The organism is Streptomyces sp. JNUCC 64 (genome assembly GCF_054484115.1).
In genome coordinates this window covers 230,687-288,212 of sequence record NZ_CM137015.1, presented here as the reverse complement: position 1 = coordinate 288,212, position 57,526 = coordinate 230,687, and the positions used below count along the sequence as shown (strand labels likewise).

46 protein-coding genes and 1 pseudogene (2 of these 47 cut by a window edge) are annotated in these 57,526 nt (G+C 72.7%); 23 read left to right on the top strand and 24 right to left on the bottom strand.

The genetic code is table 11. From position 1 onward, the window contains the following. Nucleotides 1–686 carry the 5' portion of a phosphodiester glycosidase family protein gene (locus tag ACVWNX_RS01125; protein WP_454415037.1) on the bottom strand. It extends 595 nt beyond the left edge of the window, so only the first 686 of its 1,281 coding nucleotides appear in the window; the start codon lies at nt 684–686; the stop codon falls past the left edge of the window. A gap of 593 nt (nt 687–1,279) precedes the next feature. Here ACVWNX_RS01125 and ACVWNX_RS01120 point away from each other — a divergent pair. Continuing rightward, entirely contained in the window at nt 1,280–1,771 is a 492-nt protein-coding gene (locus ACVWNX_RS01120; RefSeq protein WP_454411940.1) for an ATP-binding protein, read from the top strand. A gap of 169 nt (nt 1,772–1,940) precedes the next feature. Continuing rightward, a complete protein-coding gene (locus ACVWNX_RS01115; protein ID WP_454411939.1) occupies nt 1,941–2,858 on the top strand; it encodes a phosphotransferase in 918 nt (305 codons plus the stop codon). A 262-nt stretch (nt 2,859–3,120) separates the two neighbouring features. Here the strand turns inward: ACVWNX_RS01115 and ACVWNX_RS01110 are convergent, their stop codons facing one another. Beyond that, nucleotides 3,121–5,064, bottom strand: a complete 1,944-nt coding sequence (locus ACVWNX_RS01110) for a SulP family inorganic anion transporter (RefSeq protein ID WP_454415036.1) — start codon at nt 5,062–5,064, stop codon at nt 3,121–3,123. A gap of 662 nt (nt 5,065–5,726) precedes the next feature. After that, nucleotides 5,727–5,912, bottom strand: coding sequence for a hypothetical protein (locus tag ACVWNX_RS01105; RefSeq protein ID WP_454411938.1), 186 nt, complete (start codon nt 5,910–5,912; stop codon nt 5,727–5,729). A 40-nt stretch (nt 5,913–5,952) separates the two neighbouring features. On the opposite strand from ACVWNX_RS01105, the gene ACVWNX_RS01100 reads away from it, so the two are divergent. The 8 genes from ACVWNX_RS01100 to ACVWNX_RS01065 all read left to right on the top strand — a co-directional run bounded on the left by ACVWNX_RS01100 (nt 5,953) and on the right by ACVWNX_RS01065 (nt 13,853). Continuing rightward, a complete protein-coding gene (locus tag ACVWNX_RS01100; protein ID WP_454411937.1) occupies nt 5,953–6,306 on the top strand; it encodes an ArsR/SmtB family transcription factor in 354 nt (117 codons plus the stop codon). A gap of 195 nt (nt 6,307–6,501) precedes the next feature. Further along, nucleotides 6,502–7,242, top strand: coding sequence for an SAM-dependent methyltransferase (locus ACVWNX_RS01095; protein WP_454411936.1), 741 nt, complete (start codon nt 6,502–6,504; stop codon nt 7,240–7,242). Between the two features lie 807 nt (nt 7,243–8,049). Continuing rightward, a complete protein-coding gene (locus tag ACVWNX_RS01090; RefSeq protein ID WP_454411935.1) occupies nt 8,050–8,550 on the top strand; it encodes a DUF2617 family protein in 501 nt (166 codons plus the stop codon). Beyond that, the gene (locus ACVWNX_RS01085) at nt 8,547–8,954 is read left to right on the top strand and encodes a DUF4247 domain-containing protein (protein WP_454411934.1); all 408 of its coding nucleotides are present in this window, start codon (nt 8,547–8,549) and stop codon (nt 8,952–8,954) included. The genes ACVWNX_RS01090 and ACVWNX_RS01085 overlap by 4 nt, the downstream gene beginning before the upstream one ends. Before the next feature lie 158 nt (nt 8,955–9,112). Beyond that, nucleotides 9,113–9,550 (top strand): DUF350 domain-containing protein, encoded by a 438-nt coding sequence (locus tag ACVWNX_RS01080; protein WP_454411933.1) that lies wholly within the window; start codon nt 9,113–9,115, stop codon nt 9,548–9,550. Between the two features lie 4 nt (nt 9,551–9,554). Further along, on the top strand, nt 9,555–11,204 hold the full coding sequence (locus ACVWNX_RS01075; protein WP_454411932.1) for a polyamine aminopropyltransferase: 1,650 nt from the start codon (nt 9,555–9,557) through the stop codon (nt 11,202–11,204). A gap of 165 nt (nt 11,205–11,369) precedes the next feature. Continuing rightward, nucleotides 11,370–12,293 carry a LysR family transcriptional regulator gene (locus ACVWNX_RS01070; RefSeq protein ID WP_454411931.1) on the top strand — a complete coding sequence of 308 codons (924 nt, stop codon included), beginning with the start codon at nt 11,370–11,372 and terminating at the stop codon, nt 12,291–12,293. A 180-nt stretch (nt 12,294–12,473) separates the two neighbouring features. After that, nucleotides 12,474–13,853 (top strand): FAD-binding oxidoreductase, encoded by a 1,380-nt coding sequence (locus ACVWNX_RS01065; protein WP_454411930.1) that lies wholly within the window; start codon nt 12,474–12,476, stop codon nt 13,851–13,853. 36 nt (nt 13,854–13,889) lie between these two features. On the opposite strand, the gene ACVWNX_RS01060 is transcribed toward ACVWNX_RS01065, so the two are convergent. From ACVWNX_RS01060 to ACVWNX_RS01035, 6 genes are all read right to left on the bottom strand, one after another. After that, nucleotides 13,890–14,489 (bottom strand): N-acetylmuramoyl-L-alanine amidase, encoded by a 600-nt coding sequence (locus ACVWNX_RS01060; protein ID WP_454411929.1) that lies wholly within the window; start codon nt 14,487–14,489, stop codon nt 13,890–13,892. Nucleotides 14,490–14,691: 202 nt separating this feature from the next. Beyond that, entirely contained in the window at nt 14,692–15,723 is a 1,032-nt protein-coding gene (locus ACVWNX_RS01055; RefSeq protein ID WP_454415035.1) for an acetamidase/formamidase family protein, read from the bottom strand. Nucleotides 15,724–15,903: 180 nt separating this feature from the next. Then, nucleotides 15,904–16,992: an SDR family oxidoreductase gene (locus ACVWNX_RS01050; protein ID WP_454411928.1), complete on the bottom strand. Its 1,089-nt coding sequence runs from the start codon at nt 16,990–16,992 to the stop codon at nt 15,904–15,906. A gap of 89 nt (nt 16,993–17,081) precedes the next feature. Then, a complete protein-coding gene (locus ACVWNX_RS01045; protein ID WP_454411927.1) occupies nt 17,082–17,948 on the bottom strand; it encodes a helix-turn-helix domain-containing protein in 867 nt (288 codons plus the stop codon). Nucleotides 17,949–18,178: 230 nt separating this feature from the next. Continuing rightward, a complete protein-coding gene (locus ACVWNX_RS01040; RefSeq protein WP_454411926.1) occupies nt 18,179–19,462 on the bottom strand; it encodes an SWIM zinc finger family protein in 1,284 nt (427 codons plus the stop codon). Nucleotides 19,463–19,521: 59 nt separating this feature from the next. Then, on the bottom strand, nt 19,522–22,374 hold the full coding sequence (locus ACVWNX_RS01035) for a DEAD/DEAH box helicase (RefSeq protein ID WP_454415034.1): 2,853 nt from the start codon (nt 22,372–22,374) through the stop codon (nt 19,522–19,524). Nucleotides 22,375–22,630: 256 nt separating this feature from the next. Here ACVWNX_RS01035 and ACVWNX_RS01030 point away from each other — a divergent pair, with 256 nt between their 5' ends. Continuing rightward, nucleotides 22,631–23,689, top strand: a complete 1,059-nt coding sequence (locus ACVWNX_RS01030) for a fatty acid desaturase family protein (protein WP_454411925.1) — start codon at nt 22,631–22,633, stop codon at nt 23,687–23,689. 108 nt (nt 23,690–23,797) lie between these two features. Beyond that, on the top strand, nt 23,798–23,980 hold the full coding sequence (locus ACVWNX_RS01025) for a hypothetical protein (protein WP_454411924.1): 183 nt from the start codon (nt 23,798–23,800) through the stop codon (nt 23,978–23,980). A 40-nt stretch (nt 23,981–24,020) separates the two neighbouring features. Here the strand turns inward: ACVWNX_RS01025 and ACVWNX_RS01020 are convergent, their stop codons facing one another. Beyond that, complete coding sequence (locus ACVWNX_RS01020) at nt 24,021–24,449, bottom strand: PPOX class F420-dependent oxidoreductase (RefSeq protein WP_454411923.1); 429 nt, start codon at nt 24,447–24,449, stop codon at nt 24,021–24,023. A 109-nt stretch (nt 24,450–24,558) separates the two neighbouring features. Between ACVWNX_RS01020 and ACVWNX_RS01015 the strand changes: the two genes are divergently transcribed. Both ACVWNX_RS01015 and ACVWNX_RS01010 read left to right on the top strand, forming a co-directional pair. Continuing rightward, a complete protein-coding gene (locus tag ACVWNX_RS01015; RefSeq protein ID WP_454411922.1) occupies nt 24,559–24,972 on the top strand; it encodes a roadblock/LC7 domain-containing protein in 414 nt (137 codons plus the stop codon). Between the two features lie 209 nt (nt 24,973–25,181). Beyond that, nucleotides 25,182–26,066: a DUF6397 family protein gene (locus tag ACVWNX_RS01010; protein WP_454411921.1), complete on the top strand. Its 885-nt coding sequence runs from the start codon at nt 25,182–25,184 to the stop codon at nt 26,064–26,066. 70 nt (nt 26,067–26,136) lie between these two features. Here the strand turns inward: ACVWNX_RS01010 and ACVWNX_RS01005 are convergent, their stop codons facing one another. Further along, a complete protein-coding gene (locus ACVWNX_RS01005; protein ID WP_454411920.1) occupies nt 26,137–28,650 on the bottom strand; it encodes a DEAD/DEAH box helicase in 2,514 nt (837 codons plus the stop codon). Between the two features lie 211 nt (nt 28,651–28,861). On the opposite strand from ACVWNX_RS01005, the gene ACVWNX_RS01000 reads away from it, so the two are divergent. Further along, a complete protein-coding gene (locus tag ACVWNX_RS01000; RefSeq protein WP_454411919.1) occupies nt 28,862–29,656 on the top strand; it encodes a metal-dependent hydrolase in 795 nt (264 codons plus the stop codon). 62 nt (nt 29,657–29,718) lie between these two features. Here ACVWNX_RS01000 and ACVWNX_RS00995 read toward each other — a convergent pair whose 3' ends face one another. From ACVWNX_RS00995 to ACVWNX_RS00975, 5 genes and pseudogenes are all read right to left on the bottom strand, one after another. Next, nucleotides 29,719–31,518, bottom strand: a complete 1,800-nt coding sequence (locus ACVWNX_RS00995) for an ABC transporter ATP-binding protein (protein ID WP_454411918.1) — start codon at nt 31,516–31,518, stop codon at nt 29,719–29,721. Beyond that, nucleotides 31,515–33,470, bottom strand: a pseudogene (locus ACVWNX_RS00990) (ABC transporter transmembrane domain-containing protein). Before ACVWNX_RS00990 ends, ACVWNX_RS00995 begins: the two are co-directional and overlap by 4 nt. Before the next feature lie 419 nt (nt 33,471–33,889). Beyond that, nucleotides 33,890–34,348 carry a GNAT family N-acetyltransferase gene (locus ACVWNX_RS00985; RefSeq protein WP_454411917.1) on the bottom strand — a complete coding sequence of 153 codons (459 nt, stop codon included), beginning with the start codon at nt 34,346–34,348 and terminating at the stop codon, nt 33,890–33,892. Nucleotides 34,349–34,434: 86 nt separating this feature from the next. After that, complete coding sequence (locus tag ACVWNX_RS00980) at nt 34,435–37,431, bottom strand: FAD-binding and (Fe-S)-binding domain-containing protein (protein WP_454411916.1); 2,997 nt, start codon at nt 37,429–37,431, stop codon at nt 34,435–34,437. A 210-nt stretch (nt 37,432–37,641) separates the two neighbouring features. After that, nucleotides 37,642–38,112: a MarR family winged helix-turn-helix transcriptional regulator gene (locus tag ACVWNX_RS00975; protein ID WP_454411915.1), complete on the bottom strand. Its 471-nt coding sequence runs from the start codon at nt 38,110–38,112 to the stop codon at nt 37,642–37,644. A 126-nt stretch (nt 38,113–38,238) separates the two neighbouring features. Between ACVWNX_RS00975 and ACVWNX_RS00970 the strand changes: the two genes are divergently transcribed. After that, on the top strand, nt 38,239–40,146 hold the full coding sequence (locus tag ACVWNX_RS00970; protein WP_454411914.1) for an ABC transporter ATP-binding protein: 1,908 nt from the start codon (nt 38,239–38,241) through the stop codon (nt 40,144–40,146). Nucleotides 40,147–40,189: 43 nt separating this feature from the next. Next, nucleotides 40,190–41,059, top strand: a complete 870-nt coding sequence (mltG, locus tag ACVWNX_RS00965; RefSeq protein ID WP_454411913.1) for an endolytic transglycosylase MltG — start codon at nt 40,190–40,192, stop codon at nt 41,057–41,059. A 135-nt stretch (nt 41,060–41,194) separates the two neighbouring features. Here the strand turns inward: mltG and ACVWNX_RS00960 are convergent, their stop codons facing one another. Beyond that, nucleotides 41,195–42,280, bottom strand: coding sequence for an NAD(P)-binding domain-containing protein (locus ACVWNX_RS00960; RefSeq protein WP_454415033.1), 1,086 nt, complete (start codon nt 42,278–42,280; stop codon nt 41,195–41,197). Nucleotides 42,281–42,638: 358 nt separating this feature from the next. On the opposite strand from ACVWNX_RS00960, the gene ACVWNX_RS00955 reads away from it, so the two are divergent. The 4 genes from ACVWNX_RS00955 (at nt 42,639) to ACVWNX_RS00940 (ending at nt 46,265) form a co-directional block, all read left to right on the top strand. Next, on the top strand, nt 42,639–43,061 hold the full coding sequence (locus ACVWNX_RS00955) for a secondary thiamine-phosphate synthase enzyme YjbQ (RefSeq protein WP_454411912.1): 423 nt from the start codon (nt 42,639–42,641) through the stop codon (nt 43,059–43,061). Nucleotides 43,062–43,731: 670 nt separating this feature from the next. Next, complete coding sequence (locus ACVWNX_RS00950) at nt 43,732–45,054, top strand: aminopeptidase (protein WP_454411911.1); 1,323 nt, start codon at nt 43,732–43,734, stop codon at nt 45,052–45,054. Between the two features lie 66 nt (nt 45,055–45,120). Then, nucleotides 45,121–45,270 carry a hypothetical protein gene (locus tag ACVWNX_RS00945; protein ID WP_454411910.1) on the top strand — a complete coding sequence of 50 codons (150 nt, stop codon included), beginning with the start codon at nt 45,121–45,123 and terminating at the stop codon, nt 45,268–45,270. A 608-nt stretch (nt 45,271–45,878) separates the two neighbouring features. Next, nucleotides 45,879–46,265: a profilin gene (locus ACVWNX_RS00940; RefSeq protein WP_454411909.1), complete on the top strand. Its 387-nt coding sequence runs from the start codon at nt 45,879–45,881 to the stop codon at nt 46,263–46,265. 164 nt (nt 46,266–46,429) lie between these two features. Here ACVWNX_RS00940 and ACVWNX_RS00935 read toward each other — a convergent pair whose 3' ends face one another. From ACVWNX_RS00935 to ACVWNX_RS00915, 5 genes are all read right to left on the bottom strand, one after another. Further along, entirely contained in the window at nt 46,430–47,470 is a 1,041-nt protein-coding gene (locus ACVWNX_RS00935; RefSeq protein ID WP_454411908.1) for a vWA domain-containing protein, read from the bottom strand. A gap of 120 nt (nt 47,471–47,590) precedes the next feature. Beyond that, a complete protein-coding gene (locus tag ACVWNX_RS00930) occupies nt 47,591–49,114 on the bottom strand; it encodes an ABC transporter ATP-binding protein (protein WP_454411907.1) in 1,524 nt (507 codons plus the stop codon). Further along, complete coding sequence (locus ACVWNX_RS00925) at nt 49,111–49,950, bottom strand: ABC transporter permease (RefSeq protein ID WP_454411906.1); 840 nt, start codon at nt 49,948–49,950, stop codon at nt 49,111–49,113. Before ACVWNX_RS00925 ends, ACVWNX_RS00930 begins: the two co-directional genes overlap by 4 nt. Further along, nucleotides 49,947–50,891 carry an ABC transporter permease gene (locus ACVWNX_RS00920; RefSeq protein ID WP_454411905.1) on the bottom strand — a complete coding sequence of 315 codons (945 nt, stop codon included), beginning with the start codon at nt 50,889–50,891 and terminating at the stop codon, nt 49,947–49,949. The genes ACVWNX_RS00925 and ACVWNX_RS00920 overlap by 4 nt, the downstream gene beginning before the upstream one ends. After that, the gene (locus ACVWNX_RS00915) at nt 50,888–52,498 is read right to left on the bottom strand and encodes an ABC transporter substrate-binding protein (RefSeq protein WP_454411904.1); all 1,611 of its coding nucleotides are present in this window, start codon (nt 52,496–52,498) and stop codon (nt 50,888–50,890) included. The genes ACVWNX_RS00920 and ACVWNX_RS00915 overlap by 4 nt, the downstream gene beginning before the upstream one ends. A 158-nt stretch (nt 52,499–52,656) precedes the next feature. Here ACVWNX_RS00915 and ACVWNX_RS00910 point away from each other — a divergent pair, with 158 nt between their 5' ends. Next, entirely contained in the window at nt 52,657–54,573 is a 1,917-nt protein-coding gene (locus ACVWNX_RS00910) for an ABC transporter ATP-binding protein (protein ID WP_454411903.1), read from the top strand. Next, complete coding sequence (locus tag ACVWNX_RS00905) at nt 54,570–56,336, top strand: ABC transporter ATP-binding protein (RefSeq protein WP_454411902.1); 1,767 nt, start codon at nt 54,570–54,572, stop codon at nt 56,334–56,336. Before ACVWNX_RS00910 ends, ACVWNX_RS00905 begins: the two co-directional genes overlap by 4 nt. 36 nt (nt 56,337–56,372) lie before the next feature. On the opposite strand, the gene ACVWNX_RS00900 is transcribed toward ACVWNX_RS00905, so the two are convergent. Next, nucleotides 56,373–57,089 carry a TetR/AcrR family transcriptional regulator gene (locus ACVWNX_RS00900; RefSeq protein ID WP_454411901.1) on the bottom strand — a complete coding sequence of 239 codons (717 nt, stop codon included), beginning with the start codon at nt 57,087–57,089 and terminating at the stop codon, nt 56,373–56,375. Between the two features lie 108 nt (nt 57,090–57,197). Beyond that, a protein-coding gene (locus ACVWNX_RS00895; RefSeq protein WP_454411900.1) for a TetR/AcrR family transcriptional regulator crosses the window boundary here: on the bottom strand, nt 57,198–57,526 show its 3' portion. It continues 274 nt past the right edge of the window; only the last 329 of its 603 coding nucleotides appear in the window; its start codon lies off the right edge, out of view — the gene reads right to left on this strand; the stop codon is at nt 57,198–57,200.

Below are 57,526 nucleotides of genomic sequence, written 5' to 3'. Positions count from 1 at the left end.
AGCCGGGAGCGGCTTCCCCAGTCCGCGGTGAACGCCCCCACCGAACCGTTCTTCAGGGCGTACTGGTTGAGCCCGAGCAGCGGCACGCTGCCGTCGGGGGTGGTGACCGCGCCGTCGAGCCGGAGCCGGTCCAGCCGGGCCCGGCCCGTGTCGTCCACCCCGAGGACGTCCTCGGGGGCGGTGCCCGAGGGCAGCGACGGCCCGAAGCGCTGTTTGCGCGGGACCGCGGCCTTCAGGGCGCGCCCGGCGGCGACGGCCGGGCCGACCGGCGCGTAGGTCGGTGAGACGCCCGGGTGCTGGGTCTCGGAGATGTTGAAGAAGTCGCCGTTGATCCCCGCCACCGCGCCCTCGGCGTTCGCCAGTGACGAGACGGTGGCGCGGGCCCCGACCACCGACGGGTAGAGCAGCCCGACCTCGACCCCGGGGTCCTCCAGGTCCACGGTGACCAGATGCCCGTGGGTGACGCCGCGCGGCGTGTCGATGTCGTAGTGCCGGTACGTCACCCCGGAGGCGACCCGCCGTGCCGTCCCCCGCGAGCCGTGGGCACCGGGCGGGGCCCCGTGCACCAGGCCCGTCTTCGTGCCCCGTGCGACGGTCCGCTCCGTCGACGGGGCGCCGCTGGCGGGGGCCGCCGCGGACAGCGTGGCGCCGGTGAGGGCGGCGCCCGCGACGCACGCCGCCAGCAGGGTCCTGAACCGCCCGTCGGGGCCCCGCGCGATCCGCTCGGCGGGGGGCCGCTCCTTCGGGGCGCCGCCGACCGGGCCCGTACCGCGTCGTGTCACTGGTCGCGCTCCTTCCGCTGGCCGTCCGGCCAACGTCCGCCCGGGGAATGGGGCTTCGATCGGTCAGCGAGTCCACCAGAAGGGTCGGCCGGTGGGCGGCGGCACGTGCCGGTCAGACGCGAACGGGTCAGAAAACGCACTCCTTCGGGTGGACCGGACGCACTCCGACCGGCGCACGCCGCACGGGGGCACTCGCACGCTGTAGGACGTGCTGGGTGCTGGGTGCTGGGTGCTGGGTGCTGGGTGCTGGGTGCTGGGTGCGGGGTGCGGGCGCGCCATGGTGCGCGGCCGGGGCGCGGAGGGCGGTCGGGTTACCGGGGTGGGGTACCCGGCGTGGGTGCGAGCGCCCGTACCGTGCCCACGCGCCGTGTCCGCCCCGCCACCGTCCGGACCCGCTCCCTCCCGGGGTGTCTCCGATGCCAGCCGCTCGGAGATCACTGAATATCACCTGATCAGCGGATATTGCGCAGCTCCCGGATCGCGGGCATCGTGGAGATATGACCGACCGCGAGCGTCCCGAGCCCAGGCTGGGCCCGCAGCGGAGCGCCCGGACGACGGATCGGCCGCGTACGCTCGCCCGGTACGTACGGGCGGGCCCCGAGGGCCCCCGTCAGGCGCGGGCGCACATCCGTGCGGCGCTCGCGCGCTGGCACGTGGACCAGTCCGTCACCGAGACGGCGGTCCTGCTCGTCTCCGAGATCGTCACGCACGCGGTCCTGCACGCCACCACCGGCCCCGGACACCCGGGGGCCGACCGGGTGCGCTGCCAGGTGGAGCACTGGCAGCGGGGCCCCGTCCGGGTCACCGTCCAGGGGCCGCCCTGCACCTGCATGCCGAGCCCCCGTCCCGTCGACCCTCCGGAGGGCGGCGGGGACCCCGTGCTGGCTCTGCGCGAGTACGCCCGGGGCCTGGAGGTCGTGGTGGCGCTGTCCGACGCGTGGGGCGCCCGGCAGAGCGACACCGGCCAGACGGTCTGGGCCCAGGTGTAGCGTCCCGACCGGGAGACGGGGCGGCCGGGGGAGCGGCGCGCGGTCGGCCGGTCCCGCAGCTCGCCGCCGTTACCGTTTCTCCGCACCCGTCCCCGTCCCGGCTCTCCGCCCCCGGGCCCGCCCCCGCCCGTCCCTGCCGTGGGGACCTCCCCGGTTAACGTTGCTCCGCATGACCCACACCGAGATCGAGATCACCGCGGAGCTGGTCCGGGACCTGCTGCGCGACCAGCACCCCGACCTCGCCGACCGGCCGCTGGCGCTCGGCGCGCGCGGCTGGGACAACCAGCTGTGGCGGCTCGGGGACGATCTGGCCGTCCGGCTGCCCTGGGCGACCGAGTCCGCCGACGGGCTGTTGCGCAACGAACACCGCTGGGTCCCCTCGCTGGCTCCGGACCTTCCCCTGCCGGTTCCCGTCCCCCAGCGGCTCGGGGAACCCTCCGGACGCTTCCCGCGCCCCTGGCTCGTCACCACCTGGGTACCGGGCGCGCCCGCCGACCGCGCCCCCGCCACCCGGGCCGGGGCGGCGGACGCCCTGGCCGCCTTCCTGATGGCTCTTCACCGGCCCGCCCCCGAGGACGCCCCCGCCGGCACCTACGGGCGCGGCCGCCCGCTGGCCGACCACGCCGGACAGTTCACCGAACTGCTCGAACCGGCCGTCGAACGCGGACTGGTCCCGGATCCGGACGCCGTCCGCGCGGTCTGGGAGGACGCCCTCGCCGCACCCGAGTGGACGGGCCCCGCCCTCTGGCTCCACGGCGACCTCCACCCGGCGAACGTCCTCACCTCGGACGGCGCGTTCTGCGGGGTGGTCGACTTCGGCGACCTCTGCGCGGGCGATCCGGCCTGCGACCTCGCCGCCGCCTGGATCCTGCTGCCGGACGGCGCCGCCGACCGCTTCCACCGGGCGTACCGGCCGGTACCGGACGCCGCGACCCTGCGCCGGGCACGCGGCAACGCGGTGCTGCGCGCCCTCGTCTGTCTCCTCATCGGGGACGCGGGCGACCAGGGGCGCCCCGGTGGCAAGCCCACTTGGGGCCCGCCGGGTCGGGCCGCGCTGCGCCGCCTCGTCGCGACGGTCGGCCGCTGAACGTCCGGCGAGCGCGTTTCCGCCCGCAGCCGGCCCCGGTCAGTGTGGCCCCGCGCGGGCCCGTGGTCGGCACCCCCGCACCTGGAGCCGGACCCCGGCATCACAGCCGGGGTCCGGCTCGTCCACGGGCCCGCGCGGGGCGCGGACCGGTACCGAAGCGCCCTGTCGACCGTGCCGCCCTCCACGGCGAACACGGTCAACACGGCATATGTGGAATTGCAGATCTCTGCAACTCATGGGTGCGAAAAAGGACCCTCCGGGATCAGCCGGGGTACCCCCCGCCGTGCCGGGGGTCCACCCAGCCGCCGTCCCCGGGATACGGGTCCCCGGGCGCGGGCGGCGGTGTCTGCCAGGCGGCGGTGCCGTACTCCTGGCCGGTCCCGGCGGTGGTCGGCCCGCCGTCCTGGCCGTACGGGGGCGACGGCGCCGGGGCCTGGGGCTCCTGGACCTCGTGGCGGCGGTGGGCGTGGGCCGGGTGCGCGAGGTGGACCTGGGTGTACTGGACGGCCTGCTGCTGGTAGGCGGCCCTGCCGTAGACCTGACCGCCCATGCCGGGGTACTGCTGCGCGTAGGGGTGCTGGCGGGCGTGCGGCACGCTCGGCGCGGCGGTTCCGTGAACGGGGTCGTACCCCGGCTCCCCGGCCGGTGCGGCCGGTGCGGTGGCGGGGTCCTGGGGCCCGGCCGGCCAGGGCCGTCCCGCCGCCGGGGCCTCGGGCCCGGTCATGAAGTCCCCGGCCCGGGGCGCCTGTCCGGCCGGTACGGGCTCGTCCTCGTGGTCCGGCGCGTCACCCGGCAGCAGCACCTCGACGTCGGCCCCCGTCTTGCGCCGCTGTTCCGCCCACTCCTCGATCTGTGCCTTGCAGGCCAGGTCGAGATGGGTCACGGCCTGGGCGTCCACCACGACGCGGTCGTCGCCCGCCATCGAGTCCAGCGCCCGGATCAGCCGGATCAGCCGCAGGAAGGTCGCGTTGCCCCGCAGCACCAGACGGGCCGGGCCGCCGTCGTCGGTGACCCGGCGCACGGAGAGATGGGACATCCGCAGGGCGATCAGGACGATGGCGACGGCGAGTCCGCCGATGACGCCCTCCAGCAGGTCCGTCACCACGATGGCGCCCGTGGTGATGAACATGACCAGACCCTCACCGCGGTCGGTCCGCCACATCTTCACGAACGAGGGCGGGTTGAAGAGTTTCCAGCCCGCGTGCAGCAGCACCCCGGCGAGGATGGACACCGGGATCATCCCCAGCAGCCCCGGCAGCAGCAGTCCGAAGCCCAGCAGCCAGGCGCCGTGCAGGATCCGGGACACCTTCGTCGTCGCCCCGGCCTGGAGGTTGGCCGCGCTGCGGACGATCACCGCGGTCATCGGCAGCGCGCCGAGGAGACCGCACAGGGTGTTGCCGACGCCCTGGGAGAACAGTTCGGCGTTGTACTTGGTGCGCGGCCCGGTGTGCATCCGGTCGACCGCCGCCGCGCTGAACAGGCTCTCCGCCGAGGCGATCACGGTGAAGGTGATGACCATGGTCAGCACCGCGGGGCTGGCCAGGCCCGCGAAGTCCGAAGGGCCGACGAAGTCCACCGCGTCCAGTATGTTGCCGACCTGGACCTTCTTGACGTCGAAGCCGGGCAGCGCCGCGACGGCCGAGCCCAGCAGCACCGCGATCAGCGGAGCGGGCACCTTGCCCAGGGGCGCGGGCACCTTCTTCCAGACGAAGCAGATGACGACGGCGATCGTTCCCAGGGCGAGCGCCGCGAGCTTGTCGCGGTCGCCCAGCACGTCGGAGGCGAGGTCCGGGAACCCGCCGATGTTCTTCATGGCGGTGCCGAGTTGCTTGGAGTCGACCAGGGCGTAGGTCTGGCTGAGGATCAGCGGCAGTCCGATCCCGGCGAGCATGCCCTGCACCACCGAGAGCGAGATGGACTGGAAGACCCGGCCCAGCTTGAGCACGCCCAGCAGCATCTGGAGCACACCGCTGACGAGGACGACGACCCCGAGCATGCCGACCCCGTGCTCGGTGGTGAACTCCAGGACGAGCACGGCGAGTCCGGCCGCCGGGCCGCTCACCTGGAACGTGCTGCCCGGCAGGAAACCGACCACCAGACCGCCGACGACGCCCGAGATGATGCCGAGCGACACGGGCACGCCCGAGGCCGCCGCGACGCCGATGCACAACGGCAGGGCGACCAGGAAGACGACGACCGAGGCCATCAGGTCCGTCCCCAGGGAGCCCTTCGAGGGCACCCCTGACGAACGGCCTGCCGGGCCGCCGCTCCTGCGCGCGTGCCGTCCCGTACCGGGACGTGTGCGTTGAGCCGCCACGTTGGTTCCTTTCGTCGCGTCCCGCCTCCGGTGCGTCCGGTGCGGACACCGGGCGGGCGGGGCGCGTGTGTTGGGGGGTTGGGGGAGTCAGCCGTTCCGCTCCTCTCCCGTCGAACGGGGGGTGACGGGTGAGGGGCGCGTCGTTCCGGGGCGCGGGGCTGCGTGGGCGGTGGGCCCGGGGGGTCCGTCCCGGTGCGGCCCCGCCGGACGGGGGTGGACCGGCGATCGCCTCACGTCGCGCTCCTCGCTGAGGGGCTGAACGGCTGATGTGTCGGGGGCGCCCGGTGGGGCGTCCGGGGCCGGATCATGCGCCCGGGTCGTGAGCCAACGGTGAGATCACGGTGAGACCGCCCTCATGGAAGCCGCTTCCCGGGGTCCGCGCGGCGCGTCGGGGCCTTGGCCCCGCTCCCGCTGACCGAGGTGGACGAATCCTTCGTCGTCCCTGTTCAAGGGGGTGATGTCCAGAGCGGGGAGAGGGTCCGGGAAAGCGGTGCGGCACCTGCCGGGGAGCGGAAAGGCCAACGGATCGTAAAATTGAAGAGTTCTGCAATTCACCAGATCGATTCGGCGCTGTGCCGGGGTGGGGAGAGGCCGTGAGCCTGTTCGCCGAGGAGGTCGTGGAGCGCGTCCGACGGGCCCGGACCCGGCTCCGGGAAGCGCTCGACACGGGTGACGCCCACGGCGTCGACCTCGCGCGCGAGGAAGTTGCGGACGCACTGCGTCTGGCGTGCGAGCATGGCATCAGCACGGGCGACACGGAGGACGGGTGAGCGGGCAGTGAACGCGGCGGTTCCGCTGTATCAGGCGAAGGCGGAGTTCTTCCGGATGCTGGGGCACCCGGTACGGATCCGGGTCCTGGAACTGCTCCAGGACGGCCCGACGCCGGTACGCGACCTGCTGGCGGAGATCGAGGTCGAGCCGTCCAACCTCTCCCAGCAGTTGGCGGTGCTGCGCCGCTCCGGCATCGTGACCGCCACCCGCGAGGGCTCCACCGTGGTGTACGCCCTGGCGGGCGGGGACGTCGCGGACCTGATGCGGGCCGCCCGGCGCATCCTCACCGAGATGCTCGCCGGACAGAACGAGTTGCTCACCGAACTGCGGGCCGCCGACGTCCGCGCGGACGCGCCCTGACGCCCCCTGACGCCCCCGCGTCCTCACGACGACCGGCGTTCCCCGTCCCCCTCGGTGACCGCCCGCCCCTCGCAGCACGGTTCCGGACGAGCGGGTCGCGCTTCTGGAAGCGGTGGCGCGTCCCGCGCGGCGGCTGACGGCTGAGCCGTCGGAAAAGCGGATGCGTCACCGACCGCCCGGTGCCAGGCTGCGCCGGTGGACCACGAAGAGATCTCCGCCCTCGCGCACACCGGCCATCCCGTCAAGGCCCCGCTCGACGACGACGCCGTGCGCCGTCTGCTGGACCGCGCGCTCCCCCGGGACGACGCACGCGTCCTCGACCTCGGCTGCGGCACCGCCGAGTGGCTGCTGCGCGCCCTCGCCGCCCACCCACGGTTGCGCGCCGAGGGCGTCGACACCTCGGCGGACGCGCTCGACCGGGCCGACGAGGCCGCGCGGGCCCTCGGGGTGCGCGACCGTCTCGTCCTGCACCACCGCCCGGTCGAGGGGTTCACCCCCGGGCACGCCTTCGACACGGTGCTCAGCGTGGGGGCGGCGCACGCCTTCGGCGGACTGCTCCCCACCCTGGCCGCCGCCCGCGCCCACCTCGCCCCCGGCGGGCGGGTCCTGGTCGGGGACGGCGTCTGGCGGGCCGAACCCACGAGCGAGGCGGTCGCGATGCTCGGGGACTTCGCCGATCTGGCCACCACCGTGGACCGGGTCACCGCCGACGGCTGGACCCCCGTGCACGGTCACGTCAGCTCCCGCCGGGAACTGGACGACTACGAGTGGGCGTGCTGGGGATCGCTCGCCTCCTGGGCCCTGGACCACCCCGACCATCCCGACAGCGCCGATGTCCTCACCACGGCGGACACCCGGCGCTCCGAGTGGCTGCGCTCGTACCGGGACTGCTGGGGCTTCCTCAGCCTCGTCCTGCGCCCCACGCCGCCCCGCTGACCACGCCCGCCACGCGGCGGGGTCCACGGACGGGATCTCCGCCGACGCCCGGCCGCAGCCATCGCGCAGCCCGGCCCGCCACCCCCGTGAGCGAGGTGTGACCGCTCCGGACCAGCCCGGACGAGCCGTCCCGGATCTCCGTCAACCAGTCGCCCGTCAGCTCCGGTTGGCCACTTCGCCCGTCACCGTCCAGCCCGTCGCGCCCGTCGCGCCCGTCCCCCGGGCCGCCGCCTCTCAAGCCCGTCGCGACCGTCGCCCTCAAGGTCATCGGACATGACCGGAACGGCAACGGCATCCGACCGGGCCCTCCCGCACGGGCGCCGCGCCGACGGGCCTTTCCGGCCCAACTCGCCGTTCGGGGAACGCGGACGGCGGTGTGGCGCACACCGCTCACGACCCCCGCGCCGCCGCCGGTCCCGCCCACGACCGCGCACCGCCCGCCCCACGGCCCGCCCCGCCCGTCCCGCCTCCGTGGTGCCACTGGAGTGCGACGGAACGCCCCGGTCCGGGTGTCCGCCCGGCCCCGCGCACGCTCCGCCGACCGTCCTCAGGGCCCGCTCCGACCCGGCGCGGCACACGTCGCGGGCGCACGGCCAACGCGTGCGCGCCCAGCGGGCTCCCGCCACATCCACCGGACCGCCGCCCGTGACGGCGGGGATTTGTAGCATACTCAGCGGGAATTTCCGTACGAGCACATGAACCGGGGGACCACGTGACGTTCGAGGCCGCCGCCCTTGGGGCGGCGCCGCGAGGAGCGGCGACCGAGAGCCGGAAGGCCGTGCCGTCGGCGCGGCGGGACCGCTCCGCATGAGCGGCGGCTCGGGCATAGCGCTCGCGACCCCCTATCTGGACACCGACGCCGACCAGCTCGCGTTCTCCCTCGGGGAGGACGAACTCCCGGCGCTCGCGACGCGCGAGCTGACGGTCGGCGGTGTCGACGTCCGCCTCCGGCTCCTCGGCGCGTCCCACCAGGTGGCCGCCGGTCCGGTCCGGGAGACGGTGGCCTGTCTGCCCGGCACGGAGGGCGGTCTACCGGACACCGCCCGGGCCCTCGACGGCTGGGAGTACCGCTTCGAGGCCCGGACCAGGACCCTCACCCCCCGGGCGTTCAGCGCCGAGGTGGACCGGGTGCGCCGGATGTCCGACGGGCACCCCCGGTCGCTGTACGGCATCTTCCCCGGTGCGCCCGAAGCGGTCACCGCGCTGGTCGCGGACCCGCTGGCCGGGGGCGTCGGCTGGCGCACCTGGCACACCTACCCGCAGAGCCGCCGGATCGTGGCGACGCGCACCCGGCTGGAGGCCCGATGAAGACCGTACGACGCGTCAGTGCCCTGCTCCTCGCCGTGGCGGCGCTCGCCGCCTGCTCCGACGACGGGGACGACGAGGCCAACTCCGTCCCCTACCAGTGGATCAGGAGCGAGTACACCGCAGTGCCGCTCGGATACGTCGACCCCGAGGACGCGCCGGGCACCGTCGCCGACGAGATCGACCGCAACACCCCCGCGTGGTCCCGTGGCGTGCGCGGCGGCACGGTCTTCCTCCGCTACCTCGACGACATCGTCGCCATCACGCCCCACGCGCGCCGGGGCAGCCAGATCGAGATCAGCGACTACCGCACCGGCTACCACCGCTGGAGCGGGAAACTGCCCTCCCACTGGCCGCACCCGGACAGCGACGCGTTCCGTGGCGGGGGCCCGGGCTCCGGCAAGTGACCCGGTCCTCGCGACCGCCGGTCCCGACGACCGGCTCCGACCACCGCCCCTGACGGCCGCTCTTCCCCCGGGCGGTTCCCTGGAGGCGGCCCTCCCGGAGACCGCTCCCCGGGCGCCGGAGCGGCGCTTCCCCAACCCACCCATCGAAAGGCACCACCGTGACAGGGATATTCGAGTCGGCGGGCACCGCCCTGCTCTACGGACTCGTCGGCTTCGTCGTGATGGCGGTGGGCTTCCTCGCCCTCGACCTCGTCACCCCGGGCAAGCTCTTCCACGTGGTGTGGACCGAACGCAACCGTGGCGCCGCCGTCCTGCTCGCCGGTCAGACGCTCGCCATCGGCCTCGTCATCGAGCGGTCCATCATGGCCAGCGAATCCGAACTCGGCCTCGGCCACGGCCTGTTCAGCACACTCCTCTACGGGTTGTCCGGGGTGGTCGTCATGACGCTCATCTCCTGTGTCGTCGGGCTGCTGACCCCCGGCCGGATGGGCGCCGTGGTCCTGGAGGACACCGACGGACGCCCCCACCCCGCCGCCTGGGTCCAGTCGGCGATGTACCTCGGCACGGCCTTCATGGTCGGCGCCGCCGTCTCCTGACCCCGTGAGCACCGACACCGGTACCGGCGGCGGTACCGACACCGGGGCGGCGGACACCGGCGACACCCCCCGCCCCGCCGGAGCGGCGCCGACCGGCCCGGGGCACGGCCCCCGGTCCCGGGGCGCGCGGTTCCTGCTGCTGTTCGCGGTCTTCGTCTGCGCCGCCTGCGGTCTGACCTACGAGCTGGCCCTCACCGCGCTCGGCAGCTACCTCATCGGCAACTCGGTGACCCAGACCTCCGTGGTGCTGTCCGTCATGGTCTTCGCCATGGGGATCGGCTCGCTGGCCGCCAAACCCCTCCAGAAACGCGCGGTCGGTGGATTCGCCCTGGTGGAGGGGATGCTCGCGCTCGTCGGCGGGCTCTCCGTGCTCATCCTGTACATGGCGTTCGCCTGGCTGCGGATCTACATGCCCGCCATGGTGGTCGTCTCGTTCGTGGTCGGACTGCTCATCGGCGCCGAGATCCCCCTGCTGATGACGCTCCTCCAGCGGATCAGACGGCAGGAGGCGGGCAGCGCCGTCGCGGACATGTTCGCGGTCGACTACATCGGAGCCCTGGTCGGCGGCCTCGCCTTCCCGTTCCTGCTGCTGCCCGCCTTCGGCCAGCTCCGGGGCGCGTTGGTGGTGGGGGCGGTCAATGCCACCGCCGGGGTCGTGGTGGTGCTGTGGATCTTCCGCCGGGAAGTCCGGCGGATCGTCCGCGTCGCCCTGCTCACCGGTATGGCCGTCGTCCTCGCCGTCCTCGGCGCGGTCTACGTCCTGGCCGACGACATCGAGGTGAGCGCCCGTCAGCAGCTCTACCGCGATCCCATCGTCCACGCCGAGACCACTCCGTACCAGGACATCGTCATCACCCGGTCCCGGGCGTTCACGGGCGAGCCGGACACCCGGCTGTTCCTCAACGGCGACCTCCAGTTCTCCTCGGTGGACGAGTACCGCTACCACGAGGCACTGGTCCACCCCGCGCTGTCCGGGCCCCGCGCGTCCGTACTGATCCTGGGCGGCGGTGACGCGCTCGCCCTCCGGGAGGTCCTGCGCTACGACGACGTCACCCACGTCACCCTGGTCGACCTCGACCCCGCCATGACCCGGCTGGCCCGCGACTTCGCCCCGCTGGCCGAGTTGAACGACGGCGCCATCGACGATCCACGGGTCACCACCGTCCACGCCGACGCCTTCAACTGGCTGCGCGACGCGACCCGTCGCTACGACGCCGTCGTCATCGACTTCCCCGATCCCGACACCGCCGCCCTCGCCAAGCTGTACAGCGTGGAGTTCTACCATCTGCTCGGCCGCGTCCTCACCCCCCGCAGCAGGGTCCTCGTCCAGGGCGGCTCCCCGTTCTTCGCCCCCGACACCTACTGGTCCATCGGCCGGACGATCACCGAAGCGGGCTACACGACCACCCCCTACCAGGTGGACGTGCCCAGCTTCGGCAACTGGGGCTTCTTCCTCGCCGTTCCCGGCGCCGACGGCGCCCGGCCCCCGCTGCGCCTCGCCCCCGACGCCCCGCGACTGCGGTTCCTGGACGCCGCCGTGCTGCGGGCGGCCACCGTCTTCCCCGTCGACCGGCGCCCACGGAAGGTACGGGCCAGCACCCTGATGGACCCCGCCGTCCTCGAATACTCCCGCCACGAATGGCGGGACTACTGACGCGCGCCCGGCGCCCGGAACGCCCCGTCCCCGAACGCGTGCGCCCGCCCGCTTTCCCCGGCCGTCCGCACGGCGCTCGCGGCAGTCCCGCGAGCAGCCCCCACCCCCACGCGAGCGGTTCACGGACCGTGCCCCCACCGGGGAGGCCCGTACTAGCCTGTCCTCATGGAGCTGCGGCAACTGGAGTACTTCGTGGCGGTGGCCGAAGAGGCGAGCTTCACCAAGGCGGCCGCGCGCCTGTACGTGGCCCAGCCCGGGGTCAGCGCGCAGATACGGCGGCTGGAACGCGAACTGGGCCATGAACTCCTGGACCGTTCGGGCCGGGGCGTCCGGCTCACCGAGGTCGGAACGGCGGTCCTCGCACACGCCCGCACGGCGCTCGCCTCCGTGGCCTCGGTACGGCTCGTCGCGGACGAGTTCGCCGCGCTGGCGCGGGGACGGATCTCGGTGGGGACGGTGCGCTCCTGCCCCGGACTCGATCTGCCCACCGTGCTCGCGGGCTTCCACGAGCGCCATCCGGCCGTGGAGGTCGTGCTCGCGGAGGAGAACTCCGACGTCCTGCTGGAGGGCGTCCGCTCCGGACGGTTCGACGTGGCCGTCGTCGCGCTGACCGCCCGGACACCGCCGGACGTCACCCTCGACGTCTTCGTGGACGAACCCCTCGTCCTCGCCGTCCACCCCGACGACCCCCTCGCCGCCCGGTCCTCGGTGACGGCCGACGCCCTGCGCGACCGACCGCTCGTCAGCCTGCCCCGGGGCACCGGCATCCGCGCCTGCCTCGACGAGGTCTGCGCCGCCGCCGGGTTCGCCCCGCGCATCGCCTTCGAGACCGGTGACCCCGAGATCCTGGCCGGGCTCGCGGCGCGCGGCCTCGGGGCCGCCCTGCTGCCCCGCTCGCTGGCCGCCCTCCACCCCGGGACGCTCCACACGCTCCGCCTCGGGCCCGAGGAGCCGCGCGGACGGATGGCCGTCGCCTGGCGCGCCGAGGGCCCGATCGGCCCTGCGGCCCGGGCCTTCGTTCGGCACGCCCGACGCGTCTGGACGACCGCCCGGACCGACCAGGGAGACCGGGAACCGAACCCCGTCTGACCTCCGCCCCCGACGGCGTCCGACCGCCCCACCGCGATAAGCGAGGCTTCTGCCGGAGAGCAGCATCCGGTCTTGGACTTCGCTCCGCCCCCGGCCGAGGATGATCCAAAAGCGCGGAACGGGGTCCGGCCAGGTCCGGGCCGCGCGCCCCGCGCGCCACCACGACGAGGGGCTGACCGGATGACCACCGAGGGCACGGCGCACACCTTCTCCTCACTGAGGGGCATGGTCCGGGGGCGGGTACTGCGCCCGGGGGACGAGGGCTACGACGACGAACGGAGCGGCTTCCAGACCGGCTTCCGCCACCGCCCGGCGGTGATCGTGAGCGCCCTCGGCCCCGAGGACGTCCAGGCCGCCGTACGCTACGCCGCCGCCCGGGGCCTACCGGTCGCGGTCCAGTCCACCGGACACGGGATCACCGTCCCCGACGAGGGAGGGCTCCTCGTCCGCACCGACCGGATGACCGGGGTCACCGTGGACCCCGGTACCCGGCGCGCGCGGATCGAGGCCGGAGCCCGCTGGCACCAGGTCGTCGAACGGGCCGGACCGTACGGACTGGCCCCGCCCAGCGGTTCCGCCGGACACGTCGGGGTCATGGGCTACACCCTCGCCGGGGGAATGGGACTGCTCGCGCGTGAGTTCGGCTACGCGGCCGACCGGGTGCGTGCCCTGGAGGTGGTCACCGCCGACGGCGCGCTGCGCCGGGTGACGGCCGGGAGCGAACCCGATCTGTTCTGGGCCCTGCGCGGCGGCCGGGACAACTTCGGGATCGTCACCAGCCTGGAGATCGACCTCCTTCCCGTGGAACGTGTCTACGGCGGTGGGGTGTTCTTCGGTTCCGAGCACGCCGGGGCGGTGATGTCCTTCTTCCGGGAGTGGACGGCCCGGGCACCGGAGAACGTGACCGCTTCGCTGGGCACCATCGGCTGTCCACCAATCGACGTCTTCCCCGAGCCCCTGCGCGGACGGCACGTGGTCCATGTGCGGTTCACCACCACCGACCTCGCCGGAGGTCCCGGACTGGCCCGTCCCTGGTCCCGGGTGGCGCCGGTCCTGCTGGACCACTTCGGGGAACTGCCCTACCGGGAGACGGGATCGGTCTACCGGGAACCGGACTTCGCCCACGCCTACGACGGCAACAGCGTGCTGCTGCGCGAGCTGGACCCCGCGGTGCTCGACGCGGTCCGGGAGCTGGCCGGGCCCCGGGCCGCGGTGCCGTGCGTCGTGGACCTGCGCCACCTCGGCGGTGCCCTGGCCCGTCCCCCCGCCGTGCCGAACGCGGTGTCCTTCCGGGAGGCCGCGTACATCCTGCGGGTGCTGTCCCCGGCCGACGGCGTGGACCTGGCCGAGGTGCGCGCCGCGCACCGGCGGCTGGACGACGCCGTCGCGCCCTGGACCCTGGGCCGGTCACCCAACTTCGTCTACGGCGAACGGTCCCCGGGCGACTTCCGGTCCGAGCTGCACGAGAAGCCCGTCCTGGAGCGGCTCGCCGGGATCAAAGCCGTGTACGACCCCGCCAACGTCTTCCGGCGCAATCTGAACGTCGAGCCCGTCGGCTGATCCCCCTCTCCCTTTCCCAGGACGGCCCGGTCGGGCTCAGGACAGTTCGACCAGCCGCATGTACCGCGACCAGTCCCACAGCGGTCCGGGGTCCGTGTGGTCGGCTCCCGGCACCTCGTTGTGGCCGATGACGTGCTGTCGGTCGCGGGGGATGCCGTACTTCTCGCAGAGGGCGGCCGTCAGGGCCGCCGACCGGATGTAGAGGGCGTCGGTGAAGTACTCGGGCCGGTCCACCCAGCCCTCGTGCTCGATGCCGATGCTGCGGGTGTTGTGGTTCCAGTTGCCCGCGTGCCACCCGATGTCCCGCTCGCGGACGCACTGGGCGATGTGTCCGTCCAGGGAGCGCACCACGTAGTGCGCGGACACCTTCCGGGCGGGATTCTGGAAGATCGCCAGGGTGTCGGACCAGGTCTCCTGGGTCACATGGACGACGACGCGGTCGATGGTGTGACTGGTGGGCCGGTTCGCCGCCGTGTAGTTGGACGTGCTCGCGGGCGCGGACTCGGCCGCCGGGTAGTCGACGGCCTGGGGGCGGGCGAAGGCCCGGGAAGGCGGCAGCGCGGCCATCGGCAGCGCGGCGAGGGCGGCCCCGTACAGGAGCCGTCGTCGGCTCGGGACACGGTCGGGTGGTTGCATGGCTCTCCTGCCTCTCGGTTGGCGATCGGGTGTGCGGACGAGAACGAGGACGAGGACCTGGACGGTGGGCAGGGCCCGTGGCGGGAGGACGGCGTGGCCGCTGGACGCGGGGGAGGCCAACACCGGGGTCGGGTGTCAGGGGCCTTGGACGGTGGGCCCGGCGGCACCGGATCCACGCCGCCGGGGGAGGGGTGACAGAGGGTCAGCCGGTCGTTCCACCGGTCCGCGGAAGGGTGGCGGCGATCTCCCGCAGTCTGGTGTGCAGACCCCGGTGAGTCTCCCGTACCGGCAGCCACTCCTTGCGGATCTTCGCGACACAGGTGTAGTTGGTGTCGCAGACGTTGGCCACGGGAGACTCGACCGTCTGGGTGACGAACTGGTAGGCGTCGAGCTCGCTGAACCCGTAGTCACGCACCAGCCACCGCACCAGGTCGAGTTGGGAGATGCGGAAGGCGTCTTCCAGGGGGCGGGCGGAGCCCGTGGAGATGATGTGGGTGTCCGACTCCAGCCGGGGCCACGGGGTGGACACCCCCTTGAGGAGTTCGACGATGATCACGGTGTTCATGGCGCACTCGACGGCCACCCCGCAGGTCTCGCCCTCGCCCTGCCGGGCGTGCCCGTCACCGAGGCTCAGCAGGGCTCCCTCGACGTTCACCCCGAGGTAGCAGGTGACGCCCGCGCGCATTTCCGGGGTGTCCATGTTGCCGCCGTGCGCGTCCGGGGCCAGGGCCGAACGCACCTCCAGGTTGGCGGGCGCGACGCCGACGGTGCCGTGCATCGGGTCCATCGGGAGGTCGATCCGCAGATCGCTCTCCCTCGCCTGGAACGTCGCGGTCCGCCGCTCCCGGTCGAGCTGCCATATCCAGACGGTCTCCGGCAGCGGGGCCTGGAGCGAGGCCGTCGCCGACGTCGAGGTGAGCGCCCCGAAGAGCGGCACCGTGGTGGAAGCGGCCCAGTCCCGCGCGGGTTCGATCGACACGAAGTGCACGGCCACCGTGTCGCCGGGTTCGGCGCCCTCCACGTAGAACGGACCGGTCTGCGGGTTGAGGTAGGGGAACTCGCACACCTGGGACACGAGGTCCTTCTCCGATCGCACCCGCCCGCCGAAACAGTCCTCGGTGAAGACGTCCAGCACCGTGCCGGGGGTGATGCGGGCGAAAGGAGCGGCACCGCCGAACGTCCAGGCGTACTCGCCCGGCTCGGGACGGACCGTGATCATCCGGGGGTCGCTCATCGCGGCACTGCTCCTCATCGTCGATCTCGTACGGCGGGCCAGAGACGGCCTCGCTGGTGCAAAGGTACGGCCGCTGAAGATCGGAGCGGAAGGCCGTTCGACACATCTGGGGACAGCGGTGGGAATGTGGATAACTCCGACACTCGAACGGGTGAATGACATCCGGTTGGCCGGAGCGGGTCACCCCGGGACGACCCGCTCCCTCCGCAGGGTGTCGAAGAGCCCGGCGAACGACGTCAGCGTGTCCACGTAGTCGGTGAACCCCGCCGCGCGGCTGCGTGACATGTCGGTGAAGCACTCGACGGGCCGGTTCAGGTCGGCGTCCGTGTGCCACCAGGACGCGACACGGGCGAGGTCCGGTTCGACCAGGCGCTCCCGCGCCGCGAGTGTCCGCCACCGGCCGGCCCCGTCCGCCATCTGCCGTGCCAGGGGCCGTGGGCGGTCCGCGTACCCCTCCGCCTCGACGCCCAGCAGCTCCCCGAGGCGCGGCCACATCCAGCGCCAGCGGAAGGTGTCCCCGTTGGCGGCGTTGTACGCCTGGCTGGGCAGCCCCCGGGTCGTCGCGGCCCAGACCATCTGCCGGGCGAGGAGCCCGGCGTCGGTCATGTCCGTGACGCCGTTCCACTGCGTCTCGTTGCCGGGGAAGACGAAGGGCCTGCCCTCCTCCCGGCACAGGGCCGCCTGCGCCGCCAGCGTCGTCCCCATGTTCATGGCGTTGCCCACGGCGTGACCGATCACCGTGTGCGGCCGGTGGACGCTCCACGCGAATCCGTACCGCTCGGCGGCCCGCCACAGTTCGTCCTCCTGAGCGTAGTAGAAGTTCGGGGCCGACAGCCGGGGCGCGCTCTCCCGGAAGGGAGTGTCGCCGATCTCGCCGAGGCCGTACGCGTCGAAGGGGCCCACGTAGTGCTTGACCCCGGTCACCAGCGCGGTGTGGCGCAGCCGCCCCGGACCGGCCGCCACGTCCAGGACGTCACGCACCATGGCGGAGTTCACGGCGATGTTCTCGGCCTCGGTCGCTCGTGGACTCCACGCGGTGAGGAACACATGGGTGGGGGCCAGACCGGCCAGCGCCGTCCGCAGGGATTCCGGGTCCGTCAGGTCCGCGCTCAGGGACCGCACGCCGTTCCGGGGCGCCGGAGCCCGCCGGGACAGGCTCACGACCGGCCACCCCCGTTCCGTGAGTTCTCCGCAGACGGCACGGCCGGTGATGCCCGTTCCGCCGACGACGAGGGCGAGCGGAGAGGCCGAAGGGTCCTGGAGGTGCATGGGTTTCTCCTGTGAGAGGGCAGGGAGGGGCGCCGGGCGCCGGTCGGGGCCCGGTGGGTCGGTGTGGTGCCGCCGTCTCCGGCGGGCGGTCAGCGGGTCGGCGGGGCCGGAGGCGGAGTCAGCGCGGAGAGGAGGGCGAGGGCGTCGGCGGACGCGGTGCCGGGTTCGGCGGTGAAGATCTCCATGCGGCAGTCGGGGCTGTCCGGCTGGAGCCACACCTGGTAGGCGAGCGTCAGACGCCCGACCTCCGGATGGTTCAGCCGACGGGTGCCGAAGGTGCAGTCGCGCACGTGTCGCATCGACCAGAGAGCCGTGAACTCGGGACTCTTCACCATGAGTTCACCGATCAGGGCGGCGAGCAGCGGATCGTCCGGATGGCGCCCGGCGACCAGCCGGAGGTATCCCACATGGGTCCTCGCATGGCCCTCCCAGTCCGCTTCCAGCTCCCGGGCGCGGGGGTCGAGGAAGAGCGCCCGGGACAGCGACGGCCGTCGCGCGGGATCCCGTGGCGCGTCCGGGGCGAGATGACCGGCGAGCAACGCGTGACCGAGCGGATTCCAGGCCAGTACGTCGTTGCGGCGCCCCAGCAGGACCGCGGGCAGCCCGGGCAGGGAGTCGAGCAGGGCGAGCGTCCGGGGGTGGGGCTCTTCGGGTGCCGGGGCGTGACTGGGGGAGCCCTGCGGGGCACGGGCGAGGTCGTACAGATGGGCGCGCTCGGTCCCGTCCAGGCGCAGCGCCCGGGCGAGGGCGTCGAGGACGGAGTCCGAGGCGTTCCTACTGTGTCCCTGTTCCAGCCTGGTGTAGTAGGCGACGCTCACTCCGGCGAGCCGCGCCAACTCCTCGCGGCGCAGCCCCGGCACGCGTCGGCTCGTCTTCGCGGTGGCGATCCCCACGCTCTCGGGAACGGTTCCGGCGCGCCGTGAGTGAAGGAATTCGCCCAGGTCAGTGGGGTTCATACGGCGAGCGTACGGCGCGGTGCGCGGGTGCGGGCCCCCTCAGGGTGTCCCTGCGAGTGGTCGGCTGGGCACCTGGCGGGTGCCTCCGCCGACCACCGCCACCGCCCGACCGCCGGGTCGGTCGCGCGGGAGGTCGGACGGCGGGCGGCCCGGCGGGCCGTCGGCGGCGGGCGGGAAGGGCCCGGGGCAGCGGGCCGGGAGGGAACGGGGCCGGCGGCCGTGGGCGGACCTCATTCGGCGCCCACCGCCGTGGCGAGGGCGGTGGCGGGATCCTGCGCGACCGGTCCGGCGGGCGCCCACCGTCCGTCCTCGTGGCGGAACGGCCACCACCGGCCGTCCGCGTCGATCCGGATCTGTGCCCGCGCGTCCTCCGTCGTCCAGCGGTTCCCCGTCGCGCTCAGCACCGGCCGGTCGTCCTCTTCCCACGCCGCGTCCACCATCGAGCGGGCCCGCGCCTCCCGGGCCGCGTCGGGCGTCCACTCCTCCTCCAGCGCCGCCACCGCGCCGGGGCCCCCGTACCGCCAGGCCCGCGCCGCGAGGGCCAGCTCCTCCCCGCTCCGTCCGGAGACGGCCGACAACCGTGCCGTCGTGGTCCCGTCCGCGTCCCCCGCGGCGAGCCGCACGGCGTCCCGCTCCACCGTGAGTGCCTCCGGTACCGGTTCCTCCCCGTGCCCGGGCGAGAGGGCCCGGGCGAGCAGCCGGTGCGCCTCGGCGGCGGTCCGGAGGGCCAGGAACTCCAGTGCCTCGGGGCGCACCCCCAGGGCGGGCGCGGCCTCCGTCTCCAGGGACGGCGGAGTGCCCGGCTCCCCGGGCAGCCCGGGGAGTTCCGGCAGGGGCGGCAGCAGACATCCGGTGGCGAACGCCTCCACGGCGTCCACGCCCTCCGCCCTCCCCGGAGCCCCGGGAGCCTGCGAGGGCTCCGCGCGTGAGGCGGTCCGCACCTGCAACTGGTCCAGCACCTCGCGCTCCCCGCGTCCGCGCATCAGCAGCAGGACGAACGGGTCCTGGTCCAGGATCCGCCCCACCTGGTAACTGAGGGCCGCCGTGTGACCGCACTGGTCCCACGCCCCGCAGTCGCACTCGGGCTCCAGATCGCCGATGCCCGGCAGCAGTTCCACCCCGACCGCCGCGGCGTCCTCCACGAGGTGCGGCGGCATGTCCCGGTCCAACAGCGCGGCGATGTGTCCCGCGCGGTCCACGGTCACGTCCAGGAAACGGTCCCACTCGTTGTCCCCGAGCCGTTGGAGCAGCACGTCGGAACGGTGCGCCGTCCCGTCGCGGTCCCGCACCACGCCCGTGATGCGTCCGGGGCGCACGGTCACCGCGCCCACGGCTCCCGCGCGCGCGAGCGCGCGCCCCGCCTTCAACTGGTTCGCGTCGAGGGCGGTGTCCTCCAGGGCCCTGAGCCAGGTCCGTCCCCACCACGTCACCGCGAACCCCCTGCCCCGCGCGGGCGGCAGCGCGGAGAACGTCCGCTCCTCGTCGCCCGCCGGGAAACCGTCGTGGTCACTCATCCGCGTCCCGTCCCTCTCCTCGTCCCCGTCGCCCGCCGTGTGATCGTCCCGTCCGGTGCTCATCGGTCACCTGCCCGCAGCGCCACCAGATCGGCCAGTTCGGCGTCGGACAGCTCGGTCAGAGCCGCCTCTCCGCCGCCGAGGACCGATTCCGCCAGTTCGTGCTTGCGCACCAGCATCCGGGCGATCCGGTCCTCGATCGTCCCTTCGGCGATCAGCCGGTGGACCTGTACCGGCCGCGTCTGCCCGATGCGGTACGCGCGGTCGGTGGCCTGGGCCTCCACGGCGGGGTTCCACCAGCGGTCGTAGTGCACGACGTGCTCCGCCCTGGTCAGGTTGAGCCCGGTGCCGGCGGCCTTCAGCGACAGCAGGAACACCGGTACCGCGCCGTCCTGGAAACGGTTCACCATGGCCTCGCGTTCCGGTACCGGGGTGCCGCCGTGCAGGAACTGGGAAGGGACTCCCCGCGCCGCCAGGTGCCTTTCCAGGAGCCGGGCCATCCCCACGTACTGGGTGAACACCAGCACCCCCGCGCCCTCGGCGAGCATCGGCGCGAGCAGCTCGTCCAGGAGCTCCAGCTTCCCCGAACGCCCGGCGACGCGCGGCCGGTCCTCCTTGAGGAACTGGGCGGGATGGTTGCAGATCTGCTTGAGTCCGGTCAGCAGTTTCACGATCATCCCGCGTCTGGCCATTCCGTCGGCGCCGGCGATGTCCGTGAGGGCCTCGCGCACCACCGCCTCGTACAGACCCGTCTGTTCCGGGGTCAGCGACACCGGGTGGTCCGTCTCCGTCTTGGGCGGGAGTTCGGGGGCGATCCCCGGATCCGACTTGCGCCGCCGCAGCAGGAAGGGGCGCACCAGCGCCGCCAGCCGCTCGGCGGCGCGCGGATCGGAACCCGACTCCACCGCCCGCGCGTAGCGGGTGCGGAACGCGCCCAGTCCGCCGAGCAGTCCCGGGGTGGTCCAGTCGAGGATCGCCCACAGCTCCGAGAGGTTGTTCTCCACGGGGGTGCCGCTGAGCGCCACGCGCGCGCGTGCCCCGATCGTCCGCAGCTCCCTGGCCGTCGACGAATAGGGGTTCTTCACGTGCTGCGCCTCGTCGGCGACGAGCAGCCCCCAGTCCACGCCGTCGAGCCGCTTCGCGTCGAGCCGCATGGTGCCGTACGTGGTGAGGACGACCTCGCCGTCCGCCAGCGACTCCAGGGAGCGCCGTGCGCCGTGGTACCTGCGCACGGCGGTGCCCGGAGCGAACCTCTCGATCTCCCGCTGCCAGTTGCCCATCAGGGACGTCGGGCAGACCACGAGGGTCGGTCCCGCGGTCGTGCCGTCTGTCTGGCGGTGCAGGTGCAGGGCGATCACGGTGATCGTCTTGCCGAGGCCCATGTCGTCCGCGAGGCAGGCGCCCAGCCCGAGCGAGGTCATCCGGGCGAGCCAGGTCAGCCCCCGGGCCTGGTAGTCCCGCAGCCGGGCGGCCAGCTCGCGCGGCTGCCCGACGGGGGGCATCCCCTCGGGGTCGGAGAGGAGCGCGCGCACCTCCTTCAGCCATCCCGTGGCCTCCACCTCCACGGACTGTCCGTCCACCTCGGCGGAGCCCGTCAGCACGGCACCGAGCGCGTCGACGGGCGCCAGCCGGCGGTCCTTCCGGTCCCGGGCGCGCCGGGCCGCGAGGGGGTCGACCAGGACCCACTGGTCGCGCAGCCGGACCATCGGCCGCTTGGCCTCGGCCAGCAGTTCCAGCTCGTCCCGGGTCAGCGGGCGGTCGCCCAGGGCGAAGCGCCAGTCGAACGCCAGCAGGGCGTCGGCGGACATGAACGAGGGGCCGTCGGAGGAGCGTCCCGCCGGGGCGGAACCGTCGTCCGGGGGGCCGATCACGGCACGGGCCGTGAGCCGGTGGGCGAACTCCTTGGGCCAGTGGACGTCCACACCCGCGTGTGCGAGGGCACGGGCACCACCGCCGAGCAGTTCGGCCACCTCCTCGTCCACCAGGTCGACCGCGTCCGGCACGCTCGCGGACAGCAGCGGGGTGAGCGGTGCCCACGCGCGCGTGGCGCGGCGCAGCGCCAGCAGGACGTCCATCCGGGCCCGTGGACCGAGTCCCGTCGGGCCGTCGGACGCCGACCACACGTCGGCCGCGTCCACGACGAGCGCCGGGTCGTCGGCGCTGTGGGCCTGGAGCACCGCACGGAACGAGACCGCTGCCGTGCCGGGGTCGTCGGGCAGTAGTCCGGGCACCTCCACCCGCAGGGAGATCCGTACCCCCGCGTCATGGGCGGCCGCCACGTCAAAGGCCCATTCCCGCAGCTCCGGTACCCGTTTCCGGTCCGGGGCGGCGAAGGGCGCCGCTCCCGTGGCGGGGACGGCCGCGGGGGAGCGGGGCAGGGCGTCGGCCACAGCGTTGAGGAAGGCCCACAGATGGGCTTCGGGGTCGGGCACGCGGATCCCGTCCCCGGTGCCCAGCGGCAGGGCGTGTGCCTCCGGCGGCATCGCCGCCGCCCATTCCCGGACCCGGTCCGCGTCGCTCGCTCCGAGCGGGCCGAAGCGCCAGGCGTCGTGGTCGTCCGGGGTCAGTCCGGGCAGGAGCAGACCCCGTGCGGCGAAGTGGAGCGCCAGTACGGCCGCGCCGCCCCAGAAGACCGCCGTCGGGTCCGCGGAGTCCACGGCACGGACCCGGGTGAGCAGCGGCAGGGCGGTGTGGACGGGCAGCAGCAGAGCGGACACCTCGATCACCGCCACGCCGTCCTCGTCGGGCACGACGACGGCCAGTTCCACCGGCTCGCTTCCGGAAACGACCGGCAGGGGGTCTCCTTGAGGGCTCCAGAACGCGATCCGCTCTCCACCGGGCAGCTCGGAGGGGACGAACACCACGGTGAGCGGGGCGAGCTCGGCGACCGCGTCCCGCGACCGCGAGGGGATGCTCAGCACTACTACGGCACACTCCTCAAACTTGACTAGAGAATGAGCGGGTAATTATACATAGATCATTCGCTGATTTCTTTGATCAGGGAGGGTGGCGTTCATCGCATTTTCTGGTGGGGTGTGGTCAGCCCCCGTAAAGGAGGCGGGTGGGCCTCAGGGGAAGACGGGTGGTGACCGCATGGCCGCCCAGGGGTGCTGATCCCTACGTTTTGGCAGGTCAGCCGTTCGTGTCCCGGAGAGACCGGAGATCCTCATGCCCGAGGTCGCCCTGCCCGTCGTGGAACCGAGGTCGGACGCGCCGCCACCCGGCGGCCGACCCGTTTCCAGTGAGTTCACCCCCCTGCTCCGTGATGTACGGGGGCAGGGGCTGCTCGACCGCCGGACCGGGTGGTACGCCGTGTGCGTCACCGTCAACGCCCTCCTGTTCGGCGCGGTCGTCGTCGCAGTGGTCCTCGTCGGGGACTCCTGGTGGAGTCTCGCGCTCGCCCCCGCGCTGGCGCTGATGTCCACCCGGACCGCCTTCATCGGCCATGACGCGGGCCACTCCCAGATATCGTCCGACAAGCGGATCGGCGAGGTCATCGGCCTGATCCACGGCAACCTCATGCTGGGCCTCGGGTTCGGATGGTGGAACGACAAGCACAACCGGCACCACGCCAACCCCAACCACATCGACAAGGACCCGGACGTGGCCGCCGACGTCCTGGTCTTCACCCGTGCGCAGGCGACCGTCCGCACCGGGTTCCGCCGCTGGCTCACCCGGCACCAGGCGCGGCTCTTCTTCCCGCTCACCCTCCTCGAAGGCGTCGCACTGAAGGTCCACGGCATCCGGGACCTGCGGCGCCCGCGCCCCGGGCGCCTGGTGGAGGGCCTGCTGCTCACGGCGCACCTCGCGGGGTACGCGATCCTGCTCTTCGGCACCCTGTCCCCGGGCAAGGCGCTCGCTTTCGCCGCGCTCCACCAGGCGTTGTTCGGACTCCACCTGGGCATGGCCTTCGCGCCCAACCACAAGGGCATGGAGATGCCCGACCCCGACGGCGAGCGCTGGGGGCACCTGCGGCGCCAGGTGCTGACCTCGCGCAACGTCAAGGGCGGTCCGCTCACCGACTGGTTCCTGGGCGGGCTCAACTACCAGATCGAACACCACCTCTTCCCGAGCATGCCGCGCCCTCATCTGAGGCTCGCCCGCCCCCTCGTCATGGAGCGCTGCCGTCAGGTGGGCATCCCGTACGTGGAGACCGGGCTCGTCGAGTCCTACCGGCAGGCGCTGGGGCACATGCGGGACGTGGGGGAGCCCCTGAGGACCGGATAGGGGACGTCTCAGGGACGGGTCAGGGTCATGGCGCGGAACCGTCGCGACGGCCGCGTCGTTTCTCCCGGTAGAGAGCAGTGACACCCGCTGCGGAAGAGAGGCGGCACCATGTCGAATCGAGCGAAGATCGCCGTGGGCGGTGTGGCGATCGGACTCTTCCTGTGGATCTGGCTGCCGTTGTGGGCGGTTCTCCTGATCGTGCTCGGCGTTCCCGCGGCCGCGTACCTCTCCCTCGACCCCGCGCAGCGACGCAGGCTGCGGAGGGTGCGTCGTAAGGAACTGGGGCGCTGAGGGACGGTCGGCGCCTTCCCCGGAAGGCGCCGGTCCCGCGCTAGTCGGCCACTCCCTCGTAGCCGGTCACCCTGTCGATGCGCACCCGGACCAGCAGCTCACCGGGGACGCCGTTGCGGGCGGCGAACTCCGCCGCCCGGTCCTCTCCCATGTAGCGGCCCCCGATGCGACCCGCCCAGGTGCGTACGTCCTCCAGGTCCTCGGACAGTCGCGCCCGTCCCTGGATCAGGACGAAGGCGAACGGAGGGCGATCGTCGTCCACACACAGAGCGACACGCTCCTCGTTGGCCAGGTTTCGCCCCTTGACAGTCTCCTTCCCCGTGTTGAAGACCAGCTCGTCACCGTCCAGGACGAACCAGATCGGTGCGATGTGCGGGCTTCCGTCGGCCCGAACTGTCGAAAGTTTCCCGGTGCGGGTGCCCTGCGAAACGAAGGCCCTCCACCGTTCGTCGGTCATCTTCTGTGCCATGTGTCCATCCTGCTTGCCGAGGCGCCATGGGTGGGGAAGGCTTGCGGAACGGAGTCTCCGGTCGGCGGGTGGGAAGGCCGAGAGCGTGGGGAGCGGGGAGAACACGACGATGGGGCAGAAAACGGGACTCAGCTGGCTGCTGGACGACCTCATCGACCGGGTCGAACACGTCAGACACGTGTTGGTCCTCTCCAACGACGGGCTGGTGACCGCGGCCAGTACCGCGCTCGCCCGTGAGGACGCCGAGCACCTCGCCGCCGTGGCCTCCGGGCTGCACAGCCTGGCGAAGGGCTCCGGACGTCACTTCGGGGCCGGACAGGTCCGCCAGACGATGATCGAGTTCGACGGGGCGGTCATGTTCGTGACGGCGGCGGGGGAGGGCAGCTGCCTCTGTGTGCTCAGCACCGCCGAGGTGGACATCGGGCAGGTGGCCTATGAGATGACCCTGCTGGTGAACCGCGTGGGCGAACACCTCGGAGTCGCGGTCCGCTACTCGGAACGCACGTCGATAGTGGACAGCTGAGTTCCGCGTCCCCTCTTCCAAGTCGCTGACCAGCGACAACAGTGCGGTGAGCCGAGTTATCCACAGGCCCGGACGGGAAAGCGGGATCCGGGCTACGGTTTCCCGGAGACCAGCGCCACGGAATCACGGGGGAGCACGGGATGACTCATCGCGCCACCACGCCCAAGACCGACCGTCCGTTCGGACGGCCCCGGGTCCATCATGACCCGGTGTCCGTCCCGATCCGGAAGGGGCGGGACGGCAACGGGACGGCGAGCTGCGCGGCCACCCGCGCCGCCCGGGAACTCGGCCTCATGCGGGCCGAGTTCGACCTCGCCGTGCAACTCGGACGGATCCGCACCGTCCGTGGCCAGCAGCCCGGGGAACGGCGGGTCACCCACGCCGAGATCCATCGGGTGCGCGCCCAGACGGGCTTCCCCGACTCCCTGCGGGAACGGGTCCGGACCGTCGGCACCTCGGAAGGCGCCGAACTCCTCGGGATCTCCACCGTCCGCTTCACCAAACTCGCCCGCCTCGGCCGGTTCACCCCGGTCCTCTACTACCGCAACCGGTACCGCGCGACCGTCTGGCAGTACCTCGCCGAGGACCTGCGGGACTTCGCGGCCGATCCGGGACACCGTGCCCTGCTCAGCGGACGGACCCCCGCCCCGCTCAGGGAACAGCTCGCCGCAGGCGTGGACGTCCGCGCCCGCAACTGGCGCGGCCGGTACCACGGGCGGCTGCTCAGGCTCGCGGACGGACCCTGGGAGAGCGCGGCGGCGACCGCCGCCTTCCTGGACGAGGAGCGCGTCATGGAGGTCACCGCCGATCCGGAGGAGCTGACCCGGTTGCGGTCGCTCCTCCCTAAACGCCAGGTCCTCGTTACGGGGAACAGGAGCGCGGCGGCGAACGCCCCCGACCTCATGCGCGCGGAGGACACGGACGAGGCCGGCTGGTACCAGACGCACCTCGCGCTCTGCCTGGACCACGCGCGCGCCAGTACCGCGCCCTCGTCCTCCCCGGCGCTGGCACCCCGTGCGGCCGACCGCGCGCCCGAACCCCCGCTCCGTGACCGCTCGCGGAGGCTGCGGGACTGGCTGCGGCGCCGGGACTGACCGTCCCGTCGTTTCGTCTCCCCGTCCGACCGGATGCCGAAGGGGGCCGTCCGCCGTGCCCGCAGTCACCTCACAACTGGCCGACCGCCGTGACCCGGACCACCGCCCTGCCCTCCGCGTCGGAGGCGGTGAGGTCGACCTCGGCACTGATGCCCCAGTCGTGGTCGCCGTTCGGGTCCGCGAAGGCCTGCCGGACCCGCCACAGACCGTGCTCCGCGTCCTCCTCGATGCTCAGCAGCTTCGGGCCGCGCGCGTCGGGCCCCGTACCGAGATCGTCGTACTCGTCCCAGTAGCGGTCCATCGCCTCGCCCCAGGCGTCGGCGTCCCAGCCGGAGTCCCCGTCCAGCTCGCCCAGTTCGTCCACGTGGTCGAGGGCGGCCAGCTCCACCCGCCGGAACATCGCGTTGCGGACCAGGACGCGGAAGGCCCGCGCGTTGGCCGTCACCGGCTTCACCTGGTCGGCGCGCTCCTGGGCCTCCTCCGCCGTCATCTCCTCCGGGTTGGCGAGTTGCTCCCACTCGTCGAGGAGGCTGGAGTCGACCTGGCGGACCAGTTCGCCGAGCCAGGCGATGAGGTCCTCGAGGTCTTCCGACTTCAGATCGTCGGGCACGGTGTGGTCCAGCGCCTTGTACGCGCTCGCCAGGTACCTGAGGACGATCCCCTCGGTCCGGGCCAGCTCGTAGTGCGACACGAACTCCGTGAAGGTGAGGGCCCGCTCGTACATGTCCCGGATCACCGACTTGGGCGACAGCGGGTGGTCGCCCACCCACGGGTGGCTGCGGCGGTAGGTGTCGTAGGCGTGGGACAGCAGCTCGTCCAGCGGCTTGGGGTACGAGACGTCCTGGAGCCGTTCCATCCGCTCCTCGTACTCGACCCCGTCCGCCTTCATCGCCGCGACGGCCTCGCCCCGGGCCTTGTTCTGCTGGGCGGCCAGGATCTGCCGGGGGTCGTCCAGCGTCGACTCGACCACCGACACCATGTCCAGCGCGTACGAGGGCGACTCCGGATCGAGCAGCTCGAAGGCGGCGAGCGCGAAGGTCGACAGGGGCTGGTTGAGCGCGAAGTCCTGCTGGAGGTCGACCGTCAGCCGCACGACGCGGCCCTCGGCGTCCGGCTCGTCCAGCTTCTCCACGATGCCGCCGTCCAGCAGCGAGCGGTAGATCGCGATGGCCCGCCGGATGTGCCGCAGCTGCTGCTTGCGGGGCTCGTGGTTGTCCTCCAGCAGGTGCCGCATGGCGTCGAACGCGTTGCCGGGCCGCGCGATCACCGCGAGGAGCATGGTGTGCGTCACCCGGAACCGCGAGGTGAGGGGCTCGGGCTGGGAGGCGATGAGCTTCTCGAAGGTGGAGTCCGTCCAGCCGACGAATCCCTCCGGGGCCTTCTTGCGCACCACCTTGCGGCGCTTCTTCGGGTCGTCGCCCGCCTTCGCCAGCGCCTTCTCGTTCTCGATGACGTGCTCCGGGGCCTGGGCCACGACGAAACCCGCGGTGTCGAAGCCCGCGCGTCCCGCGCGCCCGGCGATCTGGTGGAACTCCCGCGCGCGCAGCGTCCGCACCCGGCTGCCGTCGTACTTGGTGAGGGCGGTGAACAGCACCGTGCGGATGGGGACGTTCACCCCGACCCCCAGGGTGTCCGTACCGCAGATGACCTTCAGCAGTCCGGCCTGGGCGAGCTTCTCCACCAGCCGCCGGTACTTCGGCAGCATCCCCGCGTGGTGCACACCGATACCGTGCCGAACGTACCGCGACAGGTTGCGGCCGAACTTGGTGGTGAAGCGGAAGTTCCCGATCAGCTCCGCGATCTGGTCCTTCTCCGCCCGTGTGCACATGTTGATGCTCATCAGGGCCTGGGCCCGCTCCACCGCCTGGGCCTGGGTGAAGTGCACGATGTAGACCGGAGCCTGCTTGGTCTCCAGCAACTCGGTCAGGGTGTCGGTCAACGGGGTCAGCCGGTACTCGTAGGACAGCGGCACGGGACGCGTCGCGGACCGGACGACCGCGGTGGTCCGGCCCGTCCGGCGGGTCAGATCCTCCTCGAACATCGACATGTCGCCGAGGGTCGCCGACATCAGGACGAACTGCGCCTGGGGCAGCTCCAGCAGGGGGATCTGCCACGCCCAGCCACGGTCCCCCTCGGCGTAGAAGTGGAACTCGTCCATGACCACCTGGCCGATGTCCGCGTCCTTGCCGTCCCGCAGCGCGATCGAGGCCAGCACCTCGGCCGTGCAGCAGATGACGGGGGCGTCCGAGTTGACCGAGGCGTCCCCGGTCAGCATGCCCACGTTCTCGGTACCGAAGATCTTGCACAACTCGAAGAACTTCTCCGAGACCAGTGCCTTGATCGGCGCTGTGTAGAAGGTGACCTCGTTCCGCGCCAGGGCCGCGAAGTGCGCCCCCGCGGCGATCATGCTCTTGCCCGAACCGGTCGGGGTCGACACGATCACGTTCGCCCCGGAGACCACCTCGATCAGCGCCTCCTCCTGATGCGGATAGAGCGAGAGTCCGCGCGTCTTCGCCCACGACTCGAATGCTTCGTAGAGGGCGTCGGGATCGGCGGACTGAGGCAGCTGAGCGATAAGGGTCACATGCCTATCTTGCCTGGACCCGACCCCGATCAGGGAATCGGACGACCGTACGAAGATCGTGAACGCTACGCTGATGCGCCGACACCACGTCAGCGCGCACGCGCGCCCCGGGCCAGGGGCGGGGGCCGCACCCGGCGACGGGAACACCCCCGCGCGGCGACCGGCGGCGGCACGGGTACGGAAAGCAACGGAAAAGGGGCGGGGCACCACCATGATGGGACCGGCACACTCACTGTCGGGAGCGGCGGCCTGGCTGGGGGTGGGAGCGGCGGCGGCCTCGGCGGGCCACCCGATGCCCTGGCCCGTCCTGCTCACCGGCGCGCTGATCTGCGCGGGCGCCGCGCTCGCCCCCGACCTCGACCACAAGGCCGCCACGATATCGAGGGCCTTCGGCCCGGTCTCCCGGGGGCTGTGCGAGATCGTCGACAAACTCTCCTACGCCGTCTACAAGGCGACCAGGAAGCCGGGCGACCCCCGGCGCTCGGGTGGACACCGCACCCTGACCCACACCTGGCTCTGGGCCGTGCTGATCGGCGTCGGCGCGTCCGCGCTGGCGATCACCGGGGGGCGGTGGGCGGTGCTCGCCCTCCTCTTCGTCCACCTGGTCCTCGCCATCGAAGGACTGCTCTGGAGGGCCACCCGGGGACAGAGCAGCGACGTCCTCGTCTGGCTGCTGGCGGCGGCCGGCTCGTGGATCCTCGCCGGTGTCCTGGACCAGCCCGGCAACGGAGCGGACTGGCTCTTCACCGCGCCCGGGCAGGAGTACCTCTGGCTGGGGCTGCCGATCGTGCTGGGCGCGCTGGTCCACGACATCGGCGACTCCCTCACCGTGTCCGGCTGCCCCGTCCTGTGGCCCATCCCCATCGCGGGGAAGCGCTGGTACCCCCTGGGCCCGCCGAAGGCCGTGCGCTTCCGCGCGGGCAGCTGGGTGGAGCTGAAGGTCCTCACCCCCGTGTTCATGGTCCTCGGCGGAATCGGCGGCGCGGCGGCGCTGAACCTCATCTGACGACCGGCGCGACGGCCGCCCGGGGCGCCGGAGGGCCCGGCACCCCGGGCGCCCCCGTGACGTCAGCCGTGCCAGGAACGCCACAGGGCCGCGTACGCGCCGTCCTGGGCGACCAGTTCGTCGTGGCCGCCCAGTTCCGTGATGCGGCCCCCCTCCACCACGGCGATCAGATCGGCGTCGTGCGCCGTGTGCAGCCGATGGGCGATGGCCACCACGGTCCGGCCCCGCAGGACACGGGCCAGCGAGCGCTCCAGGTGCCGCGCGGCACGGGGGTCGAGCAGCGAGGTCGCCTCGTCCAGGACCAGGGTGTGCGGATCGGCCAGCACCAGCCGGGCCAGGGCGATCTGCTGGGCCTGGGCCGGAGTGAGCGGAACACCACCCGACCCCACCCGCGTGTCCAGACCGCTCCCGCCGTCCCCCAGGGCGCGGGCCCACCCGGTGGCGTCCACCGCGCCGAGCGCCGCCCACAGCTCGTCGTCCCGGGCGCCGGACCGGGCCAGCAGCAGATTGTCACGGAGCGTTCCCACGAAGACGTGGTGCTCCTGGTTGACGAGGGCCACATGGGTGCGCACCCGCTCGGCGGGCATCCGGGACAGCTCCGCCCCTCCGAGGGTGACGGTGCCCCCGCCCGGCGGATAGATCCCCGCCAGCAGCCGCCCCAGCGTGGACTTGCCCGCGCCGGACGGGCCGACCAGCGCCACCCGGGCGCCCGGCCGGACCGTCAGCGACACCTCGCGGAGCACGTCCAGGTCCGCCCGGTAGCCGAACCGCACCCGGTCGGCGCGCACGGTGCGACCCCCGGGCGACACGGTGGCGTCCCCCTCTTCGGGCTCGACGGCGCGCACGCCCACCAGCCGGGCCAACGACACCTGGGCCACCTGGAGCTCGTCGTACCAGCGCAGGATCAGCCCGATCGGGTCCACCAGCATCTGGGCGAGCAGCGCGCAGGTCGTCAACTGCCCGACCGTGATCCAGCCCCGCAGGACGAGGGCACCGCCCAGCACGAGCACCGAACAGAGCACGGTGATGTGCGTCAGGTTGATGACGGGGAACAGTACCGACCGGAGCCACAGCGCGTACCGCTCCCACCCCGCCCACACGGCGATCCGCCGCTCCGACAGCTCCACCCGACGCCCGCCCAGCCGGTGTGCCTCCACGGTCCGCCCGGCGTCGACGGTCTCCGTGAGCGCGCCCGCCACCGCCGCGTACCCGGCCGCCTCCGCCCGGTACGCCGAGGGGGCCCGCCGGAAGTACCACCGGCAGCCCACGACCAGCAGCGGTACCGCGACGAGCACCGCCGGGGCCAACGGGGGAGCGGTGACCGCCAGCCCGACCAGCAGCAGACCCGCCCAGACCACACCGATCGCCAGCTCGGGCACCGCCTCGCGCATCGCGCTCGACAGCCGGTCGACGTCGGTGGTGATCCGGGAGAGCAGATCACCGGTACCGGCCCGTTCCAGCACCCCCGGCGGCAACCGGACGGAGCGCACGAGGAAGTCCTCCCGCAGATCCGCCAGCACGCGCTCGCCGAGCATCGCGCCCCGCGACCTGACCTGCCACACGAACACCGTCTGCACCAGGAGCGCGACCACGAAGAGGCCGACCGTGGCGCCCACACGCGTACCGTCCGGCGCGCCGGTGCCCTCCGCGAGACGCTCGACCAGTCGGCCCAGCAGATGCGGCCCGGCCATCGAAGCGGTCACGGCCACCGCGTTCACCGCGATCAGTACCGCGAACGCTCCCCGGTGCCGCCGCAACAGTGCCCTGACATAGCTCCGGACGGCCCCGGGGTCCCCGACGGGCAGGGCGCTCGCCGTCGTCGGCCGCGCCGGGTCGTCGGCCGGTTGCTCGACACCGGTCACGTCCCCTCCCCGTTCTCGACGTCCGCCCCGCCGTTCCCATTCTCCCCCGAGGTCCGGGAGGCCCCGGGGTCCCCGGTGTTCCGCCGGTCCCGTCCTCCCCGGTGCTCACCGGTCCCCCGGGCCACCACGGACCGGTACCGGGGTTCCGTGGCCGTCAGTTCCCGATGGGTGCCCGTCGCCACGACCTTCCGGCCGTCCAGGAGGGCCACTTGGTCGGCCTGGTCCAGGAGCAACGGGGAGGAGGTGAACACCACGGTGGTGCGCCCCTCGCGCAGCACGCGCAGTTCCACGGCGATCCGGGCCTCGGTGTGGGTGTCGACGGCGGAGGTCGGCTCGTCCAGGACCAGGACTTCCGGGTCGGTGAGGAGCGAGCGGGCGAGCGCGAGCCGTTGGCGCTGTCCCCCGGAGAGGGAACGCCCGCGCTCCGTGATCCAGGCGTCGAACGGGTCGGCGGTGTCCACCGCGTCCCGTGCCAGGGCGTCCAGCACATCACCGCACCGGGCCGCCTCCAGGGCGCGCGCGGCGGACACCGCGCCCGATGCCGGAACGTCCAGCAGCTCGCGCAGGGTGCCGGACAGCAGCACCGGATCCTTGTCCTGCACCAGGACCGAGGTCCGGGCCGTGTCGAGGGGCAGCGCGTCCAGTGCGGTGCCACCGAGCAGGACGGAGGTGCCCGAGGGGCCGTCGGACGAGGCGTGTCCGCCGAGCCGCTCGGCGAGTTCACCCGCGGTGTCGGGGTCACCGCAGACCACCGCTGTGAGCCGTCCCGAACGGGCCAGCAGACCGGTGACGGGGTCGAACAGATCCCCTCGTTCCAGCCCGTCCAGCCCGTCCAGCCCGTCGCGCGGGCCGGGAACGAGGGAGGCGGCCCCCGTTCTCCCCGCCTCCGCCTCCGTCGTCTTCCCCGCTCCCCCCGGGCCCGGGCGCGCGGACGGTCTCCCACCGGAGGGCCCGGCGCCGCGTTCCAGCGCGAGGACCCGGGCGACCCGGACCGCCGACGGACGGGAGAAGACGTACGCCATGGCCATCTCCTCGATGTGGCGCAGGGGGAGGTGCAGCAGGGTGACGGCGCTGTACACGGTGACCAGAGCGCCCAGGGAGACCGTCCCGTCCTGGGCGAGGGCGGCTCCGCGCCACACCACGGCGACGAGCAGCGCACCCGGCAGGAAGATCTGGACCGCGGAGATGAGCGCTCACATCCGGGCGCTGTGGACAGCGGTCCGCCGGACCTCCTGGGAAGCGGTCCGGTACCGCCTCAGGAACAGTTCCTCGCCACCGATGCCCCGGAGGACCCGAAGTCCCGCGACGGTGTCGGCGGCCAGCTCCGTGGCATGTCCGGCCTTGGCGCGCTGGACGTCCGCGCGGCGGGTGGCGGCGGGCAGCAGGGGCAGGGTCGTCAACGCCAGCGCGGGGGCGCCCATCGCGACGATGATCCCGAGGGCGGGCTCGTACAGGACCAGTCCGACGCAGACGAGGACCACCGCGATGACCGCCGCGGCGAAGCGGGACAGCATTTCCACGAACCGGCTGATCCGCTCGACGTCCGAGGTGGAGACGGCGACGACCTCCCCGGCGGCGACCCGACGGGTCAGTTCGGCACCGAGCAGGGCCGTCCGGCGGACCAGGAGCTGCTGGAGCCGGGCGGTGGAGGTGACCCAGTTGGTGACGGTGGCGCGGTGCAGCAGGGTGTCGCCGAGGGCGGCGAGCAGTCCCAGTAGGACGAGCGCCCCGCCCGCGAGGGCGAGACCGGTCCCGGAGCCGTCCACGACCGCGTCGACGGCGAGACCGACGGCGAACGGGAGCCCGGCGACGGCGGTGAAGTGGACCAGCCCCCACGTCAGTGCCTTGAGCTGGCCCCCGAGTTGGTTGCGTCCCGTCCAGAACAGCAGCCGGGGGCCCGAACGCAGATCGGGGACACCGGGGTCGGCGTAGGGGAGGTCTCGGAGGTGCATGGCGTCCCAGGACTCGGTGGGGCGGAGGCGGGGGCGAGGCGACGGGCACGGGCGAGAACGGTGGGGGAGCGGCGTCGGAAGGCGCGGGGCGATGGTGCCCGGCGGCCTTGAAAGCTTCGCGCCGGCCTTCCTTCCGGGCAAACGATTTACGGGAGGCGGGAGGGGAACTCCGATCCCGGAGTGCTGGGCGGAGCAGCCGGGTTCCGCGCGGGCACGGCGCCACCGCGCCCGTGACGCGGAGCCCGGCTGCAGGACCCGGGGCCCGCCGTAGCCCGGCGAGGGGACGCTCCGGGGAGTACCGGCTCTTCCGGCCTCCCCGGTGCCGTGACCGGGAAGTCCACCGGGAAGGCGTTCCCTCCCCTGGTTCGGGGCGTTCGGACGCTGAGCGTCCCGCAGTTGCCGCAGGATCACATGGTTGGTCAGCGGAGCTGATAGTTGAGAGTTCCGAGGGGCCAGTCCGTGGACAGCCAGTTCATGACGGCCGCTCGCAAGGGCGCGTCCAGTCCGGCCCTGTCGGCCCGGACCCAGGAGCGGACATCGGCGTCATGGTCATCCTCGCGGGAGGGACAGACGTAGACGCAACCGATCACCTCGCCGCTGACGGTCTCGATGACGGTGTAGGTGAATCCGCGGCGCTGGGTGAAGTCGTCCGCGTGACGCTGGAGGTCGACGAGGTTCTCCTCCAGGGGCATCCCGTCGGCAGGGGGCCATCTCAGGTCCTGGAAGCCCGGGGTCGCACGGATGTGCTCGATGCTGCTGGTCCAGGCGGCGTGGTCGGCGGCATTGTGCTGGGGCCCCAGGGGCTCCAGACGGAACTGCGGGGTGGTCAGGCCCTTGGGGACGACGAAGTCGTCGGGGACGAGGGCGCGGTCGGTCATGGGCCGAGGCTATGAGGCGGGGCTTACGGCCGCACCTGGATTGATCACGCCCCGCGGCGCGTCGCCCCGCCCAAGCGGCCCCGGTCTCAACCCGCGCCAGGACCAGGTGAACCCCCACGGTCGGAAGACTGGACGCCTGGCCCGGGCCGGGTGGCGCGTTCGAGTGCCAGCAGGACCGAGACGTAGGAACGGCCCGTCGCGTGGTCCATGCCGATCTCGCACATCCGGTTCGCCGACAGATGGGCGTCGAACCGGCGGGACGTCACCGCGGCGGCCTCCTCGCGGGTGGCGGACTCGGTCAGCTCCCTGTGCAGCATGCCCCGGTCGCCCGCGAACGCGCAGCATCCGGCGTCCTCCGGCACGACGACCTCGTCCGCGCACGCCTCGGCCACGGTCCGGAGCTGCTCCTCGTCACCGAGGTGCCGCATGGAGCAGGTCGGGTGGAGGACCGCCGACCCGATGGTGCGGTGGACGGTGAGACGGGGCAGGAGTTCCTCGGCCGCCCACACGACGGAGTCCACGACGGTGAGTTCCCGGTGCAGCTCCCGGTTCCCGGGCGTGAGGTACGGGACGACCTCGTCGGCGAGGCCGAGCGCGCACGAGGAGGCGTCCACCACCAGGGGGAGACGACCGCCCTCCGTCCAGCCCCAGGCGGCCTCGACGACGCGGTTCGCCATCAGCGCATTGCCCGCCGCGTACCCCTTGGAGTGCCAGATGGTGGCACAGCACGTTCCGGACACGTCCCGTGGAATCCACACCGGACGGCCCGCCCGGGCGGAGACCGCGACCACGGCCTCGGGCAGGGACGGACCCCGGCGTCCCCCGGGCGGGCCTTCCCCGGACGAACCGAAGATCCGGTTGACGCACGCCGGGTAGTAGACGGCCGAGGCGCCCGCGCGCGGTGTGCGGGGAAGGCGGCGCGGGGCGGCACCGGGAAGGGCGGGCAGCCACTCCGGTACCAGGTCGGGGCGTACCGCCCCGCGCACGGCACGGGTCGCCGCGCTGAGCAGCCGGTCGTCGAGGCGGGCCGCGACGGCCACGGCGAGCCGGGCCGATGCCTCGACCGCCCCGAAGTGCCGGGCGGCGAAGGCCGCGGCCCGCTCCTCACGCGCGGAGTGCCGGGCGTGCCGGAAGTCCTTCATCATCGCGCCGGTGTCGATCCCCACCGGACAGGCCAGCTCGCAGGTGGAGTCCCCGGCGCAGGTGTCGACGGCGTCGTAGCCGTAGGCGTGGAGCAGCCCTTCCTCGACCTCGGAGCCCGCGGGCTGACGCGCCATCTCGCGCCGCAGCACGATCCGTTGCCGGGGCGTGGTGGTCAGATGACGGCTGGGGCAGGTGGGTTCGCAGAAGCCGCATTCGATGCAGGGGTCGGCCACCGGCTCGATCCGGGGAATCGTCTTGAGACCGCGCAGATGCGCCCGGGGGTCCCGGTCCAGCACGACCCGGGGGGCGAGGATCCCGTCGGGGTCCACCAGCCGTTTGAGGCGCCACATCAGATCGGTCGCCCGGTCGCCCCATTCGAGGGCGAGGAACGGTGTGATGTTCCGGCCGGTGCCGTGTTCGGCCTTGAGGGACCCGTCGAAGCGTTCCACGGTGAGGCGGCAGAAGTCGTCCATGAAGGCCGCGTACCGTTCCACGTCGCGGGGGTCCCCGGCGTCGAAGGCCAGCAGGAAGTGCAGGTTCCCGTGGGCGGCGTGCCCGGCCACGGCGGCGTCGAAGCCGTGCCTGGTCTGGAGTTCGAGCAGTGTCTCGCAGGCGGCCGCGAGCCGGGCGGGAGGCACCGCGAAGTCCTCCGTGATCAGTGTGGTCCCGGACGCCCGCGAGCCGCCGACCGCCGTGACGAACGCCTTGCGGGCCTTCCAGTAACCGGCGATCGCCTTGGGGTCCCGGGTGAACGCGTTGGTCACCGAGGCGACGGGGGCCACCAGCTCCAGCCCGGCCGCCACGCGCCGCGCGGCGGTCTCGTACTCCTCCAGCGCCGCCGGGTCCGGGGCCCTGAACTCGACCAGCAGCGCGGTGGTCCCGGGCGGCAGCTCCGCCCAGTCCGGGGGAACCCCCGCCACGCTCACGGAGGCCCGGAGCGTGTTCCCGTCCATCAGCTCGACGGCGAGGGCTCCGGCCTCGTTGAACGCGGGCACGGCGGCGGCCGCGGCCGGGAGGGACGGGAAGAACAGCAGCGCGGTCGTGACGTGCCGGTCCAGCGGAAGGGTGTCGAAGACGACCTCCGCGATGAAGCCGAGGGTGCCCTCGGAACCGATCATCAGCCCGCGCAGGATATCCACCGGGGTGGAGCCGTCGAGGAAGGCGTCGAGGCGGTAACCGTTGGTGTTCTTGATCTCGTACTTGGCCCGGATCCGGGCGACCAGAGCGGAGTCGGCCCCGATCTCCGCCTTGAGGTCCAGCAGTCCACGGCACAGGGCCGGTTCCGCCCGGGCCAGCAGGGCGTCCGCCTGCGGGTCAGCGGTGTCCACGACGGTGCCCGACGGCAGGACGAAGGTGAGGGAGGCGACCGTGCGGTAGGAGTTGCGGGTGGTTCCGGCGGTCATGCCCGAGGCGTTGTTGGCGACCACGCCGCCGATGGTGCAGGCGATGGCGCTGGCGGGATCGGGGCCGAGGACCCTGCCGTACCGGGACAGCGTCGCGTTGGCCCGGAACACCGTGGTGCCCGGCCCGAGGCGCGCGCGGGCCCCTCCGTCCAGGACCTCGACGCCCGCCCAGTGCCTGCGGACGTCGACCAGGATGTCCTCGCCCTGCGCCTGGCCGTTGAGCGAGGTGCCGGCGGCGCGGAAGACCACGTTCCGCCCCTTGCCACGGGCGTAGGAGAGGACGGCGGACACGTCGTCGATGTCCTCCGCCACGACGACGGCACACGGCAGGAAGCGGTACGGGCTGGCGTCGGACGCGTAGCGCACCAGGTCCGACAGACCGGTGAGGACTTTGTCGGCGCCGAGCAGGGCGGTCAGCTCACCGCGCAGCGGCTCGGGCGTGCCGCCGGAGCGGTCGGGCGTCACCCGGTCGGGGGCGGGTCTCGCGGGACGGGAGACGGGGCGCAGGCTGTCCGGATCCGGCTCCAGCAGGGGCATGGGTCTCCTCCTCGTTCGAGGTGCTCGCCGGTCGTTCGGTCGCCGGTCATGGGCCGCCGGTCGACGTCCGAACGCGGTCGCGTCCGACGGCACCCGGGTACCGGAGCGCTCTCATGATCGCCCCAGCGAGGGTGACGTACCCCATGGCCACGGCGGAAGAGGCGGGCCGGACGCCCTCGTTTCCCGCTGTCGGAGCGAGGGCGGCGGGCGTCAGCGGCGGTCGTCGTCGCTGTGCGCGGGGTGGAGGTCCGGGCCGTCGATCAGGGTGCCGAGCAGTCCGCCGAGCAGTTCGCGCTGCCCGGGGCTCAGCGGGGCGAGCATCTCCTCGGCGGCGGCCCGGCGGACCGAACGCAGCTCCTCCAGGGTCCGGCGCCCGGCGTCGGTCAGTTCGATCCGGGTCACCCGCCGGTTCGCCGGATCGGGTGCCCGGCGCACCCGGTCGGCCGCCTCCAGCCCGTCGACCAGCGTGGTGACGGCCCGCGGCACGACCTCCAGGTGCTCGGCGAGGTCCGCCATCCGGGGCGGCGAGCCGTACAGCGCGAGGGTCCTGAGCAGGCGGGACTGCGCGGGGGTGATACCGAGACCGCGTGCCTCCAGATGCCGTTTCTGGATGCGGTGCACCCGGCGGGTCAGCCGTAGCAACTGCTCGGCGAGGATGCCGTCCGCGTCCGGGGTGTTCATGGCCGCACCATACCGGACATCAATCATTGTGAGCATAGGTAACTATGAGCTATGCTCGTCATCGTGCGGCGCGGCGCCTGCCGTGCCGGACCCGTACGGCGTTTCCCGCATCCCCACAGGAGGCTCATGCGTGCCAAAGCGATTCCCTGGACGTCCTCACCGCCCGTCCCGGATTCCGGTTCCGTCCCGGAGACGGTCTCCGCCCTGGACCGGGCCGGTGCCCAGGACCGCGGGCCGGTCGAGGACCCCGCCCCCGACCCGGAGCCCGTTCACCCTCTCGGACAGTCGGGGCAGCTGCGCCGCATCGCTCGGTTGTTCCGCCCTTACAAGGGGCAGCTCGCCCTCGTGGGACTGCTGGTCTGCGCCGCCTCGATGGTCTCGGTGGCGACCCCGTTCCTGCTCAAGGCGATCGTGGACACCGCGATCCCTGAAGGGCGCACCGGGCTGCTGGGCCTGCTGGCGCTCGGCATGATCCTCGGCGCCCTGGTGACCGGGATCTTCGGCGTCCTCCAGACGCTGATCTCCACCACCGTCGGTCAGCGCGTCATGCACGACCTCCGCACGGCGGTCTACGCGCGCCTCCAGAGCATGTCCCTGGGGTTCTTCACCAGAACGCGCACCGGTGAGATCCAGTCCCGGATCGCCAATGACATCGGCGGTATGCAGGCCACCGTCACCTCGACGGCGACCTCCCTCGTCTCCAACCTCACCGCCGTGGTCGCCACGGTCGTCGCGATGCTCGCGCTCGACTGGCGGCTCACCGTGGTCTCCCTGCTTCTGCTGCCCGTGTTCGCCCTGATCAGCCGCAGAGTGGGACGCGAGCGGAAGAAGGTCACCGCCCGCCGCCAGAAACAGATGGCGATCATGGCGGCCACCGTCACCGAGTCGCTCTCCGTCAGCGGCATCCTGCTGGGGCGCACCATGGGGCGCGCCGACTCCCTCACCCGCGCCTTCGCCGAGGAGTCCGAACGGCTCGTCGACCTCGAAGTGCGCTCCAACACCGCGGGACGCTGGCGGCTGGCCGTCATCACGATCGTCATGTCCGCCATGCCCGCCGTTCTCTACTGGTCCGCGGGCGTGGCCTTCGCCGTCGGCGGACCCGCCGTGTCCCTGGGGACCCTCATCGCCTTCGCCGCCCTCCAGCAAGGGCTGTTCCGGCCCGCCGTCGGTCTGCTGTCCACCGGGGTCGACATCCAGAGCTCGCTCGCCCTGTTCCAACGGATCTTCGAGTACCTGGACCTGCCCGTCGACATCACCGAGTCCCCCGACCCCGTCCGCCTCGACGGGATCAGGGGCGAAGTCGCCTTCGAAGGAGTCGGCTTCCGCTACGACGGGACCGGCACGGCGGTCCTCGACGGCATCGACCTCATCGTTCCGGCGGGCGGCAGCCTCGCCGTGGTCGGGAGCACCGGAGCGGGCAAGTCCACCCTGGGCCACCTCATACCCCGTCTGTACGACGTGACGGAGGGCCGGGTGACCATCGACGGGACTGACGTGCGCGACCTGGACTTCGCCACCCTGGCGCGCGCGGTCGGTGTGGTGTCCCAGGAGACCTACCTCTTCCACGCGACCGTGGCGGAGAACCTGCGGTTCGCCCGCCCGGACGCCACCCGGGAGGAACTGGTCGCGGCCGCCCGCGCGGCCCAGATACACGACCACATTGCCGCGCTCCCCGACGGCTACGACACCGTGGTCGGTGAGCGGGGGTACCGGTTCTCCGGAGGTGAGAAGCAGCGCCTGGCCATCGCCCGGACCGTTCTGCGCGATCCCCCCGTCCTCCTCCTCGACGAGGCCACGAGCGCGCTGGACACCGAGACCGAAGCAGCCGTGCAGACGGCACTCGACATCCTGGCGACCGGACGCACCACCATCACCATCGCCCACCGGCTCTCCACCGTCCGGAGCGCCGACCACATCGTGGTCCTCGACGGAGGGAGGATCGCCGAACGGGGGACGCACGAGGAACTGCTCGCGCTGGGCGGGCGTTACGCCGCCTTGGTGCACCGGGACGCCGCATCGGAGTCGACGGAATGAAGATGTATCGGTTTGAGGGTGTTCGTCGGGTTACCGTGCGGCCATGCAGACGAAGACTCCGCGCCGCCGCCCGGTCCGACTCACCCGCCGGGGCCGGATCGTCCTCGCCGCCACCGGCGCGATGGCGGTCGGAGCGGCGGTCGCCGTCGCGGTGATCCTGCCCGACGGGCCGCCGGACACCCCCACCGCACTGGTCGTCCCGGCCGGGTGGCGGGCCGACCAGGTCCTCGGGGCGGTCGACAAGGCCCTCGCCCTGCGGCCCGGCACGACGAAGAAGCAACTGCCCACGATGCGTCTCGCGCTGCCCGCCGACGCCCGGGGAAACCCCGAGGGCTATCTGTTCCCGGCCGGATACCCGATCACGGGAAAGTCGACTCCCCGTTCACTGCTGACGGACATGGTGAACACCGCCAACAGGAAGTTCCGCGCCACCCCCGTCGCCGCGGGCGCCAACGCGGAGGCTCCGAACCTCTTTCAGACGGTCACCATCGCGAGCATCGTCCAGGCCGAGGCCGACAACGAGAACGACATGGGGAAGATCGCCAGGGTCATCCACAACAGGCTGCGCCAGGACATGCCCCTCCAACTGGACTCCACGATCGACTACGCCCGGCACCGGGGCACACCGGACACCGCTGACGGCGCGGCCCGCCCCGACCACCCCTACAGCACCTACACGCGTACGGGGCTGCCCCCCGGTCCCATCGCCAACCCCGGCGAGAACGCCCTGCGCGCGGCGCTCAACCCGCCACCGGGGGAGTGGCTGTACTTCGTCACCGTCAAGCCCGGCGACACCCGCTTCACCGTGGAGTACGGGGAACACCAGCGCAATGTGGCCGAGTTCAACGAGCTCCGGACCCGCGCCACCCGCTCTGCCTCTCCCGCCCCGGCTTCTTCCGCCCCGACATCCTGATCCCGCCGGTCCCGGCGTCTCCTCACGGATGGCGGGCTTCCGGTCATGGGCGCGGCACGGGGGCGTCCGTGACCGCATCCGGACCAGGCATTCCATGCGGCACCTGAACGAGGGGGACCTGGGGCGGTCCCCGCCTCAGACGGTGACGGTGACCAGTTCCCCGGACAGCAGCCGTCTGATGTCCCGCACCGCCGCGCGGCCCGCCCGGTTGGCGCCGGTGGTGCTCGCCGACGGCCCGTACCCGACCAAGTGGACCCGGGGGTCCACGGCCGCCCGGGTGCCCTCCATCCGGATGCCGCCACCGGCCCCGCGCAGCCTCAGCGGCGCCAGATGGTCGGTGACCGGGCGGAACCCCGTGGCCCAGAGGATCACGTCGACCTCGATGCTCCGGCCGTCGTCCCACGCCACCCCGTCGGGGGTCATCCGGTCGAACATCGGCAGTCGGTCCAGAACCCCGTCCGCCCGTGCCGCCCTGACCGCGTCCGTGAGCGGAAGGCCCGTCACCGACACCACGCTCCGTGGCGGCAGTCCGGCCCGTACCCGTTCCTCGACCAGCGCCACTGCGGAACGCCCCGCCTCGGCGTCGAAGGGCCCCTCCACGAACACCGGGGGCCGCCGGGTGACCCAGTGGGTTCCGGCGGCGTACGGGGCCAGCTCCATCAGGTGCTGGGTTCCCGAGGCACCGCCTCCCACCACGAGGACGCGCAGTCCGGCGAACTCCTGAGGGCCCCGGTACTGGGCGGTGTGCAACTGCCGTCCACGAAACGTCTCCTGCCCCGGGTAGCGCGGCCAGAACGGCCGGTCCCAGGTACCCGTCGCGTTGATCAGGGCGCGCGTCGACCACCGGCCCGCCGAGGTCTCGACCAGTAGCCGCCCTGCCTCCCCCTCCCGTACCGCGCGCACGTCCACCGGACGCCGCACCCGCAGATCGAAGGCGCGTTCATAGGCGGTGAAGTACTCGCCTATCACCTCGGAGGACGGACGGTCCGGGTCGGCGCCCGTCAGCTCCATGCCGGGCAGCGCGTGCATCCCGTGCACCTTGCCGTAGGTCAGGGTCGGCCAGCGGAACTGCCACGCTCCGCCAGGGCGGGGCGAGTGGTCGAGGACCACGAAGTCGAGATCGGGCGTGAAGCCCGTGCGCCGCAGATGGTAGGCGCTGGACAGCCCCGCCTGCCCGGCGCCGATGACCACCACCTCCACGGGCGTGGCCTCGGAGTTCATGGGTATGACTCCGGGGTCCATGGGCGTGGCCGTGATGTCCACCGGTGTGACTGTGGTGTCCACGGGCGAGGTGGCGTCCGCCGCCCCCAGATCGAGACCCTCGATGTAGTTCACACTTCTACCAACCCGTGGAGTGGTCCGGATCTTCCCCGTCCGGCCCGTCCGGTCAACGCGGAGGCGGTGACTTCGGCCACGGCGCAATCCCGCCGCGCCGCCTGACGCCCACCGGGCTGAGCAGCGAGAACGGTGCCGTGCGGGAATCCGCCGTCAGGAAAGCGGGCCTCTTCACGGGCCGACATCCGTCCGGATGGCAGCGGTGGCGAAGCCGTCGACGGGCCTTCTGCGTCACGATGGGATCATGTCCGACACCTTCACCACCCGTGTCCTCGACGTCACCACCGGCTCCCGGGAGACGGTTCTGGACCTCACCGAGGAGTGCGCTTCCTTCCTGGCGGACGCTGCGGCGGGCCGGGACGGTCTGCTGAACGTGTTCGTCCCGCACGCGACGGCGGGGGTCGCCGTCATCGAGACCGGCTCGGGCAGCGACGACGACCTGCTCGCGGCGCTGCACCGGCTCCTCCCCGCGGACGACCGCTGGCAGCACCGCCACGGCAGCCCCGGCCACGGCCGTGACCACGTCCTCCCGGCACTGGTCGCCCCGCACGCGACCCTTCCCGTGATCTCCGGAACGCTCGCACTCGGCACCTGGCAGTCGGTGTGTCTGGTGGACACCAACCGCGACAATCCGCGCCGTCAGGTCCGGCTGAGCTTCCTCGGCTGATCGAGCCGAACAAGATCGTCCTGGACGGCGCCAGAGCAATGGCCCACACTCTGCGGACGATCGATCCCGAGGTCGAGGGCATGGCCGAACTCGCGATGACCGCCGGGTGCGACGACGATCTCGCGGGCGGTTCCACCCGGATGGCCAAGCAGCTCCGCAGTCTGATCACCCGGATCCATCCTTCCCCGGAACGGGTTCCGGGCCCGCGGATTCGGCACCCGGCCGTGCTCGAACTGGCTGGACCAGTACGGCTCCCCGGCTCGGATTCGCAAAGTGCGCCTTCTCGATGTGGGTATCGGGGAGGAGGGGGAGCCGGATACCGCGATGAGGGCGGCCCCGGAGCGGATCGTCGTCTGTTTGACGGCACCGTCGAGATCGCCGGTGGTGAACGTGACGAGTTGCGACCACCGGCCACGGCCTCACCGTTCCGGCCCTTTCGTCGCGCACCGACCGCCTTTTGTCCTCTTCCGGACCGCATGGCCCCCGAAATGTGCAATTGCGCCCTGCATGCATGGCGACCACGATGAATTTCGCACGGTAATCAAGAAAACGCGCGATGGCGTGAGGGGGAAATGTGAAGGCGTAATTGCGCCACTGCCTCGGACCTGGCGATCATGTGTACGCACCATTTACGTTGTGTGAGCGAATTCCCCTCACTCAGGGAGAGTGAATGCGCCACACACTGAGATGGCTCTTATCGGCCGCGCTGGTCTTCGGCGCGGCGGTCACCACGGGTGCCCCTTCCGCCACGGCCGCGCCCGCCAACACCGTCCCGGACGTCAAGGCCCAGCTGCAGGCCCTGCCCGGAGTGGCCTCCGTCCGGCAGGTCTGGGAGATGGAGCCCAATGAAACCCGCCTGTACGAGTTGCAGTTCGACCAGCTCAAGGACCACCGCAACCCCTCGGCCGGCACCTTCCGGCAACGGGTCGCCGTACGGCACCGCTCGGAACAACTCCCCACGGCGCTGCTGACCGTCTTCTCCACTCAGGAGAGCGCGAGGCCCCCGGTCGGCTTTCCGTACCTCACCAATGACGTGTCGGTGGAACGGCGATTCACCGGCACCTCCCAGCCCACCTCCAAGGACCTGACGAAGCTGGACATCCGGCAGGTGGCCGACGACCTGCACCGGATAACCAGCTCGCTCAAGGGCCTGTACCAGCAGAAGTGGATCTCCACCGGTGAAGGGGATGAGGACGCGCAGACCGCGATCTACCACCGGCGCTTCCATCCCGCCGACGTCCACGGCACTTATGTCCTCGGTGGCCGCAACGACGTCGACAACGCCGAGGACTCCGCGTACGACGAGGTCATAGCGAACAAAAGCACCCCCGAGTGCACCGACCGCATCAAGGCTTTCCAGCGCGAGGCCCTCAAGCGCCGGGGCGAACTGCTGGAGCTGTACCAGCGGGAAGCCCAGATCAACCGCGATTCCCACCAGGTGATCGGATCGGCGGACAAAGCCTTCGAGATCTCCGTCACCAACTACATGCGGCGATTCTGGAACACCTTCAACGATCGCCGCATGTGCGTCTCCATCCCCCTGGCATCGGCTCCCACCTCCGAGATCTGGAACTCCCTCCGCTTGACCGGTGGCGTCTACCTCGAAGGGGACCGGAACCTGCGCTTGTACGAAGTGGAGAACTACCTCGCCGGAACCCAGACCGGATGGCCTAGCGTCGACACCTCCCACCTCGACGACCTGCTGCGCTACCCGGGGATCAACCAGCCCCGCAGTCTGGTCGACCGCGGCTTCCCCATGACGTTCGACAACGGAGCGATGGCCGACATCGACCGCTGGGTCCGCGAAGAAGCATCCGGAATCATCTTCTTCTACACCGAGGACCATCCGAGGACAGCCGAGCGGTTCCACCCCGGCGAAGGCAGCACCGACACCAAGGTCTTCTACAGCCCGAACGGTGAAATCGACCGACTGGACCCGGCCGATCAGCGGGAGCTGACCGCAACGCTGAATCGGTGGGCGGGCCGGGCGTGACCGTCCGCTCGTCAGGCGAAAGCCCCGCATGACCTTCTGCGAAACCCCCCGATCACAGGAGAGTGAATGCGCCACACCATGAGATGGTTCGAGCCCGGTGCGGGCAGCACCGACACGAAGCTCTTCCTCGGCCCGAACGGCGAACCGCACGGGCTCAGCCCGGCCGAGCGGCAGGAGCTGCTCCAGAGGGTGAAGCGGGGCGGCGGGGCGGCCTGACCGACTGCTCCGGCGCCCGGCCCCGGCTGACCTCACACCCGCCATCCGGCCCGGTGCCGTGCCCGCCGTGCGTCGCTCCCGGCGCACGGCGGGCATCCGTGAGCGGAGCCGGACACCGGGCCGAGGTCCCTCCGGGAGTCCGCTCCACGTGCGGCACGACTCTTCCGCCGCTTGGCTGGTCCAGGAGGTACGTCCGCGCCGCTGCGGCCGGGGATGCCCGCGATGGCCACCGTTCGACCAGCCCCTGACGGGGCTCGGGACGTTCCAGGCTCGTTCGGCAACGGCTCGTGCTGTGCCGCGCCCTACTGGCGGGGCTCCTCGCGACCACCGCCGTCCCCGCCTCCACCGTCCGGGCGGCGTCCGGCCGGGCCCGCGCCGCCACCACGGACTTCGACGGGGACGGACGCGGGGATCTGGCGGTCGAGGCGGGTGGAGCCGAGGACGTCAGCGTCCCCTCAGCCCTTCCGGGTGCGTACGAGCCATGGAGTGTGGAGTTCCGGCCATCTGCCGGTAAGTCAGGTGCGTGGGCGGTGTGGGGACGTGAGGATTCCGGATCGGACCGGCAATCCGCCGGCCTGTGCGGTTCCAGAGCAACAGGGGTGGGGCATATGGCGGCAACGTGGCAGGGTTACGTGGACCAGCTGATTGGCTCGGGGCACATCGCCCGAGCGGCGATCATCACCCGCGCCAACGGCACACCCGTTGCCGCCAGCGCGGGATTCGCACTGAAGGACGGCGAGGCCGCAGCGATCCTCAAGCTGTACGCGGACCCCTCGAAGGTGTTCAGCACCGGCGTCACCGTCGGCGGCACGAACTACCGGGGCATCAAGGGCGTCGGCCGCTCGATCTACGGCCAGACCGGCGGCAACGGCGCCGTCCTGGTCCGGACGGACCAGACCATCCTGATCGGTCTCTACACTCAGCAGCAGCAGCCCGGCAACGCGGCCAATGTCGTGGAGAAGCTGGCCGACCACCTGCTGAGCGGCGGCTACTAGGGCGGACGCCCCGCACAGCGCCAAGAGGCCCCGGGGACCCGGCCCGTCGCCCGGGACGGGCGCACCGACCCCGTGGTGCACGGACGGCTGACGGCGGGCGACTTCAACGGGGACAAGCCCCCGGGACCTTCGGCTTTGCCCCGTTCACGGGCTCCACGGGTGTGTCAGTGCATCAGCAGCAGCCGTGTGTTCGGTACCAGTTTGCGGTTCACGCTGGTGCTCTGCACGAAGATGGTGAAGTCGTCGTTGTGGTCCGGCTTGACGCGGACCTCCACGTCCGGGAGGCCGAGCAGGGCTCGGGCCTCGGGTCCCGTGTACACCCGGTCCGTCTTCTTCTCCAGTACCGCGATCTGCTTCCGTGCCTGGACCTTCTCCGCCTTGCTCAGCTGGTAGAAAGCGCCACCGGTACGGTAGGTGTGTCCGGATTCGACGACCCAGTTCCGGATCGCCGTGTCGCGGTCCACCGGGATCAGTACGAACGCCGACGGGTCCACCGGGGTGAGGCCGGCGGCCTGGATGGTGTCCTTGTTGACCGCATCCGCACCCGTGGAGAACACCGCCCGCGATCCCCGGATGCCCTTGGTGCGGCCCACCATGAACTTCTCGGTGGCCTGCCGGATGACCTGCCCGGCCTCCTCCAGCCCCTGTGCGGTCGTCGCGTCCCAGACGGCGATGTTGTCCTTCGGGAAACCGCACCGCATCGCCTCGCGCTTGCCCAATTGGTCCGGCACCAGGACGGCCAGCGTCCAGTTGTCGTTCTGCGCCTCGATCATCGCCGTCACCGCCTGGACCAGCTTCTGCGGATTCCGGCTGGGGGCGTCGGGGCAGCGATGGCTCGCGTTCTCCTGGCCGTCGGTGAGCACGAACGTCAGAAAGCTGTGGTCGCCGTACAGTTGGGCGGTCTGCGCCAGCTCCCGCTGCGACTTCAGGGCCGCCGCCAGCAGGGCCGTCATGCCGCTGGCCCGGTACAGCTGCTTCAGCGACGGCATCCGCAGCACGTCCTTGTCGTAGATGACGCACTTCACCTCGTCGGCGAAGACGTACACCGTGACACGGGTCTCCTGGTCCAACTCCCTCGACCGGCGCGCGAGGTACTCGATCTGCTGGTCGGCGACCTCGACGACCTTGCGGCTCAGGTGCGACATCGACGAACTGGCATCCAGCACAAGAGCGACGTGGTTGATGTAGTTTTGGCTTCCGGACACGGACGGCTCCCCCTCGTGACGAGTTGATGCTCCGTACCGTCTCACCCGCCACTGACAATCGGTCCGGCTCCCGGGCCGGACGGCGAGCCCACCCCGCTCCGCCCCCCCCGGCGCCGCTGGTCATGGTCGGGCGCCGGGCGGGTGACCGGCGGGTGACCGCGTCAGCGTCCCCTTCCCCAGGACCGCGACCTCGTCGGCGATCCGGTCCACCACGAGGGGGTCGTGCGTGATGACGACGAGCCCCAGTGACTCCCGGGCCCTGAGTTCGTCCAGGAGTTCGAGGACGGACGCCTGGGTGACGGTGTCGAGCGCCGAGGTCATCTCGTCGCACACGAGGACGCGGGGGCGGGCCGCCAACGCGCGCGCGATGGCGGCCCGTTGGCGCTGACCACCGGAGAGTTCCCCGGGCAGCCTCCGTAGGTGGTCGGGCCGCAGCCGGACCAGTTCCAGCAGCCCGGCCGCCGTCTCCTCGATCAGTTCCGGGTCCCGCATCCCCCGCAGCAGCCGCAGCGGACGGGACAGGGCGGTTCCCACGGTCTGGCCGGGGTGCAGCGTCCCGGCGGGGCTCTGCGGTACGAGCTGGACGGCCGCGCGGTCGGCGACCGGGCGGTTCCGGGCGTTCGGGGCCAGGGGCCGTCCGTCCAGCAGAAGCGTTCCGGCGTCGGGCGGGCACAGCCCCGCGAGGCAGTGCGCGAGGGTGCTCTTGCCCGCGCCGGACGCGCCGGTGAGGGCGAGAGCGCGGCCCGCCCGGACGGCCAGCGCCACGCCGTCGAGCACGGCCCGCGAGTCCCGTACGACCCGTAGCCCCCTGGCCTCCAGCACCGGCGGGCCGGACGGGGAGCCGGGTTCCTCCCGGAGCTCCGGGGTGCGTTCCCGGGGGCGGGCCGCCGCCACGAGCCGCCGCGCCGGGGCGGAACCGGGGGAGCGGGCGACCCGGTCGGCGGGACCGTCCTCGGTGATCCTTCCCTGGTGCAGGACGACCATCCGGTCGGCGAGGCCGTCAACGGCGGTCAGATCGTGGGTGATCCACAGCAGCGCGGTCCCGGACGACCGCAGTCGCGCGAGTTCCCCGCGCATCTCCTCCCGGGCCTCCCGGTCCAGCGAGGAGGTCGGTTCGTCGAGGACGAGCAGGCGCGGTGAGCGGGCGAGGGCGACGGCGAGCGCTCCGCGCTGCTGCTGGCCGCCGGAGAGCTCACCGGGGTGCCGCCGCCCGAGCGCGGCCGTCAGGCCGACCCGCTCCAGCAGGGCTTCGGCCGCGGTGCCGTCCCGGGTGCCGAGCGCGGTGCGCACCGTGGTCGTGAGCCGCTGGTGCGGATTGAGCGCGGTGTCCGGGTCCTGACTGACGTACGCGGCGGTCCGGCCGCGCAGGCCGGGTGGCGGGTCCGGGAGGCTGGGCCGCCCGGCGACGGCCACGGTGCCGCCGCGATGGGTGATTCCCGGGCGCAGCAGCCCCAGGAGGGCGAGGGCGAGGGTCGTCTTGCCCGAACCCGAGGCTCCGACCACGGCGACGCACTCACCGGAGGCCATGGTCAGGGAGACCCGGTCGAGCACCGGTCCCCGGGGGGAGTGGAGTTCGAGCTCCGTCACCCGGACCAGGGGCTCGCCTCCGGTCGTGGGGAGCGCGTTCGGGACGGGCGCGGTCATCGTCGGGGCCCCTGTTCGTCGTGGCGTGCTCGGTCCGTCAGCAGGTTGACGCTCACCGCGAGTACCGCGACGAGCAGCAGCGGGGCCAGGAGCGCCACCGGTTGGAGCGTCGCCCCGGGCAGCGCCTCGACGATGAGCGTCCCCCAGTCGGTTCCGGTCGTCGCGACGCCGAGGAAGCCCGCCGCCGTCACCAGGTACAGCGTCAGGACGAACCGGAGGCCCGCCTCGGCGGCCACCGTCGGGGCGACGAGCGGCAGCACCTCGTGCCCGAGCAGCCAGGTGCGGCTCTCCCCGCGGGCGGCGGCCAGTTCCACGTGGGGTCGGCGCAGCACCGGCCCGGCGGCGGCCCGGACCACCCGGGCGCAGAGCGGCACGCTCGCCGCCGTGGCCGCCGCGATCACGCCGGGCCGCCCGGGAACGGTGGTGAGGACCAGCAGCAGGGTCAGCACGGGCGGGACGGCGGCGAGCGCGTCCAGCGGTCGGGTGACCAGGCCGCCCAGTCGGCTCCGCCGGTGTTCCAGGAGGGCCGAGAGCAGTCCGGCGAGGGTGCCGAGGGTGACGGCCACCGCCGTGGCGGCCAAGGTGGTGATCACCACCGACGGGCTCCCGTGGAGGAGCCGGGAGAGCACGTCGCGTCCCAGGTGGTCGCCGCCGAGCCAGTGCCCGGCTCCCGGCGCGGCGTGGGGCGGGGCGACGACGGCGGTGGGCGAGTGGGGCGCCAGCGGCGGGCCGAGCAGCCCGAGCGGCAGCACCACCGTGACGGCCACGGCGGAGATCCACCGCCGGACGGTCCGCCGTCCCTGTGGGGTGGTGTCCGGGGGCACGGGCGCGCTCATGTCCGCACCGTCCCGCCGGTGGTGCCGAGATCGGCCACCACCGTGGCGAGCAGGGTGAGCGCGCCGGTGATCATCGCCAGTGCCTGGACCACGGGCAGGTCGCCGGTGGTCACCGAGGTCACCAGGAGCTTGCCGATGCCCGGATAACCGAAGACCACCTCCACGAGCACCGTTCCTCCCATCAGTCCCGCGGCTCCGACGAGCCAGATCTGTGCCGCCGAGGGCAGCACCGCGGGCAGGACGGCCTGCCGCAGGACCGCCCGCTCCGGCAGGCCGTTGAGCCGCATGAACTCCACGTGCGGTGACCGCAGGGCGGCGGCCGTCTGCGCGCGGATCACCCGGGCCGCGTAGACGAGGCCGGTGAGGAGCAGGCTGAGGACCGGCAGCACCAGGACCTCGGGGTGGGCCAGGGGGTGTTCCCCGGCCGGGACGAGCGAGACGGCGGGCAGCAGGCCGGGCCGCCCCGCGAACAGCAGGACCAGGAGGCTCGCGACCACGAACTCGGGCACCGCGACCGTCAGCAGCAGGACCGCCGAGCCCACCCGGTCGGACCGGCGTCCGGCGCGGTGGCCGAGCGCCACGCCGAGCGCGAGTGACGCGGGGACCAGCAGCAGGACGGTGAGGCCGACGAGGACCGTGGTGTTGCCCAGCCGGTCCGCGAGCAGTTCGCCCACGGGCGTTCCCCCGGCCGAGGTGCCGAGGTCCCCCCGGAGCAGCCCGGTGGCCCAGTCCAGGTAGCGCTCGTGGAGCGGCTCGTCCAGCCCCAGCCGCTCCCGGGCGGCCTCGGCCTGCTCGGGGGTGGCGCCCGGCCCCAGCCGCGCGGTGGCCGGATCGCCCGGCAGCAGGTCGACCCCGGCGTGGACCACCAGGGACAGGAGCACCAGCAGTCCGCCCGCCACGGCGAGCCGCCCCGGGACGCGTGCGAGGGCGGTCCGTCTCATCCGGTGAACCCGACCCGGCCGAGCCAGGGGTACTCGGGGGACTCGCGGCCCTCGACGCCCGTGACCTTCTCCTTCGCGACGCTGAGCACGTCACCCCGTCCCCAGGCGACCCAGTTGCCCCGGTCGGCCATGACCTTCTGCGCCGTCTCCCAGGCCCGCGCGCGTTCGCCCTCGTCCGTGCTGGCGATGGCGGTGGCGACCGCCTCGGACAACTCCTCGTCGGGGAAGGCGAGCGTCTCGTAGGCGGCGGACCGGGTGTAGGTCAGGGCGAGGGAGAAGGGGCCCAGCGGGAAGGCGATGGCGTCGCAGGACTTCATCCCTTCCGGGTCGAAGCCCTCCGGTACGCCGACCTTGTCCAGCCGGGCGTCCAGTCCCAGTTCCCGGAGCTGCTCGACGAACAGCTCCGAGGACGAGTTGAGGCCGACCTCGAACTCGGCGGTCCGTACGACGAAGGGGCGGCCCCGCGCGCCGGCCGCCTTGAGCAGCCGCTTCGCCCGGGCGACATCGCGCTCCGGTACCGGGACACCGTCCAGGAAGTGCTTGGCGCCCGCGCCGAAGAGGTCGTTGGCGACGGTGCCGAACCCCAGGAAGACGGACCGTACGAGCGCCTCGCGGTCGATGCCGATCCGGACGGCCCGGCGGACCCGGGGGTCGGCGCACGGGCCCCGGGTGACGTTGAGGACGAATCCGTAGCTGGTGCGGAGCGCTTCGCCGCCTCCCCTGACCCGCAGTCCCGGTCCGGGAGCGCCCGACTTGGCGCTGGCGAAGGATATGTCGGCGGCGTAGTCGGCCTGATCGGCCTTGACGGCGTTCACCCGGGCCTGGGCGTCGTCGATGCTCAGCAGGGTGATCCGGTCGGCGTTCCCGGCGCCGTCCCAGTACGCGTCGAACCGTTCGAGGCGGGTCTCGACCCCGGCCCGGAACCGGGAGACGCGGTACGGGCCGGTGCCGACGGTGTTCCCGGCGGTGAAGCTCTTCGTGCCCTTCTTGATCACGTAGAGGCCCGCTCCGGCGAACAGGGTGGCCGGATCGCCCACGGGACGCGTGGTCGGCACGACCACCGTGTGGTCACCGGTCGCCCTGGCCTTCGACAGGTCGAAGTACTGGGTCAGTTCGCTCGGGAAGGCGCGGTCCGGTGAGGCGCGGTGCGCGAGGGTGTACACCACGTCGGCGGCGGTGAAGGGCGTGCCGTCGTGCCAGGTCACGCCCTGACGGAGGGTCAGGGTGCAGTTCTCGCCACGGGCGCCGGGCCGCGCGGCGGTGGCCAGGGAGGGCCGCGCGGCACCGTCCTCGACGTGGAAGAGCTGATCGAAGACCACGGCGTATCTGACGATGTCGCAGGGGGACGTGCCGACGGTCGGGTCGAGGGACTCGGCGGCGCCGGAACCGGCGAACGCGAGCCGCACGGTCCCTCCCCGCACGGCCTTGCCCGTGGGGGCGCCGTCGCTGACGGGGGCGGCGTCCCCGGACGGCGAGCAGCCGCCGGCCAGGGGGACGGTCAGGGCGGCGGAGCCCGCGCCGAGCAGGGCGAGCACGGTCCGCCGACTGAGGGGGGCGAGGGCGGAGCGCGGCGTTCCACGGTCGGCGGGCGGGGTTCTGAGAGACATGTGGCGCTCCGGGATTCACGATCGGCCAGGCGATGCGTACGATGTTCGCGTAAGGCTAACCTTACTTGGCTCGAAATCACCAGCCCGAGGCCGCATGCTGACGACCATCGTTTTCACGAAGGGCTCCGTCCGGCTTCGCAGACCCGTGGAGGCACGACATGCCCACCCCTCGTACGGCCGCGCCGGTGCCCCGGTCCGGCGCCGCCCGGGAACAGGACGGAGCGACCGCGGACGGCCGGGGCGGGCAGCCCGTTCCCCCACCCGGTGAACCGCTGTTCGCGCTGCTCGCCAGCGTGCGCGGCCGACTGGCGCTCGCGCTGGGCGCGGGCGCCCTCGCCGGGGTCTGCGGCGTCGTCGGACTGCTGCTCGTCGGCCTCGCCCTCGCCGAACTGTTCTCGGCCGACCCCTCCAGTGCCACGGTCGTCCGGTCCCTCGGTGCCGCCGCGGTGGCGGCACTCCTCCACTTCGTGCTCCGCAAGCGGGCCTACGACATCTCCCACCTCGCCTCGTTCGAGCTGGAGACCACCCTCCGCCGTGACCTCGCCCGGCATCTGTCCACCGTCCCGCTCGGCACGGTCCAGTCCCTCGGCTCCGGTCCGCTGAAGAAGGTGGTCCAGGACGACGTCCGCGCCCTGCACGGCGCGGTCGCCGACGCCACGCCCATGCTCGGCACCGGCCTGGCCCAGCCCCTCGCCGCGCTGGTGGCCCTCGCCTTCGTCGACTGGCGGCTGCTGCTCGCCGTCCTCGCCGTGGTGCCCGCGGTCATGATCGGGTTCCGGCTCGTCACCCGTGACCACGCCGAGCAGCGCCGCCTCTACGACGACGCCAACGAGGCCGTCAACGAGGCGGTCGTGGAGTTCGTCCAGGGCATGCCCGTGGTCCGGGCCTTCGACGACGGCACCACGTCCTTCACCCGCTTCGCCGAACGGGTGGCCGACTTCACCCGGGCCACCGAACAGTGGCAGCGCCGCACCCGGAGCGCGGGCATCCTCACCCGGGCGGCCATGACCCCGCTGCCGACGCTGGTCGTCATCGTGGCCGTCGGCACCTGGCTGGTCTCCAACGGCTCCCTCTCCGTGGTCGACCTGGTCCTCGCCGCCTTGCTCGGCACCATGCCCATCGAGTCCGTCGTGCCCCTGATGTACCTGAGCCAGTTCATCACCGAGTCCCGGGCCGGCGCGCGGCGCATCGCCGAGGTCCTCGCCCTGCGGCCGCTGCCGGAGCCCGCGACGCCCAAGGCGCCCGCCGACGGCTCGATCACCCTCACCGGCGTCGGCTTCTCGTACCCCGGGGCCGACGGCGACCCCGCCACGGCGCGCAAGGCCCTGGACGGCGTCGACCTCCACGTACCCGCGGGCTCGGTCTGCGCCCTGGTCGGCGCCTCCGGCTCCGGGAAGTCGACCGTGGCCCGTCTCGTCCCCCGCTTCTGGGACGTCGACTCGGGCTCCGTCCGGGTCGGCGGCGTCGACGTCCGCGAGATCGGCTCCGACGCGCTGCTGCGGCACGTCGGGCTGGTCTTCCAGGAACCGTTCCTGCTCGACGACACCGTCGCCGAGAACATCCGCCTCGCCCGCCCGGACGCCACCGAGGAGGACGTCCGCGCGGCGGCCCGGGCCGCGCAGGCCGACGCCTTCATCCGTGAACTGCCCGACGGCTACGACACCCGTGTCGGCGAACGCGGCTCCCTGCTCTCCGGGGGACAGCGGCAGCGCGTCACCATCGCCCGCGCCCTCCTCGCCGACCCGCCCGTCATCGTCCTGGACGAGGCGACCGCCTTCGCCGACCCCGAGAACGAGGCCGCCATCCAGCGCGCGCTCGCCGAACTGACCCGGGGCCGCACCGTCGTCGTCATCGCCCATCGGCTCAGCACCATCGTCGACGCCGACCGGATCGTGGTCATGGACCGGGGGAGGGTCGCCGAGAGCGGCACCCACGCGTCGCTGCTCGCCACGGGCGGACGGTACGCCGCCCTGTGGGCGCAGCACACGAAGGCGGACGCCTGGGGCCTGACCGGGCGTGCCGCCCGGACGTCCGGCGCCGCGCGGTCCGACAGCACCGAGGGGGTCTCCGCGTGAAGCGCCTGTTCCGTCTGATGATGCTCGCCGCCGGATCGAGGGGCGCGCACTTCCTCGTCGCCCTGCGGGCCTCCCTGGTGGGCTCCCTCGCCCAGGCCGCCGCGTACGGCGTCCTGATCGGACTGATCCACGAACTCGCCCGCCCCGGCGGTGACCCCGCCACCGCCTGGCTCTGGTTCGGCGCCTTCCTCGCGCTGTACGCCGTCGAGGCGCTCTGCCGGCTCGGCGAACTGCGTTTCCAGTACGAGGACTGGGCCCGGGTGATGTCCGACCTGCGGCTCGGACTCGGCGAGAAGCTGCGGGCCATGCCCCTGCGGGAGCTGGAGAAGCGCAGCGCCGGTGACCTCAGCGCGGTGATCGGCGGAAACGTCGCCTACGCCTCGATGGCCGCCTCGTACGTGGCCTTCCTCTTCCTCCAGGCCGCCGTCGTCCCCCCGCTCGTGGTCCTCGTCGTCCTGGTGGTCGACTGGCGCGTCGGACTGGTGCTCGCGGCCATGCTGCCCGCCGCCCTGCCCTTCGTCCGGAGCATCCAGCGCCGCGCCGGTACCGGACTGCGCGCCGCGAACGCCGCCGACGGCGCCGCCTCCGCGCGGATCGTCGAATACGTCCAGGGACTTCCGGTGCTGCGCGCCGCGGGCCAGACCGGCGCGTCGTCGCGACGCCTCGACGACGCGCTCCGCCGGCAGACCCGTGTCATGAGCGAATCGCAGCGCTCCCTGACGATGCCGAGCATCGTCGCCACCGCTTCGACGCAACTCGGGATCATCGCGGCCGTCGCCACCGGCGCGGCCCTGGTGTTCGACGCCCGGCTCTCCGCCGCCCTGCTCGCCGCGCTGGCCCTGGCGGCGGTCAAGCTCGCCGAACCCCTGGCCAACGCCGCCACCATGATCGCGGTGTTCGAACTCTCCGAGGCGTCCCTGGAGCGCATCGAGGAAGTCATGGAGAGCGAACCGCTCCCCGTCGGCGACCCCGGGGCCCGCCTCGACCGTTTCGACGTCACCCTGGAGGACGTCGTCTTCCGCTACGGCCCCGACGACCCCGTGCCCGTCCTCGACGGAGTCTCCCTCACCCTGCCCGCCCGTTCCCTGACCGCCCTCGTCGGGCCCTCGGGGTCCGGCAAGACGACGATCTCCAAGCTCATCACCCGCTACGCCGACCCCGACTCGGGCACGGTGCGCATCGGCGGAACCGATCTGCGTCTGATGGCGCCGACCGGGATCCACCGGCACGTGGCGGTCGTCTTCCAGGACGTCTACCTCTTCGACGACACCATCCGGGCCAACATCGCGATGGGGCGCCCCGGCGCCACCGACGCGGAGGTGGAGGAGGCGGCGAGGGCCGCGAACGTCCACGAGTTCGTCACCCGGCTGCCCCGGGGCTACGACACCCGGGTCGGGGAGGTCGGCGGCGCCCTGTCCGGGGGAGAACGGCAGCGCGTCTCCATCGCCCGCGCCATCCTCAAGGACGCGCCGATCGTCCTCCTCGACGAGCCGACCGCCGCGCTCGACAGCGGCAGCGAGGTCGCCGTCCAGCAGGCCGTCGACGCGCTCGTCCGGGAGAAGACCGTCCTCGTCATCGCGCACCGGCTGTCGACCGTCACCGGAGCCGACCAGATCCTCGTCATCGAGGACGGCAAGGTCGCCGAACGGGGCACCCACACCGGACTGCTCGCCGCCGGGGGGAGGTACGCGGCGATGTGGGCCGCCCAGACCGGTGCCCGGGCGTGGCGGGTCCCCCGTCCCTCAGCGGCGCCTTCCGCGTAGCCGGAAGCAGGGCCCGCCCCCGTCCGGGGGCGGGTCCTAGCGTTCCCCGTCGGTTCCGGGCGGGCCCTGGCGCTCCCCGCTCAGCAGTGCCCCCAGCAGCGCGGAGACCGGTCCGGCGAACTGGTCCCCGGTCGGTCCGCCCGCTTCCCGGGCCTCCGTCTGCGCTTCCCGGACCCGTGCGAAGGCGGGCAGTTCCTCCCCGTCGGCCCGGTTCACCGCGACGGTGCGCTGGCTGGGCTCCCCGGGCGGGACCAGCGGATGCTGCGAGAGCAGTTCCCCGAGCAGCAGGTGCCAGCACGCCCAGTAGGCGGTCAGGGCCTCCCGGGGCGGCAGCCCGGCCTCCAGGAAGTCCGCGAGGCAGGCGTCGACGAACGAGAACGCCGTCTCGGCGACCAGATCGCCCCGGATGAGGATGTGCAGCACCCAGACGTGGTCGGCCATGTAGTCATGGGCCTCCAGGAACCGCCGCAGCAGCCTGTCCCGGGGGGTGTCGCCCCCGACGTCCACCGGCAGTCCCGCGGCGATCTGCTCCAGCACGGCGACCAGCAGCGCGTCCCGGTCCGCGACGTGCCGGTAGAGCGAGGGCGCCGCCGTGTTCAGTTCCTTCGCCAGCGCGCGCATGGTGAGCGCGTCCAGTCCGTCCCGTTCGATCATCCGTCGCCCGGCCGCCACGACGGAAGCCCTGGTGAGACCGGGCCTCGGCCGTCGACGTCCGTAGCGGCCCCGTTCCACCGGACTGGACTCACGTGTCATCGGACCATCGTTTCACGGAACGGATCACCGCCGGGCGGCACCGATCGGTGGCCGCCGAGGGGCGCCGCGGTGCCGGGTGGGAGTCCGTCGCGGTGAAGCGGTGCGCGGCTACCCGGTGAACTGCGCCCGGGTGGGGGAGGCCACCGGCAGCGGGTGGGCGGCCGGGGTGCGGAGGCCGTCGAAGATCATGGACAGATAGCGCCGCCAGAGGCCCGGGGCGTCCTCGCTGACGCTGAGGACGGCCTGGGAGGCGGCGCTGAGCAGCAGGACGACGTCGAGGCCGGTGACGTCGTCGCGGACCGCACCGGTCGCCTGGGCGCGGGTGACGAGGGTGTCGGCGATGTCGGCGAGGCGTTCGCGGGAGGTGCGGACGGTGGCCTCGGAGCGGGAGAGGGCGGCGGCGGCCTGGCAGAAGGAGCGGTCGCGGGCCTGGATCT

Bases quoted from the DNA above. Each gene is read 5' to 3' on its own strand.
- ACVWNX_RS01055 (WP_454415035.1), bottom strand. From the start codon at position 15,723: ATGAGCGACCCCCGGATGATCACGGTCCGTCCCGAGCCGGGCGAGTAC.
- ACVWNX_RS00985 (WP_454411917.1), bottom strand. From the start codon at position 34,348: ATGACCGACCGCGCCCTCGTCCCCGACGACTTCGTCGTCCCCAAGGGC.
- ACVWNX_RS01065 (WP_454411930.1), top strand. From the start codon at position 12,474: ATGACCACCGAGGGCACGGCGCACACCTTCTCCTCACTGAGGGGCATG.
- ACVWNX_RS00960 (WP_454415033.1), bottom strand. From the start codon at position 42,280: ATGAACTCCGAGGCCACGCCCGTGGAGGTGGTGGTCATCGGCGCCGGG.
- ACVWNX_RS01070 (WP_454411931.1), top strand. From the start codon at position 11,370: ATGGAGCTGCGGCAACTGGAGTACTTCGTGGCGGTGGCCGAAGAGGCG.
- ACVWNX_RS01085 (WP_454411934.1), top strand. From the start codon at position 8,547: ATGAAGACCGTACGACGCGTCAGTGCCCTGCTCCTCGCCGTGGCGGCG.
- ACVWNX_RS00950 (WP_454411911.1), top strand. From the start codon at position 43,732: ATGCGCCACACACTGAGATGGCTCTTATCGGCCGCGCTGGTCTTCGGC.
- ACVWNX_RS00930 (WP_454411907.1), bottom strand. From the start codon at position 49,114: ATGACCGCGCCCGTCCCGAACGCGCTCCCCACGACCGGAGGCGAGCCC.
- ACVWNX_RS01025 (WP_454411924.1), top strand. From the start codon at position 23,798: ATGTCGAATCGAGCGAAGATCGCCGTGGGCGGTGTGGCGATCGGACTC.
- ACVWNX_RS00925 (WP_454411906.1), bottom strand. From the start codon at position 49,950: ATGAGCGCGCCCGTGCCCCCGGACACCACCCCACAGGGACGGCGGACC.
- ACVWNX_RS01000 (WP_454411919.1), top strand. From the start codon at position 28,862: ATGATGGGACCGGCACACTCACTGTCGGGAGCGGCGGCCTGGCTGGGG.
- ACVWNX_RS00980 (WP_454411916.1), bottom strand. From the start codon at position 37,431: ATGCCCCTGCTGGAGCCGGATCCGGACAGCCTGCGCCCCGTCTCCCGT.
- ACVWNX_RS01060 (WP_454411929.1), bottom strand. From the start codon at position 14,489: ATGCAACCACCCGACCGTGTCCCGAGCCGACGACGGCTCCTGTACGGG.
- mltG (WP_454411913.1), top strand. From the start codon at position 40,190: ATGCAGACGAAGACTCCGCGCCGCCGCCCGGTCCGACTCACCCGCCGG.
- ACVWNX_RS01090 (WP_454411935.1), top strand. From the start codon at position 8,050: ATGAGCGGCGGCTCGGGCATAGCGCTCGCGACCCCCTATCTGGACACC.
- ACVWNX_RS00940 (WP_454411909.1), top strand. From the start codon at position 45,879: ATGGCGGCAACGTGGCAGGGTTACGTGGACCAGCTGATTGGCTCGGGG.
- ACVWNX_RS00900 (WP_454411901.1), bottom strand. From the start codon at position 57,089: ATGACACGTGAGTCCAGTCCGGTGGAACGGGGCCGCTACGGACGTCGA.
- ACVWNX_RS01020 (WP_454411923.1), bottom strand. From the start codon at position 24,449: ATGGCACAGAAGATGACCGACGAACGGTGGAGGGCCTTCGTTTCGCAG.
- ACVWNX_RS00910 (WP_454411903.1), top strand. From the start codon at position 52,657: ATGCCCACCCCTCGTACGGCCGCGCCGGTGCCCCGGTCCGGCGCCGCC.
- ACVWNX_RS00955 (WP_454411912.1), top strand. From the start codon at position 42,639: ATGTCCGACACCTTCACCACCCGTGTCCTCGACGTCACCACCGGCTCC.
- ACVWNX_RS01050 (WP_454411928.1), bottom strand. From the start codon at position 16,992: ATGCACCTCCAGGACCCTTCGGCCTCTCCGCTCGCCCTCGTCGTCGGC.
- ACVWNX_RS01120 (WP_454411940.1), top strand. From the start codon at position 1,280: ATGACCGACCGCGAGCGTCCCGAGCCCAGGCTGGGCCCGCAGCGGAGC.
- ACVWNX_RS00915 (WP_454411904.1), bottom strand. From the start codon at position 52,498: ATGTCTCTCAGAACCCCGCCCGCCGACCGTGGAACGCCGCGCTCCGCC.
- ACVWNX_RS01105 (WP_454411938.1), bottom strand. From the start codon at position 5,912: ATGCTCGCACGCCAGACGCAGTGCGTCCGCAACTTCCTCGCGCGCGAG.
- ACVWNX_RS01110 (WP_454415036.1), bottom strand. From the start codon at position 5,064: ATGGCCTCGGTCGTCGTCTTCCTGGTCGCCCTGCCGTTGTGCATCGGC.
- ACVWNX_RS01040 (WP_454411926.1), bottom strand. From the start codon at position 19,462: ATGAGTGACCACGACGGTTTCCCGGCGGGCGACGAGGAGCGGACGTTC.
- ACVWNX_RS01030 (WP_454411925.1), top strand. From the start codon at position 22,631: ATGCCCGAGGTCGCCCTGCCCGTCGTGGAACCGAGGTCGGACGCGCCG.
- ACVWNX_RS01015 (WP_454411922.1), top strand. From the start codon at position 24,559: ATGGGGCAGAAAACGGGACTCAGCTGGCTGCTGGACGACCTCATCGAC.
- ACVWNX_RS00945 (WP_454411910.1), top strand. From the start codon at position 45,121: ATGCGCCACACCATGAGATGGTTCGAGCCCGGTGCGGGCAGCACCGAC.
- ACVWNX_RS01045 (WP_454411927.1), bottom strand. From the start codon at position 17,948: ATGAACCCCACTGACCTGGGCGAATTCCTTCACTCACGGCGCGCCGGA.
- ACVWNX_RS01115 (WP_454411939.1), top strand. From the start codon at position 1,941: ATGACCCACACCGAGATCGAGATCACCGCGGAGCTGGTCCGGGACCTG.
- ACVWNX_RS00970 (WP_454411914.1), top strand. From the start codon at position 38,239: ATGCGTGCCAAAGCGATTCCCTGGACGTCCTCACCGCCCGTCCCGGAT.
- ACVWNX_RS00920 (WP_454411905.1), bottom strand. From the start codon at position 50,891: ATGAGACGGACCGCCCTCGCACGCGTCCCGGGGCGGCTCGCCGTGGCG.
- ACVWNX_RS00975 (WP_454411915.1), bottom strand. From the start codon at position 38,112: ATGAACACCCCGGACGCGGACGGCATCCTCGCCGAGCAGTTGCTACGG.